The sequence below is a fragment of the Desulfobulbus rhabdoformis genome, assembly GCF_016919065.1.
Classification (GTDB): Bacteria; Desulfobacterota; Desulfobulbia; order Desulfobulbales; family Desulfobulbaceae; genus Desulfobulbus; species Desulfobulbus rhabdoformis.
In genome coordinates, this window is record NZ_JAFFQA010000013.1 from 1 (window position 1) to 57671 (window position 57671).

Sequence of the window (57671 nt, forward strand, 5' to 3'; positions counted from 1 at the left end):
TATGGTAATCTTTTCCATCCGTGCGATATCTCTCTTGCGTGTTTTTACGATGGTTGTAATTTGATTCGCCATGACGCCTCCTTGTAAGTTACTGTTTTTCTTACAAAAAGGCGAAAATCGCTAACTCATTAATATGTCAAGATAAATTTAGATTTACCCGATAATTTTTATAAAAGTTTACGAAAGCTGAATACATTTTGTCCGCTATTACTGGGTTTGCGGCTGCACCGGGAATTGCTGCGTTTTGTAAAGATGTCGTATAGTATCTCTATGAGAATTCTTACTCAGTATACTGCTCATGCTTCTATCGTCAACCAGCCTTAACAGTTCGCAAACCGCACTCTATACCCGTAGCGGGGGAATGTCACAACTCCGCTCCGAACCTGTGCAGCGTGTCGTTTCCACATCTAAGCCCACTACCTCTGACGAACAATCCTCAGAAGATCCCGTCACCCTGTCTCAGGAAGGTATCGAAAAGTCAAAGCAACAGCAGCAGGGAAGCATGCCCTCCAGCGCCCAGGAGTCTGAGACAGAAGAGACTGAGGGAACAGCGCCAACAGAACAGTCTGCAGATGCTATTCAGGAACTGACCGCTGAAGAAGAACAGATGGTTCAAGAGCTCAAGCAGCGTGATCAGGAAGTCAAAACCCATGAAATGGCACATCTTGCTGCTGCGGGGCAGTATGCCGCCGGCGGAGCTTCCTACACGTATCAGCAAGGTCCGGATGGCCGCCGGTATGCAGTGGGTGGAGAGGTTCCCATCGATGTGAGTGAAGAAAAAACTCCAGAAGAAACTATTCAAAAAATGCAGGCAGTGAAACGGGCGGCCATGGCACCGGCAGAGCCCTCATCAGCCGATAGAAGCATAGCTGCCAACGCAACGGCCACGGAAAGCCGGGCACGGACAGAAATGCAGAGTGAGGAGGCCGAGTCCGGCACGGATGAACCGGAAACGGTCGCTGAACAATCAGAGGAGAGTCAGTCCCTGGCATCTCCCACCGCATCTGAAGAAGTCGAGCCTTCCGAGCCCTTCGAGGCTGTTGCCTGAGCCTGGTACCACCCTGTAACTCTTTAGCACTTCCCCCATTCACAGATTCGACTCGAATTTTCATGAGAAATCTGTGTGTATCTTGTAGTATTCCTTTTAGAAACCTGAATGCGTAAGGCTCAGTATCTTGGGTGAGGCGCAACAACCTGCATGTGTTCGACCGCCCGCTGTCAAGAATTCAGGTGAAAGCTTTTTTCTCATTCTCAGAGCAAACATGAAATCATGATGGACCACTCCAAGTACCTCGAAAGCCTTTTTTCTTTTGTCGATCAGTCGCCTACCTCCTTTCATGTAGCTTCCAATGCTGCAACCAGGCTCGAGGCCGCCGGTTTTACACGGCTGTATGAGGCCGATTCATGGCGGCATTTGAATTCAGGTAAATTTTTTGTCATACGCCATGATGGCGGCCTGATAGCCTTTACCCTGGAAGGTGACCGGGAGACCCCAAGGCCGTTTCGTATGGCGGGTTCACATACCGATAGCCCCAGCCTACGGGTTAGGCCCCAGCCCATGCAACTGCATCAGGGCTGCCTGCAACTCGGTGTTGAAGTGTATGGTGGCGCCTTGCTTGCACCCTGGTTTGATCGTAACCTTTCTCTTGCTGGCCGGGTTGGTTGGCTTGATGAGCAAGGAGAATTGCATTCTACGCTTCTTGATTGTAAACGCGCTCTTGCGACTCTACCCAGCCTGGCTATCCATCTTGATCGCGAAGCCAATAACGGCCGGGCGCTCAACAAACAAACGGACTTGGTTCCCTTGCTTGGATTATCTGCCGAATCCAGCCCTCCAGATTTTACTCAGTGGCTTAAAGAGGAACTCAAAAAGCAAAAGACTGAGATCTCCGTTGCTGAGGTGTTGGATTTTGATCTTTTCCTCTATGAGCCCCAGCCCCTGACACAGATAGGATTGGAGGGCGAGTTGATAACCGGTTCACGGCTTGATAACCAACTCTCCTGCCATGCCCTCTTACAGGGATTGATTAATGCCGAGGTGCCTGGCAATGCGATGATTGTGCTCAATGATCATGAGGAGGTCGGCAGTGCGACACCTTCAGGAGCCCAGGGACCATTTTTGAGCACCGTGCTTGAACGGCTGTATCCGGACCCTGATGTGCGCCAACAGGTCATTGCTCGCTCCTTTTTTATTTCAGCTGATAATGCCCATGCCGTGCACCCCAACTTTGCGGGCAAGCATGAGCCCGACCATATGCCCAAGCTGAATCAGGGGCCGGTACTGAAAACCAATGCCAACCAGCGCTATGCCACAACCGGTGTAACTGCTTCGCTCTTTCGCTCGCTTTGTAAAAAAGCCGAGGTGCCTTGCCAGCAATTTGTGATGCGTAATGATATGGCCTGTGGCTCGACCATCGGTCCTTTGACCGCTAGCCAGATTGGTGTGGCAACTGTTGATGTAGGTGTTCCCCAGCTTGCCATGCATTCCATCCGGGAAACCGTTGGTCACCTTGATGGGTGGTATCTGATGCGGGTGATGCAGACCTTTTTTGAGGCGGAGGATGCGGCCGTTTGTCTTCCTGAACTCTAAAGGGACAGTTACGAACCTTTGCAGCTTGATACAATACCGCACCCCATTCATTTTTGTATGGCGTAAAGAGGGAGATATGTCGCAGCAGCAGGAACCCGAAAAAATACAGTCGGTGTCGGAAATCCCTGGATCGCCCGGCGATTCAACCACGGCCACAACATCCAAACACCGCTTTTCCTTTAACCGTATGGAACTGGCCGGAGCCTTTGGGGATCTGGGCACCATGCTCCCCATTGTGATCGGTATGATCCTCTTAAACGGCCTCAGTCCGACAACGGTGTTTTTTACTTTTGGTGCTTTTTACCTTATATCAGGTTTTTATTACGGACTGCCCATTCCTGTGCAACCCCTCAAAGCTGTGGGAGCCATTGCTATTGCCTATCCGGCAGTGGTGACAGAATCGGTGATCGGGGCTACAGGGATCCTCTTTGGTGGCCTTTTGCTTGGGCTTTCACTCACAGGTATGGTCGACCGGGTGGCACAGCTCTTTTCACAGGCAGTGGTTCGGGGGATTCAGCTTACCCTTGGCTTGATCTTTCTGCGAAAGGGATTTGAGCTGATTATTCATAAAGATGTTTTTGTTTCAGGTGGTGGGGGAGCACTTACAGGGCCGGTCATTAACCTGATTATCGGAGTGATCGTCTTTGCCATCGTGTTACGATTACTCAACAACAAACGTTACCCCGCCGCCTTAGCCGCGCTGGCATTAGGCGTAGGTCTTGGTTTTGTCCTCGGTGGTTTTTCCGCCCAAGGGTTGTCGCTGGGGCCAACCGCAGTGCATATCATTACACCTTCTCTCGGTGATTTCTGGACAGCACTGGTCATGCTCGTTCTACCACAAATTCCTCTCACCATCGGCAATGCCTGTGTGGGCACGTCCAACACCTGCTCCACTCTGTTTTCCGGCAACCCCATGCTCATGAAAACTAAAGCCGGTAAGTTTGCTTTTACCATGGGCATGATTAACTTCCCTGCCGGATTTTTTGGAGCGGTGCCCATGTGTCACGGCACCGGTGGCCTAGCAGCCCATTACCGTTTTGGCGCGCGCACTGGTGGCGCCCCGATCATGCTGGGGCTTTTTTTTATTGTAATGGCACTGGTACTGGGAGAGTTCGGCTTTGCTCTGCTTGCAGCTATCCCCCAGTCCGTGCTTGGCGTGCTGCTGGTTTTTGCCGGACTGGAATTATGCCCTCTGATGCGGAGCCTGGAGACCAATGAGGAATATTTCGTTGCCCTCCTGATTGCAGGTATTGCCTTGGTGGTACCTAACATGGCCTGGGCCTTTGTTACAGGGATTATTGTTGATTGGGCAATTCGAAAATTTGATATCAAAATTTAAGAGGGGCTTGAATAAATATATCCTGAATCCGTGACGGCGGGCGGTCACCGACAAGGTATCCTGTGAATGAGACGGAGATTTTTAAGCTCATTCATTTGTTGTTCAGTCTTACCCGCCGCCCCTTGTGGCATCCATCAGCATGCCACCTTCATTGTTTGTAACACGCCGATGAATGCTCGCAAATTCAGGTTAAAGATCGTTGCCCTTCACCAAGGGAGAGGAGGCGCAATGGCCCCCTTTGTCGTTCGTGTCGCACTGGTGCAACACCCCTTCAAAATAATCAGCTTGCTTCCTCTTGTCGCTTTATTTGACAAGCTTGGGGAGGATCGGGCCCTTCTCGCAATTAGCATTCGCGGATTGTAATACAGCTCTAAAGCCTCAGGTGGTGCGCGGATAGGAAGGGGCATCCTGTATCGTGCCTGATGCTCAATTGCGACACCTCTCAAAACAACCAGGGCACTTTTGCCTTTCGTCTTTCCTCGTACGCTCGTATCGCATTCGCCTGTAACAAAGTCATGTCTATGTCATCCAGCCCTTCCAGTAAGCGTTTACGTCGATAGGCTTCAATTTCAAAAGGTATCACCTCTCCTTTTGGTGTCGTGATAGTTTTTGCCTCTAAGTCCACCGTCAAGGTGTACCCCTCATTGGATGCAACTTCGGCAAACAACTGTTCAATGATTGTTGTATCAAGGGTTATGGCTAATAGGCCATTGTTCAATGTATTATTAAAAAAGATGTCTGCAAAGCTCGGGGCGATCACCACTCGAATGCCATAATCTACCATGGCCCAGACGGCATGTTCCCGGGAAGAGCCGCAGCCATAGTTGTCTCGAGTGAGTAGAATACCGGCCCCAAGGTAGCGTTCATCATTGAGGATACAATCAGGGTTGATTTGTCGTCGGCTGTGGTCCATGTATGGCTCACCTGGCTCCAGGTAGCGCCAGTCATCAAAGAGATTCGGGCCAAAGCCGGTCTTGCCGATAGCTTTCAGGTATTGTTTAGGGATGATCGCATCGGTGTCGATGTTTGCCCTATCTATGGGGAGAACGATGCTGGTTTGTCTTGTAAACGGCTGCATATTTTATCACCAGTATATAGAAAAATTTATTTCATCTCTGTGCAATGGGGGAGCATTGGGGATTAGGCTATCTCCCGCACATCTACAAAATGACCGTAAACAGCAGCAGCGGCAGCCATTGCCGGGCTGACCAGATGGGTACGGCCCCCCTGTCCCTGGCGGCCTTCAAAATTTCTATTCGAGGTTGAGGCGCAACGTTCGCCAGAGGCCAGTCGGTCGGCATTCATTGCCAGACACATGGAACATCCAGGCTGCCGCCATTCAAATCCTGCCTCTTTAAAGATTGTATCCAGACCCTCAAGTTCAGCCTGCTGCTTCACCAGACCAGATCCGGGCACGACCAATGCCTGGGTAACGCTTTTTGCCACTTTCTTATCACGAATAAGAGCTGCCGCAGCACGTAGATCCTCAATGCGTCCGTTGGTACAGGATCCAATAAAGACCTTGTCAACTGCGATTTCATTTATCGATGTTCCCGGTGTTAAATCCATGTAAACAAGAGCTTTTCGAATGCTTTCCGCTTTAACCGAATCCTGTTCCTGGGCAGGATCGGGCACAACCCCTCGTACGCCGACAACCATCTCTGGGGAGGTGCCCCAGCTTACCTGCGGTTCTATGGCGGCAGCATTAATTCGAATAATCCGGTCAAATTTAGCCTTCGGATCACTGTGTAACTCGCGCCAGGCTATCTCGGCTTTGGTGAGCATCTCTCCCCGAGGTGCGAAAGGTCGACCTTTTACATAGTCTATGGTGGTTTGATCAACTCCTATCATGCCAGCGCGAGCGCCAGCCTCAATTGCCATATTGCATACGGTCATTCGGCCTTCCATGGTCAATTCTGTTACCGCGTCTCCGGCAAACTCAATGACACAACCCGTTCCTCCGGCAGTGCCGATTTGGCCAATGATATGCAGGATCAGGTCTTTAGCCGTGACGCCAGCTCCCAATTTACCCTCGACGCTAATGAGCATTGAGCGAGATTTTTTCATGACCAGACATTGGGTGGCCATCACATGCTCAACTTCTGATGTGCCAATGCCAAAGGCCAGGGCACCAAAGGCTCCATGTGTAGCGGTGTGTGAATCACCACAGACTACGGTCATTCCCGGGAGAGTGGCGCCCTGTTCAGGGCCAATAACATGCACTACACCTTGACGTACATCATGAATGGGAAATTCAGTAATACTAAATTCTGTACAGTTGCTATCCAAGGTCTGTAACTGCAGACGTGCGGCAGGGTCTGTCGGTGAAACGCGTCGGTCTGTGGTGGGAACGTTATGGTCCGGCACCGCTAAAATTGTTTCCTTGCGCCAAGGCTGTCGCCCCGTGAGCCGCATTCCTTCAAAGGCCTGAGGCGATGTGACCTCATGTACAAGATGACGATCTATATAAATCAGATTTGTTCCATCTTCGTTTTTACGCACTACATGTGCATCCCATAACTTATCGTACAACGTTTTATTCATAGTATTTCCTCCTTGGTTTCAATAGGGATAGTGCTATAAGGTGAATAACTCAAATTCATTATTTTTATATTGTTGATTCCCAAAAGGAATAATCTATGGATACCAATACATTACAAGCATTTTTGGCGGTTGCGGAAACAGGATCGTTTTCATTGGCAGCAGAACGGTTGTTCGTGACCCAGCCCGCTGTAAGTAAGCGTATTGCCGCATTGGAAGACGAATTGGCTGTCAAACTCTTTGAGAGGCTCAGTAAACGCGTGATTTTAACCGAGGCCGGAAGGGTGCTTTTGCCCAAGGCACGGCACATTGCGCAAGAGATGGCGGGCTGTAAACAAATGATTGCTGAGCTTTCTGGAGAAATAAGCGGGGTGCTGCAGCTGGCAACGAGTCACCACATAGGCTTACACAGGCTGCCACCGTATTTACGGCGTTTCAATCTGTTGTACCCAAAGGTCGAATTTGCGCTGAAATTCATGGACTCAGAAAGTGGCTGCGCTGCCGTTGCTGAAGGAATGCTCGAAATGGGGGTGGTCACTCTGCCTGAAGCCAGAACAGATAAGTTAAAGCTTCATAAGGTATGGGATGATCCTCTTCAGATAATGGTCGGGCGTGATCATCCCTTAGCTCATTGTAAAGATAGTAAAAAACTTGAATATTTTCCAGCTATTGTTCCGGAGAAGGGAAGTGAAACCCGCCGATTGATTGAATCGTCTCTAAGGAAAGTTGGAGTCAACCTGAGAGCCCGGATTGAAACCAATTATTTAGAAACTATTCGTACGCTGGTCGCATCGGGACTTGGCTGGAGTGTGCTGCCTATGATTATGCAGAATGATGATTTGACCTGCATCCTCTTACCTGGAATATCTTTTGAAAGAAGCTTGGGAATTGTGCGACGTGAGGGAGGACAACTTTCACAAGCTGCTCAAAAATTATTCGACTTGCTAATCGAGTAACTTGTGGCTAAATAGTTAAAAGTAAATAGAGGTACCATTGTATTGAGAGGTGGGAGAAAAGACTCCATGTATCCTGCCAAATTCCACTAAAGAAGAGGGGGAAGATAAAGGCAAGTTTTTTAGCAGAAAACAGAAAAATCATAGCCCCTTCAATGAAAGTGATTCCAGTGAAAAAAGAGTGTTACCCAATGCTCATCCCCCTCAGGCGCAAGCGCAAAAGACTCACCCAGCCAAAGGCAGAGATTATCGGTACAGAGGAGGCGCAGAAGCTAGTCTTTTCTTCACCTGCAAAAATCATTGCAGGCTTGGCGCTGTAAAAAATTTTTGGAATCCTTGCCTTCATTGTTCGCAACACGCCGATAAAGTTTACCTGTTTCGGCATGCCACAAACAACGAAACTGCAGTCCGGATGAATGTTAGCGGATTAGGGTACAACTCAGCCCCGGTGTCGATCGTGGGCATTGCACCGGCGATGGTACTGCCTGAGGGTGTTTTGCACATGACCCAAGAGGCTGGTTTTGGGATACTGGCCTCGGGCATTGAGTTGTCCAGGCTGAATGCCGGTGAGCAGTTCAATGCCGTCGGTGACCAGTGCTATTGAGTAGACCGCAAAACTACCGTTTGCAACTGCCTCGCAAACCTCATGGTCAAGCATGAGGTTTCGCCTGTTTCGCTCGGGGATGATTACTCCCTGTTGTCCCCTGAGTCCGTATTGTTTACAGATTCGGTAATAGCCCTCTATTTTTTCATTGATGCCACCTACAGGCAATACTTCTCCGTGCTGATTCAGTGCACCGGTGACTGCAATTCCTTGATGAATGGGCACCCCTGCCAGAGCAGAGAGCAGGGCAAAGAGCTCCGCGCAGGAGGCGGAGTCACCCTCGATACCATGATACTCCTGTTCAAAGACGATGGAGCCGGTGAAGCTGAGCGGTGCGTTGCGCTCAAAAAGGGCGGCAAGATAATTCTGAAGAATAAAGACGCCCTTATCGTGAATAGGGCCGGACATCTCGACCTCGCGCTCAATGTTGGTCAGGCCGTCTTCCCCCGCATGGGTTCGTGCACTCACCCTGACTGGAAAACCGAAACGGTGATCACCCAGATCAATCACGCTGAGACCATTCACCTGACCTACCCGACTTCCTTCAAGTTCGATCAGGACATCCCCATCGCCAATTGATTCACGCATGCGCTGCTCGGGATAGTCGTGACGCATCCGCCGGGCACGCTGAGCCTGTTCGACATCTTCAACGCGCACCAGGACGTCGCTTCTTTCAAGAGATAAGGGAGCACTTTCAACAATTTTGGCATCTAAGTGGCCAAAGACTGCGCTTTGTCGGCTCTGATCATCGGTTTCGCGGTGGCTTTCTTCAAGCAGACGGGCTACGGCCTCGGCTGTAAAATGAGGCAGGTTACGCTTGAGGCAGGTCTGGGCCACGAAAACAGAGGTTGCCTGGCGGAGTTCTTGGCTATCAACGAACTCTTCAACAAAATCGACTTTAACCCGAAAGCGGCGGGCAAATTCCGGGTCGCCTTCCTGGAGTTCATAATAATGTTCAGGGGAGGCAATGAGAATAATTTTAACCGAGAGAGTGACAGGTTTTGGGGTTAACGAGAGGGTTGCGATCGGCGCAAAAGCAGTGCCTGGTTCTTCGATTTGCAGAATCCCGCTACGGAGAAAACGACGCAGTTTTTCCCAGACCAGCGGATCGGCAAGCAGATCTCGCAGGTGCAGGAGAAGAAAGCCACCATGGGCCTTGAGCAGGCTACCCGCACGGATTTGGGAGAAATCGGTGACCAGTGCTTCATTTTCTGTGTGGTACTCGATGGAGCCAAAGAGGGAGCGGTAAAGCGGATTGTTTTCAACGATGACAGGGGCTCCATCCAGGTCGCTGTTGTCGACCACCATGTTCACCCGGTACCGTGCCAAAGTTCGCTGCAGGGCTTCGATCCGGTGAACTTCCGCCTCACCTTCGGCGGTTACAAAGAGGTCGAGGTTTTCCAGGATATCGTTGCTTACCTGGGTAAGATACTCTTGAAGAAGAGGTGGACACTCTGTGTCTACACAGACTGAGGAGGTCGTGCTCTTGCTCTCTGCCTGTAACAGGGGGCGAATGGTTTTTTGTTGCAGCTCTGCCAGGTCTTCGTCCATTGTTCGTTCAAGTGGACGAGTCGTGGCAAAATAGGTGTTGATTTCTGCCAGCAATTCTTCTTCTGCCTGGTTGATCGCGGCCCTCTCTTCCTTGGAAAGTGCCAGCAACTCATCCTCGCTCATGGCCTTGCCGCCTGGGCTGCGCAGGGTGAACATCATTTGCCCTGCTTCCTGGCGCATACTGAAATTGCGGGCTTCAGCAAATGTTTCCAGGGTGTTGAACGCGTCGGTTTCCTGTTGTTTAAATGCTTTTTCGATCCGCTCCCGTTCCAGTTTGTAATCTGAGCTTTCCAAACGCTGTGGAATTTCGGCTGCCAGGGTTTTGAGCATCTTGCCCATTGCCTTGCGCAATGCTTTGCCGCAGCCTGCTGGCAGGTGGAGTGCGTTGGGTTGCTCCGGGGAATCAAAATTATGCAGGTAGCACAGATCCGGAGGTGTTGGGCGCTCTTGAGCCGCATTCAGCATGGCCTGTTTGAGCAGGGAGGAACGGCCACTGCCGACCTCACCAAGAACAATGAGGTTATAGTCGGCCTGCTGCATGTTCAATCCGAACAGCGTAGCCTGTTGGGCACGCTGTTGGCCTATCCAGGGGAGGGGGGCGTTGATCAGTTCGCTTGTGTCGGCAAAGCCGAGGCTCTCCGGGGCGATGGAGAGTCGGAGTTCGTTGGGAGTGAGTTCGGTAATGGGCATGGAATGCGTTTTTTGTGTTGGCTCAAGGAAAGAGAGAAAGAAGGATTGCAGATGTTGCCAATGCCTAGGTACTTGAGCAGAGGAGGGAAGTCAACCGTATTTGCTTGCAGGGGAGCGAACTTAATGTGTGATTGTTGGAGATAGTGCCTCACCGCCAACCAAACTCCTGGGAAGACTCATGATGGGGTCAGGAGTAAAAAATTTGATTGATCTCCAGGACAGAGAGAACCTTGTTGGTGGAAACAAGAAGATTCAAACAACAATAGTTTTGGGGGATGGTGAGGAGTTGATCGAGCGGAGTGTGCTGCACAGAGGCAAGCACGGCACGGTTGACCCCGGCATGGGCCACGATGAGAATGTGGCCTGTGTTGTTGCAAACGATTTCTTGCAGGGCAGGCAGGGCGCGGGCGGCCACATCGGCAAAGCTCTCCCCATCCTGGGGCCGAAAGGTCCCCATGTTGTCTCCCCGTGCTTCATAACTGCCTGGGAATTTCTTCTGGATCTCTGTGGCGGTTAATCCTTCCCATGCTCCAAGATTGATCTCTTGGAAGGCGGCGATTGGCTGGATTTCGCTCTGTGGGCGGCCACTGACCAGTTCTGCGGTCAGCATTGCCCGGTTCAGTGGTGAAGAGAAGACCTGATTGAAGGAAATGTCGGTTAGTGCAAGGCCAACCTGTTTGGCCTGGTTGATGCCGCTTTTGTTGAGGGGTATATTTGCCTGTCCCAGGAAACGGCGAGGTCGTGATGAATCAACCTCGCCGTGGCGGAGCAGGTAAATCAATGACTGCATGAAGCCGAGGCCATCTCCATAATCAGCTCCAGGGGCTGGCCTACCTCGGCCTCAACCGCCGCTGCCAGGTTCTGGGCCAGGCGGTAACGGCCAAGGATCGCCTCGACCGCTTCCGGATCATGTTTGTACAGGGCGAGCTTTTCTTCAAAGCGTTCATTGACCCGAACCATGCGACTGCCACGGACGACCTTGTCTGCCAGGTGGACCAGTTCCCGTTCTCCCACACCCATTTCTGGGGACCAATCCATATCTTTATGCGCACCCACTATTTCTGCTGCTTCTTCAAAACCAAGTTCGCGCAGCCAGGTGGCACCTGTCTGTTCGTGATGGGGATGTCCCTTGGCAATATCATGGAGCAGCCCACAAACCCGGCAGGTCTGAGGATTGAGTTCTCGTCCGCTGTGGCGGATCACTGTCTGGCAGAGTATGCCCGCCACATCGCCTACCATCCTTCCGTGGGCCAACCCTTTTTCAGGCATGCAATAAATATGATCGATAATGGCCTTGGCCTCTGCCATGGTAGGGACGCCCTTTCGGGCAAAACGGATACAGCCCTCAAAATAATCATCAGGTGTATCCATATCAAAATGGATATTGGCATCAGCCACCTGAACTTCACGAATCTGTTCCGGGTGGTCAGCTTCAAGTGCCGCCAGGATAGTACGTAAACCTCCTTCAGGTTCATCACTCTCACCAATGAGATCCCTCAATCTTGAGGAAAGCAGGGGAGGGTGCCCTCGGCGTTCTTCAAAAACCGGATAATAGATATCTGCCGGAGCTTGGGCCTGGGCTTGTAGCAGCAGGTTAACCGTCCCCCGCCGGACCAGGGCAATGTCGACCGGGAGCAGAAAAAAACCACTGCTGTTTTCACAAAGCTCATGCACGCCAGCACGAATGGAGCTGTACATCCCCTGAGCAAAGTCGGGATTATAGACGGTTCGGACTCCTGCCTTGTCCGCGGCTGCACGCACTTTCTCTGCACGATGACCGGTAACGACAACGATATCGTTGACTCCGCAGGAACGAAAGAGGTTGATCGACTGGTCAAGCACGGTGCTTCCGCCCATGGGGAGCAGGGCCTTGAGTTCGCCCATACGTGAGGAATAGCCCCCTGCGATGATGATGGCGCTTGGTTTTGGTGACATGGCAAATACTTGTTTGGTTACCATCGACGTTCAGCTGAACAACAAAACCCTCTTTTAGAGAGTTGCCATTTGTTCCGAGCAAAAGGCGAAAGACCCGCAAAAATGTGCGCCTTTTCGTGGGCATGACTCGCTCCTACAGTATCCGAATACGCTGGATGCTTGTAGGGAACAGGTAATGCCCGGGACAAAGATTCAAGCTAAGTTTAGATGGTTATCGTGTTGAATTATAGTGATAAGGAGTGTCTGGCATCAGATGAGCTAAATGTTGCATGCAACTAAATTTAATCCCAAATCAAATCAGATGCCAGGGCTTTCTTCCGGTAGCTCGCTGGTAAATAAGTTCTCCTACGATGGAAACAGCGATCTCTTCCGGTGTATCCGCTTCAATACCAAGGCCTATGGGGCAGTGCACCTGATCCAGATGTGCCTCTTTAAAACCTTTGTCCATAAGTTTTTTATAGATGGCATTGCGTTTTTTTCGTGAGCCGATCATGCCAATATACCCGGCATCGGTCTGCAGGGCCTGGTCGAGCACATCCATATCGTGCATGTGACCACGGGTGACAATAACAAGGTAGGAATCCTGGTCGATCTCAAATCCTTGAAAACAATTGTCAAAGGAGTCCAGAACCTTGATCGTATCAGCTGATGGGAACCGATCTTTGTTGGCAAACTCAACCCGATCGTCCATGACCACAGTACGAAAGCCAACCCGCATGGCGGCCTCAGAGGTGCAGGCGGAAACATGCCCCGCTCCCAGCAGGTAAACGGTACCGGCTACAGCAAAGTAGGAGAGCAGATATTCTTTGCCCTCAAATTCGATCAGGCTTGCAGCGGAGGTTGAAGGACGCACCTGTTTAATAGCTGCAAGCAGCCCGTCGGAGATATCCAAGCGGCTGGGGATACCACGGTGGTTGACCACAAAGCGCTGCTCGGCCTCCGTGGTGTCGGACAGGGGGCAGACCAGGGTGATCCGGTGGCCGGATTGTATAGAATCGAGCAACAGGCGAAAAACTTCACGGTTTACATCGCTTGCAGCGATATATTCCAAGAAAATCTCCATGCGACCACCGCAGATCATATCGGTGTTGGCCGCCATACTGTTGGTCAAATCAAATATTTGTCGTTTCGACTGTTTGGTCTGAAAACACTGCACCGCAGATTCAATGGCCATGGCTTCCACCTGACCGCCTCCAATGGTCCCCCCGATGGAACCGTCACGTAGGATGATCATTTTGGCGCCAGCAAGTCGTGGGGTGGAGCCGGATTGGCTGGAGATGGTGACCAGGATCAGGTCCTGGGAGTCATCCAGGGTGGTGCAGATTTGTTGAATGAGTTTTTTCATGGTTGAATGTCCTTGCGATGGTCTTCAAGCGTTCGTTTTGCCGGGTGAATGTTGGTCTCAGGTGGTGCGTTCAGGACGATATCAACACCCTGTAGGGCTGGAACGGTAGATAAAAGCTCCCTGGCCGATTGTTGCCAACGTTCGCTGCGGCTGGGAAGAAGTTTCAGGTCAATACAAAGTTGTTCTTGGTTGTCTTTCGTTGAAAGCTGGGCGTTGAAATCAAGCAGGTCCGGAAGGGGAAAGAGCGCTTCGTCGAGAATATCCAAACCCAGCCGGTGTCCATTGTTGAGCAGGCAGGCCTGGTTGATTCGGCCCCTGACCTGATCAAGACGGCGAATCGTACTGCCGCAAGGACAGGTCCCCGGAAGAAGACGGCCCAGATCCCCGGTTCGGTAGCGAATCAGCGGCATGCCCTTCCTGGTTAACGTGGTAAAGACGATTTCTCCCCACTGGCCATCAGCAACCGGTTGTGTGCTTTGCGGCTCAATAATTTCAAAAAAAAGATCCGCCTCGCGCAGATGTGTACCGCAGTGGTGCCAGCAATCAACTCCGCCACCGAGTCCGGTTTCTGTGGTCCCATAATGGGTGAATATTTCGCAACCAAGGAGTTGCGTAAGCTCGGTGCTCAGGCTGTCAGGGATATAATCCGAGCAGAGCAGTACCGAGCGGATATCTCCGATATAAAGTTGCAGGTGAGCAGCCATGCGAGCAATGGCCAGAATTTGTACTGGAAAACCTACCAACACATTGGGTTGGAGTTTTGAGAGTGCACGTACGGCCTCGTCGGGATGGGTGACAAGGCCCACAATATGGCTTTGGACATCAAAGCGCTCCAGGGCGCGTGCAAGGAGATGACCGGTGGAATCCGGTGTCGAGCCAGGAAGTAAAATAGCCACACTCTGGCCGGGATCGACCATGTGCTGCATACCCATATGAAAAAAATCCAGGGTCTGTTCAAGATCCTCTTGGGTAAAAAAGAGTCGCTTGGGCGCACCGGTGGTGCCGGAGCTGTGCATGGTAATGATACGGGCGATATCGTCCTGGCTTACACAGAGCATCGTCGGTCCATGAGCGCGCAGATGCTCCTCTGTGATAAAAGGCAACCGGTGGACATGGGCAAGAGATTGTATCCCCCCCGGTTCAACAGAACGTAGATGTTCGCGATAAAAGGATGAATGCTTCTGGCAGTAATTCAGCTGGTTCTTAAGCCGGTGAAGTTGCCACTCATCAATGTCTGCTCGGGAGAGGGGAATTGCGTGATGGCCTAGTATCCCGGCGATGAGCGGCTCCAGGGTGGTCGGAATCATGCGCGCTCTACCCCCCGATAAAGAGGTTCTCCCTGGTTGGAGGTCAGGTTGTAGGCACAGAAAGGAATCAGCTTGCCCGCTGGCGATACAATATGAATGCAGCAGCCACGCAGTCGCTCCAGGTCCAGGTTCCACACATCCTGAAAAGCCATGGCAGAAAGCGAAAAGGTATGGGTGCGGGCCCGGGCAAGAAATCTATCGAGGTCATCCTGTGGCTTATCTGTGCCGTTACAACCGCACCCCTGGGCGTTGGCCATGGGAAGAGCTGGTAAGGACCATTGACGGGCGGTGAAGTTGACGCTTTTTTGCCTGCCTTCAAGGGCTGGAATTGCCTGGGGCTCACCTGTGGAACAGCAGGTGGGGCCACTGCCAAGGGGCATGAGTTGGCCATCTTCCTGAACGATGAAGTTGCCATGAAAGGAACAGAGCGCATGCTCACAGGCTGGTGGAGCAAAGTTGTCTCGACTGATTCGGCCCTCGCTTTGCAACTCAATGAGTTCAATCACCTCGGGAAGTGTTAAACGGTCACGATCAGCCGGTGGCTCGGGAAAGCGGCCAAAGTAGGAGATCGGCTGAAAATGAACGCCTCGAACCGTGGGGGCAAAGCGGGCACCGTATTCGATAATGGCCCCAATCTCCTGTGGATTCACCCCGGGAACCAGGGTAGGGACCAGGACCACACCCAGGCCTGCTTTGCCGCAGTTGATGATGGCCTGTTCCTTGATGCGGTGGAGGTCACGTCCGCGCAGAGCGATGTGGGTGGCCGCCTTCAGGCCATCAAACTGAAGGAAAACCGAGGCCAGACCCGCATCTTTGAGTTTTTGTGCATAACAGGGATCGGCAGCGAGCTTCAGTCCATTGGAGTTGAGTTGAATGAAGTGAAAGCCTTTGTCTCGTCCCAGGCGAATAATTTCGGCAAGGTCTTCGCGCATGGTGGGTTCACCACCGGAGAGCTGGATATTGCTGGGACCGGAGCCTGCCATGACCTGATCGTAGAGAAAACCAATATGCGAAAGTGATGGCTCATTGGAGGGCTGCTCGGCACCGGCATCGGCAAAACAGACGGGGCAGCGCAGATTACATCGGTTGGTGATCTCAATGAGGGCGGTGCAGGTATGCTGGCCATGATCAGGGCAAAGGCCGCAGTCATAGGGACAGCCTTGATGCACTTCTGTGAAGGCCTGCAAAGGAGCTGACGGCTTTTTGGGGCGAAGCCAGGAGGAAAAGGGTATGGATCCCCGCCAGATAACAGTACGAAAGGTGCCGTGCTCTGGGCAACGCTTGACCTGATACACGGTGTTGCCCTGTTGTTCACGTATGGCAGCAACGCGCTGCATACAGACGGGGCAGACGCTGGATGTTGACGAGAGCAACTCGATTGCGCGATTAAAAACCGTTTGCTTGGTCTCGAGGCAGACTGGGGTCAATGTCGTTCTCCATTAAGATGGCGAGTATGGTTTCACGAGCCCGCAGCATGATGTCACCGCAGACCTCGGGCTTGCGACCACCCTGATAGGCAACAATATCCTCACAGCGTATACCGCCCCATTCATGTGCACTGGCTTTAAACCAGTCCATAAATTGGGAGAGCATGATGGGATAGTTGTCCAACTGCAGCTCATCGTCACTGCCTTTAGCCGCATACAGCGAAAGCACACAGGCTCCACCAGTGGCTACACCACAGGTATCTCCACAGCCGGACCCCTCGCAGAGGCCAGCCATGGCACGAATGAGAGCCCGGTTTTCTTCGCCCATGTCATCCAGGGCCAGTTGCATCATAATTTGGCTGCAGCAGTACCCTTGGGCGTTGAGCTGCATCACCCGTAATGCTGTATCGTCCATGCTGCCTCTTCTTCGGTGTGTTTTTTTATTTTGATCACCACGTTGGCTCAGCCGAGTATCATTGGAGAGCCTCTTTACGTTGGGGTTCCTTCGTCACCACCAACCTACTTGCCTCTGGGGAGTGTGGTAGGTTGGCGGTGACGAAGGAACTCCAATATTGCATCAACCAGATAACGGGTGAACACCCCTTGATACCTGCTCACCCAACAACAAATTTCAGTTGAGTATTATTCACTTCGTCGCAACCACCACGTAATATCCCAGTGGTGCTGTGGCCAAAGCACAGGTGGTGCGCTGCGCAGACTCTGCATCCATAAACAGGGCCCAGAATTTTTCCAGACTGCCGTACGAGAAGATGATCTGACCGGCGAGTTGTTTGAGCAGCTCGGATCGGTCTTGGATAAGTGTCAGGCTAAAACCGGCTTGAATGAGGCCTTCGCTGATCTGCTCCAGCGGAAGTGCTCTGGTAATACAACTCTTGATTTCGGGCAACTGTGCCTGGAATGAGAGCCGTTTGCAGTAAATATCGCTGAGCAGTAGTCGCCCCCCTGGTTTCAATACCCGGTGCATTTCGGAGAGGCTTTGCTCCATGCTCGTCGTTAAAGACAAGACACATTCGCAGAGCACTCCATCAAAGGATGCATCCTCGCAGGGCAGATTGGTGGCAACTCCTTCGAAAAGGGTTGCCATCGGGGCCAGCTTATTTGCCTTGGCCAGCATCGCAAACGATGGGTCAATACCTGTGGGACGAAGATCAAATTCACAGGCCAGCATGTTGAGGCTATGGCCAGGGCCACAGCCGATATCAAGTACCGGAGCACCTGGCTCAAACTGGCAAAAATGCAACAACTCACGTGTGAGTGCAATCCCACCGGGCCTGAGCGTGCCACCTGTGAGGGCGTGCAGTTCTTCCTGCTCATAGAGCGGCAGTGGGGTGCTGGTACGGAAAAGACAGGATGAATTCATCGTGCGTTAATGCCCTATTTATCTTCCAGTAACTGTTCCACTTCCAGCATCTTACCGACTGCAAGGTCTTCGGGGATAAGCGTAAAGCCACACTTGGGGCAGGTCATCAGCTCGACATGAAAGGCGGATTTCAGGTAGGTGACCTGTACTTTGGTCGCCTCGAGCGGTTGATTGCAGGCAGCACATTGCCAGTCGGTGGCTTCGACAAAGGAAAACTGACTCATTTTTGATCCTCCGGCAGTATCATGCGGTGGCTGTACCCGTTGTGTACAAGGAATCCCTCCTCAATCGGCTCATACTTGACCCAATAGGTGACTCGAATCGGACGGTATTTAGCCAGCCGGTGTCCATTGTTGGGATTGAGCAGATAGCTTCCACTGTTTTCAGCGTGATGAATGACTTTCTGCAGATCCTCCAGCAGGATGAGCCTATTATTCAGGAGCTGCTCTACCTCGGCGTTGAGTTGAATCTTGATTGCTGTGTGCGCTGGGCGCTCTATGGTTTCTTCCTGCCAGAGATTGGCTAGCAGATCGCTTTTAAGTCGAGCCCGATTTTCATGGCGCCGAGAGTATCCAGGGTTGGTGCGACTGAGCGGATCGTCTTCGGTCGTGGCAAAAAGGTAATCTAGCAGGTGGGCAACGGGGCGTCCATGGGCGGCCAGATTATCCCGACACATGGCACAGTAGGCCAGGCCATCGAGTTCACTGCGTTCTGCTTTGCGGGCGACCGCTTTCTCTCCAAGTTTTCTATTGGCATACTGCATCAGGCCGCCATAGCCACAGCAGTCGGTGGTTTCTCCAGTAAAGTCGTGTTCAACCACCTCAATTTTAAGCTTTTCGCAAAGGCTACGTACACTGGCTCGAAGTTCCGATTGTTCGCGAGTAGTACATGGATCATGCAAGGTAAGGGCGCGTGCAGGCTTTGTCGTCTGCGTGGGTAAATCAACCTTGTCCAAAATATTCCAAAGTGAGACAGTGTTCATGTTTGGAACAAATTCTTTGAAGACCGAAAGGCAGGAGGTGCAGGCGGTGATAACCGTGGGATTGCCCAGTCGCTCTACATCCTTTGTAAAGGCCTCCATGGTTTCGGCAAAAAGTTGATCGCGTCCTGCCCAATGAGCAGGTATGCCACAGCAGCCTAACAGCAGGCCAACGCCACCTCCCAAAGTATCTCTAAGAAATGCATAAGTCTGTTTCACCGCCTCGGGATTGGAACCGGAAAGCTGACAGCCAGGGTAAAAGACGTAACTACTGCGGGTTGTTCCTGGCTGGTGGCGAACCAGCGCACAGTAGTCACTGAGACTAAATTCCATATCCTCCAGGGCAAACTCATGGGGCGAGGGCGGCATATGGCCGGTTTCAACCAGGTCAACACGTGAAGAGCGACAGACCTCGGCCACAGGAAAATCATTGGGACAGATAACCGAGCACTGGCCGCAGAGGCTGCAGGCATTGATCATTTTATTTGCAGCTCGGGTTCCTTGAACAATGGTCTGGCTGTTGAAAATTTTGCGGATCCAGGGTTTGGGGTATTCTTTGTATTCCTGAAGATAGACGCACTGTTTAACACATTCCAGGCACTCACATTGGATGCAACGGCCAGCTTCGTTCTTGGCCTCTTCTGCCGTATATCCAGCAGGTTCATCGCCAGGAGTTATTTCAGCAGTCGGCGCGATACCCTCTATGGAGGTGTACATACGGGTGGCACAGGCACCTTCCTTTTCGCGCTGGGCGGTCATGGACACGTTTTGAATAAAGCGTTCAATGGAAAGGGCCGCTCGTCGCCCCTGTTCCGCCTGGTAGACTGGTGAAAAAGAGCCTTCGGCAGTTTTACCTCCGCCTGCAAAGCATCCCGCCTGGTCAGTGGCCAGGGTGATGGCATCTACTGTGTTAGGAGCAAAGGGCAGCAGGCTTTGATCGAGATCATCCAAATCACAGTACACGGCATCGTATTCATGAACGAGCGCTGTGATATTCTCCTGGTTCATGTTGATGGAGGTTTGTATCTCGACGCCGTAATGGGCAAGCATCTCCTGAGCATGGGCGAAAACTTTTCCAGGGAGAATGGATTCTTCCAACTGCTGCAAAGAGCCCCCAGGGGAAGCGGAGCTGGTAAAAATGGTTGCCGGGCGCCCTTTGCGGCTTAAGTCCAGTGCTGCGGTCATTCCTGAGAGGCCTGCGCCGAGAATGGCAAATTTACCTCCTTTAGAAGGCAGTTTAGGCAATTTTATGACGGTGTTGGTTGCCCCAACGCAGAACTGTTCCAGCCTTCCAATGGCCAGTGGGGCATCGATTTCCACCCGTTTGCATTGGCTGCGGCAGGGCTGGTCGCAGATTCTTCCCAGAATTTCTGGAAAGGGCATGGTCCGATCAAGAACACGCCGTGCACCTCGAGTATCGCCCTTGGCAAGAGATGCCATAAAGGCACGAACATCGACGTGAATCGGGCAAGCCGCACTACAAAAAGGGTATTCTTCTTGGATACACTTGGATTCAAGTTCTCTGAGCTGGATTTGGTTCATGATACGCTGGCGTAAAAAGAGGGGTTAAGCAAAAAGAGGGAGGCGAAGATGTCTCTATCTTGCCTCCCTCTCTTTACATCAACTACAAATGCTACCTAATGAGTAATAGTACTCAGAAAAGACCTTTTCTGAGTGTCTATTATTACTTGGGCATAGCAGCCAATACCTTCTCCGGATATGCGGGAAGGTGACGACACCATGCGCCACAGGCATTGTGGATGGCGTTGATAACTGCGCAGTGCGGAGCGGTCAACGGCATCTCACCAACACCGGAGGCACCGAAGGGGCCGTCAGGACGCGGGGATTCGACGTACATAATCTCCATGTCGTCCGGAATATCTTTGATGTAAGGAATACCAGCACCAGCCATGGTGGAGTGTTTCTTAATGTCCTCGAAATCCTCGGTCAGAGCTAGACCAATACCCTGGGCCATACCACCATAGATCTGACCATCAACAACCAGCTTGTTTACTACGGTTCCGATATCGGCAACACAGGAGATGGACTCAACTTTGGTCTTACCGGTGGCAACCTCTACGGCAACAGTAGACAGAAATACGCCGTACATGTAGCAGCAGAAGGGGTTACCCTGGCCGTTCTCATCGCAATCGCTGGCTGGTGCAGTCCATTTACCAAAGATCTTAGTGGGGATGTTCTCGGCAACCATCTCGTCATAGGTGCGGAACGAGCCATCGTCCTTGGTCATGGTTTTAACCAACTCTTCACAACCAACCTTGATGGCCTGACCGGTCATGACCTGGCTACGGCTACCACCTGCAGGTCCGGAATTCGGACACATGGAGGTATCGTTCATCACCAGTTTGATCTGATCAGGGGTGAGGCCAAGCGGACGCAACGCTTCGTGAGCGATGGCGAGGCTACCCATGTCAGCGCCCTGCCCATGGTCTTCCCAGCAGTTATAGATGGTGACTGTGCCATCAGCATTGAGCTCGACATCAGACTCAGAGGTATCAGGGCCGTCAAGACCAGCACCGTAGACACCGATAGCAACACCAACACCTTTCTTGATGGCATCGGTGGACTCTGCTTCTACGCGTTTTTTGGCTTCTTCGTACTTGGGACGAATCTTGTCCATCATCTCAGGCAGGGAGTATACCTCAGGATCCTGACCTGTGGGGGTGGTGGAACCTTTGCGATACACGTTTTTGTAGCGCAGCTCAAAGGGATCCATGCCCAGTTTCTCAGCCAGTTCGTCCATGAGAATTTCAGACGGGAACTCGGACTCAGGTGCGCCGTATCCACGGAAAGCAGCACCCCATGCATGGTTGGTAGCAACGGTACGGCCTTCACCACGGATGTTCTTGATGTCGTAGCCGGCACCGATGTACTGAGCACCGCGCAGAGTCAGGAGATCGCCGAACTCAGAGTAAGGACCATGGTCAACAGACCAGTCGGTCTCCATACCAAGGAGCTCGCCATCTTTGGTGGAGGCAAGACGGACAGTGGACCAGAACGGAGAACGTTTACCGGTGTAGACCTGCTGTTGAGCGTAATCGTAGCAGAGGTAGACCGGACGTTTGGTTGCCATGGCTGCGGCACCAACCAGAGCTTCCATGGTGGGGCTGAACTTGTAACCGAATGTTCCACCTGTGTTGTTCTGCACCAGGGCGATGTTCTCAGGCTCAACGCCAAGACCAGGAGCGATCATGTAGAGATGGAGGTGCAGACCGATGGATTTGGAGTGAATCATCAGTTTGCCATCTTCTGCATAGTAAGCAAAGCCGACATCAGGCTCGATGGGGAGATGCGGCTGACGGCTGGTGTAGTAATCACCCTCAATGGTTACATCCGCTTTCTCAAAGATCGGCGCGGTCTCCTCACCTTTGGCCACTTTCTGAATATAGTAAATATTCGGGGTGCCGGGATGGATCTCGATTGCATCCGGCTCCATGGCAGCAGGTGCGCTCATGTACGCGGGCAGCTCTTCCAACTCAACTTTAACTTTTGCAGCAGCTGCCTTGGCGTTCTTCTCGGTATCGGCACAAACAATGGCGATAGCGTCACCAGTCTGGAATACTTTGGTGTCACAGAGGATCGGACGCTCCCAACCGTCACCCTTGTTGGTGGGGAAGGTGATCAGGCCGGTGATGCGGTTTTTACCCTGAACGTCTTTGTGGGTAACAACCTTGAATACACCAGGCATTTTCTCTGCTTCGGAGGTGTCGATGGAGAGAATGTTTGCATGCGGAACTTCTGCCTGAACCAGAGCGCACTGGAGAGTGTCTTCCGGAAGGCCGAGGGCCAGGTCGGCTCCAAAGTCCCAGGTTCCTGTAACTTTAGCGGTTGCGCTCGGACGCGGCATGGAGGTGCCGAGAACTTTGCCGTCTTCAGGCAGCTGATAGGCCAGGTCCTTCATGGTCATCTTGCCGTTGAGCACTTTAACCGCATCCATGACTGCATCAACAAGCGGCTTGTAACCGGTACAACGGCAGGCATTTTTGTGTTTCTGGAACCAGTCGCGGACTTCATCACGTGAAGGATCAGCATTTTCGTCCAGCATTGCTTTGGCGGAAACAATGAAACCAGGTGTACAGAAACCACACTGTGCAGCGCCATGGAGCATCCAGGCTGCCTGGAGGGCGTGGAGAGCAGTGGGGGTACCGATTCCCTCGATGGTGGTGATGGAAGCACCATCGGGTACGCGGTTCATTTTAGTAATACAGGAACGGATCAACTTGCCGTTCATAATTACGTTACAAGCACCACACTGTCCTTTGCCGCAACCAACCTTGGTTCCGGTCAGGTGCAGGTTTTTACGAATGACATCGGACAGCAGGTCAGAGCTATCGGCCATAACCGTGCGCTCTATACCGTTCACCAGCAACTTCTTTTTCTGCATGAGTGACTCCCATGAAATTTGTGAGTGAACCAAATACGGGATTTCCGTATTGAATGAAGAAACAGAAAATGCCAGACAACAGAGAGTCGTTTTCCTGCCGGTGAAAACGAGTCGGTGCTGTCTGGCTTGTGCGGACATGCAAAATAATCATTTTGCTCAAATACCGCGCACTTCAGACTCTGGTGGCGTTACGTTTGCATTGTTTGAGCACCTCTTGGCCAATAAGGAATCGAGGCACAGGGACACAAGGAGTAAAGCCCCTGCGCCTCTCTTCCAAATCAAAGTTTACAAGGTGTAGAAACGCGGGACGCGATAAGCGTCCCGCAACGCCAACCACAGCGTAACTCGTAAAGGGGCCGGTGAAGCCCACGCAGGCCAAGTTCAGGGATAACAGGGGCAGGCTCCACCGGCATTCATTGGGGTGGTGGGTGCAGCATATGGTCAATTCGGAGAGGGGAGGAAAAGACCAGTCAGTGCAATCACCACCCATAAAATTCATAACCTGATGAAATAATGAGGGTTTCAAGAGGATGGGGAAGGCGATTCACCATCCCCTTGAGAATCCCTATGACGCAGGTTGTACGTCAAGCTACTGCATATTTTTGATTACAGTGCTGCGGTGTAGATAGCTGCAACATCAGCGTCTTTCGGGCGACGCGGATTGGTCAGACCACAAGCGTCAACCTGGGCGTTGGCAACCATGGTGTCGATATCGGAAGCCTTAACCTCTTTACCGTAGCGTTTACCAAGCTCGACCAGACCGGCAGGAATACCGATGTCTGAGGAAAGCTTTTTAATGGCTTCCAGAGCCAGCTCAGCAGCATCACGCGGAGCCAGACCTTCGGTGTTCTCGCCCATGAGCTGAGCGATTTTAACGAAACGGTCTACTTTAGCGATCAGGTTGAACTTCTCAACGTGAGGCAGCAGAATTGCGTTACACTCACCATGGGGCAGATCATAGAAACCACCCAACTGATGAGCCATGGCATGTACGTGCCCAAGGCTGGCGTTGTTGAATGCCATACCAGCGAGGTACTGAGCAAAACACATACCTTCACGAGCTTCGATGTCAGCACCGTTTGCAACTGCCGGGCGCAGATATTGAGCGATGAGCTCAATGGCTTTCTCTGCAGCAGAGTCGGTCATCGGGGTAGCGATGGTGGAAACGTATGCCTCAACAGCGTGGGTGAGGGCGTCCATGCCGGTAGCAGCAGTCAGTGCAGGCGGCATGCCAACCATCAACTCAGGATCATCAACAGCGATACCCGGGGTTACGCGCCAGTCAACGATGGCCATTTTCACGTGGCGGGCCAGATCGGTGATGATGCAGAAGCGGGTCATCTCAGAAGCGGTACCAGCGGTGGTGTTAACTGCCAGGTACGGAGGCATGGGTTTGGTAGATTTGTCCACACCCTCGAAGTCCTGAATTTTGCCGCCGTTGGCAACAACCAGACCTACACCCTTACCACAGTCATGGGAAGAACCGCCGCCCAGGGTGATCAGGGAGTCACAGCCCTCTTTTTGGTAAATATCAACGCCGTCGTGAACGTTTTTATCGGTGGGGTTCGGGATTGTTTCGTCATAGACAACATAACCCATGCCGGCTGCATCCAGCAGATCGGTGATAACTTTGGTGATGCCTGCGCCGGTGATACCTTTATCAGTAACGATCAACGGTTTGGAACCGCCAAGCGCTTTGATTTTAGCAGGGATCTCTTTGGAAGCACCAATACCGATCAGGGTTACTGAAGGAATAAAATAACCGTATACTTCTTCACGAACTGCCATAATGAAACCATCCTTTTTTAAAATTGAGTTTCTTCTACGTTCTGCAAAAAGTTTTCATCCTTTTGGATCCAATGATTACGCGCAGTTTTCAATAGGCAAAGCCTGTGCCAGGATGGCGATTCAGGTGATTATTGCTCCTTGCAGGGGAAATATTGGTAAAATACTTCCTTGATGTGACCAAAAATGACAACGATGGATTTTGGTGTGTCAAGTTGACACTGAAGAGTGGAGGGGAGCGGCTAAAATGTCCCAAAGGGGGAGGGGCGAAGAAAATAGTCCTTGGGAAGAGCAGGCGGGGCATATTGAGTCTTGCGTAAGCCGATGGCCAAGGGGCTTGAGGGAACTGAAGGAAGAGGATGCTTTTTTATGGTTTTAATTCAGAGGGTTACGATAATATGGGTCATAATGCTACGTCACGTGAAGAGTGTGGGGCAAAATGTCCAAGTGCTTAATTTTTCGGTATTGAGCTGATGGATTTTTACATTTTTATATTAACATATCAATAGGTTGTGTTTTGTATCCCCTCCTGGTGGCGGCGTTGTTGTGGTTGGGAGATACCTCTGGTCCGGGCGAGACGGTGTGCAAGCAAGAGAGAAGAAATATCTGTTTAATGTAATAAAATTGATTGAAACCGGTGAGGTATGGTATATTTTTTATGTAATCGTTGTATGCGGCTCTTAGGTAGTGTCCCTCTAGAAATGAGGATTTTTGTTCAAGTTCAAGGCATGTGAAAAATTTTACCGCAGGCATATAGACGATATTCCGAGGATAAAAATTTGAGCATAACGCCGAAATTGGGCAAAAAGACCGTTTCTGGATGGGCACTAGTTACGCTCAACTCTAAGCTGACTTCGTTGTCGACACACTCTTGAGAAAGAATGTCGAAGCAACACCTCAACCCAACCACGGAGAAACTTCATGCCTATTGTTTCCATCTCTCGGGGGTCTTATAGCCGGGGTAAATGCGTTGCTGAAAAGCTTGCGCAAAAATTGAATTACAGCTGCGTGTCACGAGAAATTTTACTGGAAGCCTCTGAGGAATTTAACATTCCAGAGATTAACCTGATTCGTGCCATTCATGACTCGCCCTCCATTTTGGAGCGGTTCCGTCATGGCAAAGAGAGATACATTAGTTATTATCAGTATGCTCTGCTTAAACACGTTCAGGAAGATAATATTGTCTATCATGGTTTGGCGGGGCAGTATTTTTTGCGTCATATCCCCCATGTCCTCAAGGTGCGTGTCCTGGCCAGCATGGAAGACCGGGTTGCCGAGGTCATGCGGCGGGATAATGTCTCTCAGAAAGATGCGGTAAATATCCTTCATAAAGATGATGAAGAGCGTCGCCGTTGGGGCGTAAAACTTTATGGTATCGATACCTGGGATAGCCGTCTCTATGATATGGTTATCCTCATCGATAAACTGACCGTTGATGACGCGGTTGATCTTATCTATCAGACCTTGCAGAAACCTGTGTTTCAGACAACACCTGAAGCAACCAAAATTTTGGAGAATCAGGTGCTCTGTGCCAAGGTTAACTCACTGTTGATCAATTACTCGCTCCTGCTTGAGTGCTGTGTTGATGATGGCGTGGTTACCCTCGATAATATCGGCGAGGTGCTACGAGCTGATCCAGATCTCTTGAAGCGGGTTGAAGCGATGATTCGTAATGTCGATGGTGTGAAAAACGTCATCATTACCGATAAAAAACGAAGCCACGGTCAACATGTGAATCCTTTTCACAATATTGATTAGGCATATATTGACCTATCGGTTAAAGCCTTGAAAACTGTGAATCCGTAACGGCTCGTGGTCGTTGAGCAACGTGTCGATGAGACTAGCGGATTCAGGTGCAATATAGGGTGAGAACAAAAGGGTTTCTCTCTGGTGATTCACGATTAATCCATCCCGGAGACGAAACCCTTTGCTTTTACAGCTCATTTTACTTTAAACTTCCCAAAATTAATCGTAAATCCGTACGGATTTATCGGCGCGCCAGTTTCGTTGCCTATATATCATCTTAATCAAAAACGGAGCACCCCTGTGGAGCAAAAAAAGAAATATGAAGTGACGGTGCTCCTGCCCGCCTATAATGAAGAGGGCAGTATCGGTCGCACCATCGAAAAAATAAGAGCACTGCATCCTGATTTTGAAGTTCTGGTTGTGGATGACGGCTCAACAGACAATACCATGCAGGTGGCTATGATCGCCGGTGCCAATGTCTGGCCACACCCCTATAATATAGGCAATGGTGCCGCCATTAAAACCGGCCTTCGTTGCGCCCAGGGAGAATGGGTGTTGATGATGGATGCCGATGGTCAGCATCAGCCCGAAGATATTGCTAGGCTCCTTGAACATAAAGACAAATTCGATATGATAGTTGGGGCAAGAACCTCGCAGTCGGAAACAAGTGTTCACAGAGACCTAGCGAACTGGTTGTACAACAAATTTGCCTCGTACGTTACCCGTTTTAAAGTACAGGACTTAACTTCAGGTTTTCGCGTGGTGCGCCTATCGGTAGCTAAGCAGTTTATCTATCTCCTTCCTAATACTTTTTCCTACCCTTCAACGTTAACCCTGGGCTACCTTCGTAGTGGTCGCAGTGTCAAGTATGTTCCTATTCAGGCAAAAGCTAGAAAAGGAAAAAGTAAAATTAAACTGCTCCGTGATGGAACACGATTTTTTTTGATTATCACGAAGATCGCGACACTCTTTTCTCCGTTTCGGGTGTTTCTGCCAATCAGCTTCTTCTTTTTTTTGACGGGCATACTGTATTACGCGTACACCTTCATAAACTTTGGGCGTTTTACGAACATGTCTGCACTGTTATTTAACAGTGCTATTATCGTTTTTATGATCGGACTGGTTGCGGAGCAAATCAGTCAGATGCGTTATGATAGGGTTGAGTAGTGTGGACAGGCATAAACCAAAATTACTTGTTTTAACAACAACATTTCCGCGTTGGAAAAATGATACCGATCCACCTTTTGTTTATGAGCTTTCAAAGCGCTTGACTTCTTCTTTTGATGTCACTGTTCATGCGCCGCATTATCCAGGGGCGTCTGTGAAAGAACAGATGGATGGTATACATGTTCACCGATTTCGATATTTCTTTGCCCCTTTTGAGCGGTTAGCAGGTGGGCGAGGGATTGTTCCTAAACTACGGAAAAATAAAATTTACATCTTCCTTCTTCCGCTATTTCTTGCATCACAGCTGTGCTCACTTATTTGGCTAGTCTATAATAAACATCCTGACATAATACATGCTCACTGGTTAATCCCTCAAGGGCTTTGGGCTATCGTATTAAAAAAGCTGTTCAATATTCCGGTGATCATAACTGCGCATGGGGCTGATGTGTTTGCTCTACGCTCGCCTCTTGTCATTGCCTTAAAAAAACAGGTCGTCAAAGAGGCTGATACGGTTTTAACTGTCAGCGAAGCTCTTGCTGAGGTACTCAGCAGCGATACAAGAAGTTATGAGCAGCCTTCCATCATCCCTATGGGGGTCGATTCTTCACTTTTCACGCCAGAAATGCGCAATGAAGTGATTAGAAAACGTTATGGGATTTATGGACCGTTCCTACTTTTTGTTGGTCGTTTGACTGAAAAAAAAGGGGTTTCGAACCTTGTTGACGCCATGACCACTGTGACTAAAAACGTCCCTGAAGCAAAACTGCTTATTGTGGGGAGTGGAGAATTGGAGCATCATTTGCGTCTTAGAGTGTGCCAACGTGGTCTTGAAAATGCCATTATTTTTGCCGGTGGAGTTCCAAACAAAGAATTACCTTCCTATTATGCAACAGCCGATATATTTATTGGGCCTTCTGTTAAGGCTGAAGGTGGAGATTCCGAAGGGTTTGGACTGACTTTTGTCGAGGCTGTTATGAGTGGTTGTCTGGTAATAGGAACGAACGTCGGGGGGATTGAGGACATCATTACAGATGAAAAAACAGGATTTCTCGTGCCAGCAGGTGATGTGAAATTTTTGGCTGAAAAAATTATTCATACCACTAAAAGCATCGAAAGCTACACAGGCTTGAGAATCCGAGCAAGGGAGCTGGTTATAAGAAAATATGATTGGAGGAGGATCGCTGATCAATACAAAAAAGCTTTAAATATGGCGTTGTTGAAATGAGTCCCTGATTTAAGAGTTTTTAGTAAAATGTTTAGAGTTTTCCAATGTCTTCTCAAAAAGTTCAGTATATTGCCTTACCATCCGATCAACCGTAAACCTCTCTTCAATTTTAGACCGATTGTATTCACCCATTTCATAACGTTGAGCAGGATTATCCGCCAATAGCTGAATCTTCTCGGCAAATTCGCTAACATTTCCCATGCGGCACAAAAAACCACCCTGTCCTTCATCGATCAATTCCGGCAATGAGGAACAGTCGGTAGCAACCACAGGCAATCCGCAGGCCATTGCCTCGGCTGCTGCCAGCCCGTAGCCCTCTCTGACTGTAGGAAACAACAAAATGTCAACAGATTGGTAGATGGCGGGCATTGCCTGGTGTGGGATGGCGCCCAGGCAATCAAGCTGCGGATGACTGGGAAGCGAATTGCGGGTGCGCAGCCCCGCCGTATATATAATTTTTATGTTAGGTTTGAGGCTATTAGCTATCGGAATAAGCCACTGTGCTCCTTTTCTTTGGGTTAGGTTGCCACAAAACAAAACTTTTATGATTTTTTTGGGGTAGTTTTTTTTAGGTGTTGTCGGTCTAAAAAAATTATGATCAACACCGTTGTATATCACTTTGATTGGTATATTTGTGGGTAAATCTTTTCTGGCCAGTTCGGCAGTAAATCGGCTGACCGCTGTAATAACATTAGCCTTGGTAACCGCCAGTTTAGTGAAGAGCCGCAGGTCGGTTTTGTAATGGATGTTTTGTAGCAGGCTGCTGTACGGAGTCATCCAAGGGTCAAGGATATAATTGTGAAATGTAATGATTGAAGGAGTGGTGCGATGTTGAAAAAAACAGGCGTAATCAGGCGTTGTATGGATTAAGTTTGCGTTTTTGGTGTTGACGGCTTTTTTTAAGAAGAACGGCACATAGGTCAGCTTTGGAGGATAGCTCTTGACTTGATAACCGACGATTTTATCTTCCAATGCTTTATGAATAATATAGGCCCCATTCCCGGTTGCCATGGGACTTACAATCTTCATGTTGCTCTGATAAAATCATAAATCCTCTGGCTGGCCTGATCATCGCAATGTTCAAAAACTTTTTCCCGAACTACTTTTCTTTGTAAAGCCCAATCCTTTGTATCAGGTTCAACTAAACTTGCCTGCAATGCAGCCTGATTCATGACGATGGGTCCTGGGGTCATTTCCTCATAGGCAAAAAGCAGTTTTCTCTCATCTGCGATATAATGGTCCATGTCATAAGGAAAAAAATAGACAGGCCTGTCCAGAAGGAGATAATCAAAATAGATTGATGAAAAATCCGTGATCAAACCATCGAAAAGAGAGAGTGCCGGATAGATATCACAATCTGGTGCATAATGAATAATATTGGTTGTGTTTTTATCTTTAAACTGCTGAACCATGAGCGGGTGGAGCTTCATGACAAACAACATGTTATTCTTGCTTGCAAAATCGTTTAGAGACTGCAAACTTAATATATTTTCTGAAAAAGGAGAACTGAGGTCGGAACGGAATGTGGGTGCGTAAAGAAAAATTTTATTCCCATCAGAACGAGCAGTCTCGATGATTCCTATGGTTTCAAGGTCACAGTTAATCCAGATTGGTGAGCTTTTGCGCATGTTCTTTTGTCCCTGAAAAAGAACATCGTTCCTGGGGTAACCAAGTTCAGCAAAATATTTAGCACGAAAGGCGGACGAGAATGCTGTTTGAGTAATATATTTCGATGTGGATAACAGCAGATGGTATTTTGGATAGCGTCCAATGATTCTTTTTTGGATGCGCAAAATCCAGCGGGGAAAAAATCCAAGCTGTTTGAGTCTGCGCCGATGTAGGGGGAGCTCAATCTCTTTAAGGGGGATGCCATGCCATAATTGGATGAGTTTACTGTGGCTGGAAAGTTGAAATTTCCCTCCACTTATCCATTCTGCGCTGTCCATCACGACATATTCCGCTGTAAGCAGTTGGTAAAGAGCGCGAAGACCTGGGTAAAAGAGACAGGGTAAGGAGTACCCCCGCATCTGCTGAATGGTGTTTCTGTATGAGGAGAGGAATGTTGCTGAAAAAACGGGATCCTTTTTTTCTTGAAGAAAGAGAAAAAAATGTTTGGCATTGTCACTGAATAACCCGTTTCCCCGCCCAATAATAACAAGACGGTTTTTCTTCTTTGGAGTAAGGAACGCAAGAGGAAGAAAAATCATATTTGCCAATAATGCCGAAAAGATAAGAGCAAAAAAACGATATGTTTCCCGCCAGAGAACTTTATTCATTGACATGGTTTTTGGATTTTTTCAATGATCTGCGTTGTTGAAATGGATGGTGTGCGTGGTAGATAAATAACCTGGCACAAGCTTGAGTATACGTCGAATTTTCCCTTCCAATCATCTCCCATTACCAGTATATCCGCTCGATATTTTTTCAGGTACTCCCCTTTACGTTCAAGCGATTCTTCATAAAAGACTTCATCCACATAGCGGATACTTTTGATTATCTCCATTCGTTCCTCTTCACTGTACACAGGATATTTTCCTTTTTTGGAAAAATTCAAATGATCGGTTGACATACCGACAATGAGGTAATCACCCATCTCCTTTGCGCGTTGCAGTATCCGGAGGTGTCCAAGATGAAAAACATCGAAGGTGCCAAAAGTGATAACTCGTTTCATATTAGTTCCCTGAAATCGTATCAAGTTATCGCTGCTTTGTTTGATGTCGCAAACGCTGGATTTGGTATGGGACGCTTGTGTAAAGCCGTACCAGGAATTCCGTAAAAAGAGAAGGTTGTTTGATGAGCAGTTTGATCGCTAGCCCCCACTGCTTCATTTTCAGAGTTTTTAAGAACGGAAAATACTGCAATTCTCGCTTGATCATATGAATTTTTTTTTCAAGTGCGGCTCTGTTGTGTGCTGTCAGTTGCATGCGCGTATTTGCCTGCATGAAGACTTCAAGTTTGCATTCGGGATAGGCATGTTCTGCTGACAGGGAGCCAGGAGTCAATCGGTAATAGTACATTGCCTTGGGAATATAGATTAATTTTATACCACGTTCGATTAATTGGAGGTAAAATTCGGTATCTTCAAAAAAAATTCGAGTAGAGTGGCAAAGCTGGAATTTTCGTATGAAACTAAGTGGCAGTAGAGGATGTATCAATGAACGAGGTTGCAGGATGAAATTTGCAAAAGAAACGGAAACCGGATCCTTGCCGTTTGCGCCAAAAGCATGGGGGCCATAGATTCTTCTCCAGGGAACCAGGCCTGCGGGCGCATCATGGCACTCCAAGGTATCATCAAAAACGAGCACATCATCACGGGAATTGGCTGCATTAATCATGTTCTCCAATCGATCAGGTGCCCAGATGTCATCTGCATCAGTTAAAGCCACCCATTGTCCACGTGCAAGACTGATTGCCTGATCACGCGCTTGACCGGGGCCCATGTTCATCTGATTGTTGATAATGAATATGCGGGGATCGTTGACTTCCTGAACCAATTTTTCCGTTGTATCGGTGGAGGCATCGTTGCAGACAATTAACTCAAGATCAAAAACACTTTGTTGGAGTACGGAGTTAATTGCCGCTTGAATTGTACGGGAGGCATTCCAAGCCGGAAGGATAACCGATACTAGAGGGGCTATATTCATCATTGTCAGAAAATGTTATAATTTGTCATTACATTTCAAGTTATTGCGGATGCGAGCATATTAGAATCATATTCATATTAGCGTAGTCATGATATTGAGGTCAGGAGGTATGGAATTGCATCTACCTGGTTGGCAGTTCGTGGTTAATGAATTTTTGCCACCACTTTAATATTCGTCCAATGACGATATGTTCTTTTAGTCTTTGCCAAGCGATGGCTCGTCGTTGCATTTCCATTAGAGCTTCAACAGTCTCGGTGCGACGGGAACCATGAGATTCTTGATTTAAGACATCCAAAAGCCAAGAGGAAGATTCCGTTAATAATTTTTGATAATGATGGCTGTAGGAGGTGGTCTTTGCGTTTTCATGGCGGCGATAACGTGAGAGATAACAACCTGCGAACGTTGGGGGGACAACACGAAAGAATCGCAGCCACAAATCTTGATCCATACAATAGTGAAGGTCTTCATGAAGGCTACCCGTAACATCCAGCAAATGACGAGTCCAAAAAACCGAAGGCTGCGCTATGGACATCGATTGCCAAAGCAGAAAATTGATCATGCCGAATGACTGGGGAATGGGCCGGCAAAAAGTCACTCCGCTTCGTTCATCATAGCCTTTAACCCCGCCAATCATCCAGCAGGAAGAATCAAGTTTCATGTTGTTTGCAACGAACTCGAGTGAGCCATTAAGCAGGATATCATCTGAGCACAACCATCCTAATATATCGCCAGAACACCGAGCAAAGCCTTTATTGATCGCATGACTCTGGCCTCTATCCGGCTCGCTGCCCCAATACGTCAACCAAGGCTCGTATTTTTTAATGATTTCGACTGATTCATCTGTGCTTCCACCATCGATGATTATGTACTCAAGGTTTGGATAATTTTGCAACAAGACCGAGCGAATTGTTTCCTCGATATAACATCCTTGGTTATAAGAAGGGGTGACGATGCTGATACGTGGCCAGTTCCCACCATCAATTTTTTTAGGAGCATGTTGATTTGATTCTCTAGTCCAAGGCCAATTTATTTTTTTTGATGGAGGTGGAGGAAGTATATTCAATAATCCCATGGATAACTCGCAATGTTGCTGCTAACTGCGCAACGTTTTTTTAGCGATATGTTGGTGCCGTTAATAAATAGCATGCCCAACGTCTATGCTTACCGATTTTGCTAGTATCGTTAAGTTTGACATTCTTTCCGTTCGTCTGCAGCGAGAACTTGCTCGTAGAGCTTACGATAACACTCGGCGACTACCGGGTAAGCGAATCGTTGCACCGCATCTAAACGCGCCTGTTCGCACAGTCGGGCATACCGCTTGGGAGCGGCTAACACCCAACGAATTCCTTGGGCCAAGTTCTCCGTGTCGAAGGGGGCTGCTAGCCAGCCGGTCTGCTCATGGGTGATAATGTCCGGTAGCCCACCGATGTTAAAGGCGACCACCGGCGTTCCGCAGGCGAGTGACTCAATGGCTGTGTTCGGTAAATTATCTTGGCGGGAGGGGACGACAAATACATCCGCCGCGCTGTAGGCCAGTATCAAGCTCAGGTCGTCTTGTAATCGTCCCAGAAAGTGGGTAGGCAAGGGCAACGCGGCATGTTTTGCAGCTTCAGACTGGCCAAAAATCACTAGGCCATCTGGAGCAGAAGGGCCAGATGCAATACGGGTGAGGGCATCGAGTGCCAGATCTCCACCTTTACGGGGATCCGTGAGTCCGCCTGGTGCGCCGAGAAGAACCAACCGTGCAGTTGGATCAAGGCCGAGTGCCGCCCGTGCCACAGCTTTTGGTACAGGGTGCCATTGATCGGAATCGATCGGATTCGGGATAACCTCGATAGGCCAATCACCAAACAGAACACTCTCCCGCGCGCAGTCGATAAGCCAACGGCTCGGGCAGACGATGTGCATCGGTTTGCGCCAGTGTCGACGTTTGCGCGACCAAACAGACCGATTGAGGTCTTTTCTGCGCTCTTCGGGGGGACAGTTGTCCTGCCTGTAGCCAACACGAAAACGAGCATTCTGACCGTCGCCACCGTAATGCTCGGCACCACAGAAGGCCCACATATCATGCAGAGTCCAGACAACGGGCTTCGTGAGGTGGCCAACCTCCGCCACTGATAAGGTGTTTGGCCCAAGCCAGTGTAAGTTTAAAATATCTGCATCACTGGCATTTAATTCCCGACCCAAGCGGGAATCGGGCCAAGCTGCAGAATGGATGATCGGGTTGGTCGTGTGAAATCCGTGCATGAGTAACCGGGCCATAAGCTTCCGGAAACGTTGGCTGATCGGACCACTTCCGCTTGCCGCCCCCCCCTGAACCAGACTGTCATCGCCAATCCGTTGAATAACGCGCATGCGTGAAGCGATCCCTGCCGCTACCTGGCTGCGATGAATACGGAAAGCCGCTCGAGCGGCCCCCCCGATCATATCAGAGTGATTGACGTGTAGAATGCGCATTTGAGAAACAGGGCGTAACAGCGAATCCATATCTAAGAGCTCCAGATTGCACGCGCTAGACGATGCCGTAGTCGTTTGGGCAAACGCTCTAACCAGAGAAAGATGAGCTGCGAGCGCCTCTCTGTAACTCGCGCTGATTCGACGACCAAGTCACCCTGCCGATTGAAGGCGCGTCCATAGGCGACCCGTTCTTGCGGTGACAATCCCATCGCGGCCAGTGTACTATCCCAGGAATATCGAAAATGAAAGGTTTGCGGCAGGTGACATTTGATAACGGGCCAAAAACAGTTGGCAATTAGGTAGCGCCCATTCAATCGCAGATGGTGAGCGGTAGCCTCAACCAGGCTCAGTGGATCAAGGACGTGCTCGAAGACATCGGTAGCGATCAGAACATCATATTCACCAGTTAATTCAGTCTGATAACGAACATTTTCTGTCGCTGCCGCACACTTGATCGCTGCCGGATGCGGATGCGGTTCAATAACTTCTACTTCGGCACCGGGGCAAGTTACACCAATCATCCGCGCTAAAGTGCCGTACCCCCCACCATAATCTGCGACACGTTTCGGGTTTTGAGCGGCAACCCAGCTGACAAAATTACGGCGATTCTCCAAGCTGAGATCGTGCTGCTCAATAAATAACCCATTTAGCAGCCAGACGGGATGCTGATAAAAAGCTGTGACACGCTCATCCATAACTTGTGAATCACAGCCTAGGTCGTCCCAAACTTCGTCCATCAACTGCCAGATTTCTTCCAATGTTGGATAATGATTGTTGTAGCGATTCGAAATTGCTTCAAGCCAAGGGCCATCTTTGTCGATAAGTGGCAGGTTAGCTACTAATTCAACGATCTTCGGTTGTGGATTAGTCATATATATGCTTAAAGTTCCAATCAATAATTTCCTATACAGATATTTCTTTTATTTTTTCAGGATGTTTGGGGAATCTATTTCAGAATAGGGCGTTCGTTTCAGATTAAGGGCTTTTCAGATCTCCGTCGTATTATTCTCAAAGCGAAGCGGATAATACGCTTCGGAAGGTCGATCATCCGCCGATGCAACCGTTGATGAATCCCTCCAAAGTGATGGTCAAAGACATACTGATCCGCGTGCCGATCCTGCTCTATAAGGCTTGGATGGGTGAGTGGGCCTAATGGCTGCGTTGGCACACCATCTTGCTCGGTGGCGGTTAAGGTATGGGTTGCATCGGGCCCAAAACCAATATTTGTTACTAAATTCGCATTTGGTGTTGCGGTTAACCCACCACCATGCCAAACATTCGCTGTCCAGAGATAGGCCCATGAGTCAATTGCCCCAGCCATCACCTGATCGAAGATAGTGTTCCAGTAGCGTCTTTCCAACTGATCTGGCGTCTTTTTGAGCCAGTCGTTCGAATCCTGCCACTGCGGCCAGAAGGGCAAGTCTCCTTGATAATGCTGCCAGGCACGTCGCCAAGTTGCCCAACCCCAGCAGTGGTTATATTTAGAGAAATAGTAGGAAGAATCGCCGTGCTTGCGGCCATCCTGGAAATTGTTGCCAGTCACTACCCATACCCGCTCATCTTCCGCATAGCGTTCAAGCAGGCCGTCGCAGAATGTGAAAAAGTCCGGATGCGCGACGCAATCGTCTTCAATAATAATTCCCTGCTCTTCATGCTCAAAAAACCAGGTGATTGCACTGCTAACAGCATTTTTGCAGCCTAAATTATCTTTCCGAAACAGCTTCTTTACCTCGCACGGCCAATCCACTGCGGTCGCAATCTCCCTCGTTTTTGCCACACGCTCTGGTTCCCCCTCACGTTCCTTGCGTGGACCATCGGCTGCAACGTACAAACGGAGCGGCTTGGCTTTCCGAATCGCCTTTAAAGCACGCACGGTAGTTTCTGGTCGATTGAATACCAGAAACAAAACCGCAGTATTCAGTGGATCGAGAGGAGGGGAAGTCTTTGTCATGAACTTTCACCTTCTGATTAAATAATAAATACTACCTCGGGAATCATCCAGCGGGTAACTTATCATCCATTTTGAGACTCTCGAATTTTATCCAGAAAACGATACTCATCGTGAACCATCTCCCTGAGAGCAGCCAGACTGTCGTCAGACACTTGCACTTGATATCTAGCTTTACGAATGTGCATCGCCCCAAGACTTAACCCTGTTTTATTATTCAGTTCATCAACGCCTTTATTGAAATTATCACTAAAAAAGAAGTGGGACAGTTTTCTTACATTAGATACAGCTTCGTTAATATCGAAATTAGAGGAAAACATATAAAGTTGATTAAGTAATTGTTCCCTGGGGATTTTCGACAGAAACGCATCGAAATCACTTCCAAGCCATTTCCCCTCAGTTGCCATACATGGATGAGCAATCTTGTTTACAGAAAAATCCATGAGCATGTTGTAGTGTGATATCAAACGTTTTACAGGATCTCTAAAACAAGAGACCGTAAATGTTTTATCGGGAAGGGAAAGCTTGTGATAAGGCGTATGAGAAAACGCGTAGAAGTATGTTCCCTTGTCGATGTATTTTACATTCCAGCCTACATAAATCAATCCGTTGGCAAGAAGGCGATGGTCAAATGATTGAGCCAGTTTGGCATACAGGTGATTCGGGTCCTCTCCCGACAAAGACAAAAACATTTTGTTTAATGAGGTTCCTCCAGTTTTGCGTATGTGAACCAAGTAGACTCGCTTGTATCCTTGGATATCATAATTTTGGGTGAGTCTACGATATTTGGATTCTTCCACAATTGCTTTGCCGCAAGCAAAGGCATTTTTGATGATTTTCTTAGCAAATTGTTTAGGTTTCATGCGTTACTTTTTTGATGAATAAGGATTTTTGTGGAAAAAGCCTTTTCTGAAAAGCAAGTTCTTAAATCTACGCGAACGGGCTGTGTTCACCTTCTTTGCATGTATGACTTACCCACACTCATTAACTGATCCTTGGTTTCCTTCCCTGGGGGGGGGGCTTTCTCAAAACGGCCTGTTCCCATAAATAAGGGCTGAATTTTGTCCAGGCCTTTTCCCCATCCGTGAATAGCGCCTTTGGGTCGTAGATGACCTTCTTTATTAATGTTGCTACTTCATCTGATTCTACAAGGTTGGATGTTTTAAAAGTTTGGGAATTGATCGTATCAAGCAGGAATTGTTTAAGCGGTCCTTGCATCCATTGGACGATCGGTGAGTTGAAACCGATCTTTGATTTCCGGTATGCAACTTTTTTCGGCATCAGGCCGGAAGCCGCATCCCTAATGATCACCTTTGAGTAGCCGTTTCGGATCTTCGAAGTCCAGGGCAGTGAGAAGGCCAGGGAAACTATCCGGTGGTCCATGAAGGGCATGCGAATTTCTACACCATTGGCCATTGAATAGCGGTCATAGTTCCGGAGAAGCGTCGGCAGGATGGTTTCATGAGTCCGCTGATGCAACAGTGTGGTCAGATTGTCCAGCCTGCCATATTCGGGGTGGTGGATATACAACGATGATTGGCCTTTTCTTTTCAACAGGAGCGAAAGGAACCTTTTGGCCTGATATCTCAGCCAGAAGCGGGGCTTTGCCGGAAGTTCGGCATTGTGCCGCAATGCATCGGCAGAAAAGGAGTCATAATAGGTGTCGAGGACCATCTTCGCCTTGTGAAAATTGCAGCCCGCATCAGCCAGTGCTTCGATAAAGTCAAACCGGTAACCTCCAAAGCATTCATCGGCGCCGTGACCATCCAGCGTGACCTTGACCCCATGCTCCCGCATGGCGCCATAGGTGAGCATGAAGGGAATCGGCGAGGTTATATAGAGGTCCTCGAATAGGTAGAAATACTCACTAAGGCGGTCCAGCGCCTTGAGCGGGTCAATATCCAGGAAGGTCGCCTCGATCCCAAGATGATCAGTAACCATTTTGGCGTATTCGGTCTCGTCCAGCGGGGTTCCGGGAAAGGAAGCAACAAAGGCGTGCTGCCAGTCGGAACTGAGCCGGGTGCCGGGCTGATGCTGGGATATGTCAGCAACCGCCGAGATCGTCGCACTCGAGTCCAAGCCGCCGCTCAGAGCAGTGCCGATCGGCACGTCGCTGCGCATGCGGATCCGGCAGGCGTCCATGAAAAGTTCCCGGAACATTTCGACCTGTTCTTCATATCGGGACGGGGCTTTAATTAAGTGGTCGAGGGTACACCAGTAACGCTCAAGGGAGAACCGATCGTCTCGTACCCGTCCGTAGTAGCCCGCTGGGAACCTTTTTATCCCTTTGATAACGCATTCGTCGGTGGCCTCGTAACGGAATATTCGGGAGTGGTCCTTGACCAGGGCGATATTCGGCCGGACTGCATTGAGCAGGGGAAAGAGCGCCTTCATCTCCGAGGCGAAAGCGAAACCATTCGGCAGTGCAGTGTAGAATAAGGGCTTTTTGCCGAAGCGGTCACGGCTCAGGAACAGTTCCTTCTCCTGTCGGTCCCAGATGGCGAGGGCCCACATGCCGTTGAATTTTTCCAGGCAGCTTTCGCCCCACCGGATATAGGCGGCCAGGATCACTTCGGTATCTGAATCGCTCCGGAAGGAATAGCCATCCTTTTTCAGTATCCCCCGGAGTTCAATGAAATTATAGATTTCGCCGTTGAAAGTGATCCAATAACGGTCCTCACCGTAGGACATCGGCTGTTTACCTTGCTCGGACAGGTCGAGGATGGCCAGGCGGCGATGGCCCAGGGTAATCCCTACATCCTGCCAGAGGCCGGAATCGTCCGGCCCGCGGTGGGCCATCCTATCGGTACAGGTTCTGGCCAGTTCGTCCGTAATGTTTCCAAGATATCCGAAAATACCACACATGGTCAGTCTGACAGTTTGAAGAAAAGAGTGTTGATAGTTTTGGCAAAAAGGGAATAACCTTTGTCGACAAGGAATACATACAGATCTGTTTTTTGGGGATCGTTCAGATCGAAGTCGAGACTCTCAATCAGGATTATGGTCGGTCTGTATTTCTCCCAGTTATTCGCCTTAAGAACCTGTAGATCATATCCTTCGACGTCAACCGACATGAAATCGATCTTTTGGTTACTTTTTAAATTTTCGTCGAGCAGGTTGCCCAAGGTCTGAAGCTCCAGGTCTTGTCGAGTCAGTAGTGGCTGGCCTCTATTGATGTACTTTTCTGCCAGCTCACTAGAAAATGTATTTAAGGCAGGCTCCTTGAACATATAGTATGGAAGCTTACCTCTGGAATCAGATATGGCACATTCGAGATTTATATCTTCAGGTCTTAATCTTTTAAAAATATTCATGCTGCCAGGGGTGGCATCCACGTTGATTCCCCTCCATCCGTTTCGGTAAAACAAGTATGTGTTTGAGAAGCGGATGGGGTGATGAGCTCCGATGTCGATATAGAAACCGTTTTTTTCACCCTTCCCCTCGAAGAATCTGTTCAAAACCAGATCCTCTCCTTCCTGAGAAAAGCTCTTTCTGGACCACTTTGTTTCAGGCAAGAAAGGTTCTCTGATCTTGATCGCAAGTTTTTTGATGCGGAATGCGATATTCATGATAGTGACCAACATCCCCTTATCAAAACAGGACCGACGCCTGCATCGCCATATTTTCCAGATTTGTAATAATCACCAGCCTCTACGTCAATTCTACCAATAAAACCTTTGGGCCAGTCTGCTTCAGCTCCATCTGCAAGTACTCTCGCAGCAATATGATACTGGCCGGGAGAGAATGGAAAATCATCTATCTTGCATTTGATAACCCCATCTGAATCAAAGTCAAAAAGAACATTTGCATAATGACTGTAAAATACAGATAGAGTATCGCCGAGGCTATTGTGGATCGAAAAACCAATACTTACATTTTTTATAGATAACTGTATTGTGGATAAGCAAGTGAATACCAATAATAAGGAATCTCCACTGCATATAGACTTAATATATACACCTTTTTCGTTCTCCATGTGAAAAGATGCCAGTCTAACCAATCCGTTTCCACTTCTTTTCATATATTCTAAGTTGTTGTCGGTGTCTTCAACGGACATGGTGGATAAATATGAATTTATTGCAACTTTTGTTTCGGCGATTAATTGTATTTTTCCAGAATTTAAAACCAGAACACGATCGCAAAGATTCTGTATTGCTGCCATTTGATGGCTAACGAATAATACTGTCCTGCCTCCTTGTGCTACCTCTCCCATCTTTCCCAAGCATTTCTTTTGAAATTGCGCATCCCCCACTGCAAGCACTTCATCGACGATTAGGATCTCCGGTTCTAGATGTGCAGCCACTGCAAAAGCGAGACGCACATACATGCCACTGGAATAGCGTTTTACTGGTGTATCGAGAAATTTTTCAATCTCGGCAAAGTCAACAATCTCATCAAATTTTTTTTTGATTTCGGACCGACTCATTCCCAAAATTGCGCCATTGAGGAAAATGTTTTCCCGACCGGTAAGTTCTGGATGAAAGCCAGTGCCTACCTCCAGGAGACTGGCTACACGACCTTTAATTTTGACCCGTCCACTGGTTGGCTCGGTAATGCGACTAAGAATTTTCAGAAGGGTCGATTTCCCTGCGCCGTTACGCCCGATGATTCCGATTCGGTCGCCCTCCTTAACTTCAAATGAGATATCCTTGAGTGCCCAAAATTGTTCCTTAATTTGCCGGTCTGGCAAAGATTTTTGAAAAGGATGAAGAAGACTCTGGCCGATAGAGGAAATCCCACTGGCCAGCACATCTCGCAGGGCAGTATAGGATTCACGCTGCTGGTGGTGCAGGGTGTATTTTTTTCCTAAGTTTTCGACACGAATTACTGTTGTCATATAGCAGCCTCACTACACTACATCGGCAAAGGTGCGTTCCATGCGGCGGAACCACCAGAAGCCGCTAGTCAGAATCATCCCAATCAAAACCAGTGAAAGCAAAAATCCCGGCCAGTAAATCATCGCTTCTTTTCCGGTGATTGCCCAGCGGAAGCCTTCTATTACTCCTACCATCGGATTGAACGCATAGAACATTCGCCATTGTTCCGGTACGATACTGCTGCTGAAGCCGACCGGTGAAATGTAGAGTCCAAATTGGATAAGAAAAGGGACGACATAACGAAAATCACGGTATTGCACATTGAGGGCTGAAATCCACAGTCCGCAGCCAAAGGCAAACAGGAGGGCTTGGAAGAGAAATAACGGCAAGAGGATAACGTGCCAGTCGGGAAGAAAGCCGTACCACAACATTAACCCGGCTAATATGACCAGTGATATGAAAAAGTCAATCAGCGAGACGATAACCGAACTGGCTGGCATGACCAGGCGCGGAAAGTATACCTTTGTCAGGAGATTCTGGTTGTCGATAAGGGAATTGGAACTTTCTGCAAGCGTATTGGCGAAAAACTGCCAAGGCAGCATAGCAGCATACACCATCACTGGATAGGGAATCCCATCTGATGGTAATTTTGCCAGTTTGTTGAACACAATGGTGAATACTACCATGGTCAGGAAAGGGCGAAGTACGCTCCAGGCAATACCGATGGCCGTCTGTTTATAGCGGACTAGGATATCGCGCCATGCCAGGAAGAAGAAGAGTTCACGATATTTCCATATATCGCGCCAATAATGGCGGATACCGCCGCCAGGCTCCAGGATCAGGTCAAATTTTTCGTTCATGACTTTTCGGATTATTCCATACTCATGTTCGATTGGTACCCATTTCGCAACAATAATGCTTCACGTTGAGCTTGCTGGAGATCGTGTGCTACCATTTCTCTGCACATATCCCGGGTGCTGATTTTAGGTGTCCAGCCGAGTTTTTCCCTGGCCTTGCTGTGATCTCCCAGCAGTGTCTCCACCTCAGTCGGTCTGAAATATTTTGGGTCGACCCGGATAACGGTTTGGCCAGCTTGTAAATTGGGGGTATTTTCACCTGTGATGGATGCGACCACCGCATATTCATCAGCTCCTTGTCCCTTGAATTGCAGGGTGACCCCCAGTTCCTCAGCGGCCCAGAGGATGAACTGACGCACGCTGTATTGGCGGCCCGTGGCAATCACGAAATCCTCCGGCTGGTCCTGTTGCAGCATTAGCCACTGCATTTCTATGTAATCCTGTGCATGTCCCCAGTCGCGAAGGGCATCAAGGTTGCCTAGGTAGAGGCAGTCTTCCAAGCCTTGCGCAATATTGGCCAGTCCACGGGTAATCTTGCGGGTGACAAAGGTTTCACCGCGCCGGGAACTTTCATGGTTGAACAGGATGCCGTTGCAGGCGTACAGGCCATAGGCTTCCCGGTAGTTGACCGTGATCCAGTAGGCGTAGAGTTTTGCCACCGCATAGGGGCTGCGGGGGTAAAATGGGGTAGTCTCATTTTGGGGAGCTTCCTGTACCTGGCCGAATAACTCGCTGGTGCTGGCCTGGTAGAAACGGGTTTTCCTTTCCAGGCCGAGGATGCGGATTGCCTCCAGGAGTCGCAGGGTACCTAGGGCGTCGACATTTGCGGTGTACTCGGGGCTGTCAAAGCTGACCTTGACATGGCTTTGCGCTGCCAGGTTGTAGATCTCGTTGGGCTGGACTTCCTGGATAATGCGGATCAGGTTTCCCGTATCGGTGAGATCGCCGTAGTGGAGATGAAAGCGAAGGTTTTCCTGATGAGGATCCTGATAGAGGTGATCGATACGTTGGGTGTTAAAGGAACTGGCCCGGCGTTTAATGCCATGTACATGGTATCCTTTTTTAAGGAGAAATTCTGCCAGATAGGAACCGTCCTGTCCGGTAATGCCGGTGATGAGGGCGACCTTGGGGGAATCCTGCATGGGGTTCACATCCTTTCTTGTTGATACCATTCGTAGGTCTGCCTGAGCCCTTGTTCCAGGTTGATTGTTGCCTGCCAACCAAGGGCTTGCAGGAGGCGGGTGTTGAGCAGTTTTTGTGGGGTACCATCAGGTTTTGTCGTATCGTAGGTGATATTGCCGCAATAACCGACGATCCCTGCGATAGTCGTAGCTAGCTCAGCTATACTGATGTCGCTGCCGTAGCCGACATTGATATGGCTCTGCATCGGGGTAGTATGGCGGGATATCACTTCCTGCGGCAGGTTCATTACGTGGATGCAGGCGGCAGCCAGGTCGTCGACATGGAGAAATTCGCGCCTAGGTGTACCGGTGCCCCATATGGCGACTGAGGGAGAGTTGTTCAGCTTGGCTTCATGGAACCGGCGAATAAGGGCAGGTATCACATGACTGTGTTCTGGATGGTAGTTGTCACCGGGACCGTAGAGATTGGTGGGCATGACGCTACGGTAATCTGTCCCGTGGCTGCTGCTATACTGTCGGTTGTAACTTTCGCAGAGCTTGATGCCAGCAATTTTGGCGATGGCATAGGGTTCATTGGTCGGTTCCAGAGAACCGGTCAGTAGTGCGTCTTCCGCTATTGGTTGATCTGCAAGTCTTGGATAGATGCAGCTTGAGCCGAGAAAGAGAAGTTTTTTTACACCCGACCGCCATGCCTCATGGATGACGTTCGCCTCCATCATCAGGTTTTGATAGATGAACTCTGCCGGAAATAAGGAGTTGGCCTGAATACCGCCCACCCGAGCTGCTGCAAGATAGACCTGATCTGGCCTGGTGGCTCCGAAAAAGTCGCGTACCGCCCTTTGATTGGTCAGATCCAGTTCATCGTGGGTGCGGACGACGATATTTGCGTTTTCCGTGGCATGAAGTGCTTTGATTATGGCTGATCCTACCATGCCGCGGTGTCCGGCGACGTATATCATTGGTGTATGGCACATAGTTGGCTTGTGAAGGCGTTAGATCGGATGTGATATTCAGGTTAGAAACTTGAAAATAACCAAAACACCATTAATCAGTAATTGAAATTTCAATTGCTCGGAGAAGAATATATCTGAACCCCATATTCCACTATATGTTTGATTAAGTCCGTGTTCGAAAGTGATTCAAAATGCAGTATATCAAAAAAATGAGGTATGGTGGTCTCCTCTTCAAGTGCCATTTGAAATGATGCCACTGTATGTTTATTTATATTCTTCCCAAAGAGAGCAATGTCGATATCTGAACCTGGTTTTGCATTGCCCATTGCCCATGATCCGAAGAGAACCACTTTTTTTATAGCCTTGTCTCGTTTGGCGATAGAGATGATAGAGGCAATGTATTTTGGGTTCAGGTGAATGATGTTACCTCTCGTGAGATTGTGCATCGAACCAGGCAACGAGCTGTTGAATATAGGGGAAAAAATCATTTTTTATCAATGAGTAGGCATCCTTTGCCATTGCCTCATCGTAGGTATGTGCCAAAAAATTCCGCTTTGTGAGCATTTGCAGCCAAATATCACCGTTTTCGAGTATTTCATAGTGGAAGGCCTGTTTGATAACTTCTCTGGGAAATGATGAATCCACACCCTGGCTTTCCAGGTAGTCTTTCAGTGTTTTCCAGCACAGCTCAAAGGTAAATTCAAAACTTTGGATGATTCCCTGGATCTCTATATCACTCGGTGTAGTGATGGAAAGACCTTTATTGAGTTGTTTAAAGGCCTTTTGTAGATTTTGATTTCTTTGTTGCCAGCGTATTTCTTTGAATTTCATCAGTTAGTTAACTTGTTTTTCCACAGTATAAATTGGGGCCGGTTGTTGAAAATGGCCGCGTTTTTTTTATATTCGTCCGTTGTCATGATGAGCGTTCTGATTTTTCGTTCGATATACCGCTCGGTTTTGGTGGTGAGATCCACAAGGTTTGTTTTGTCTATGTCGCCAATAAGAACGAGGTCAATAATGCCGGTATCCTTGCCAACAGCGTAGTCGTCAATCAAGAAGGCCTGTTGCAGATTCCCCAGGCGAGAGATCATGGAATTTAGGATCTGGTCCATGCCCAAGGCTTTTTTGACCATGGACTGCAGCTCGTTGAACAACGGATGTTCCTGGTTGGCCGAGAAAAAAACCTGCCTCCCTTCCTTGTTGCTCACCAAAAGTTTAGCCTCGCGTAACTGATCAAGTTCTTCTTTGATATGGCTTGGGGAGACCTGAAAGTCGTTGGCGAGTTCGCGCAGGTAAGCCGACCCGTTCGGGTTGAAAAAAAGGCGCATCAGTATTTTGATGCGCGTTTTAGAGGTGATCAGGCCAGAGAAAAGTGAAATCATATGGATAGTTTTGTTCTGTTATTTAGAACAGTATCCATTTTGGCGGAGAGAATGTCAAGTGGAGTATGCTAAATTCTTTTATTGCGATCTTTTTGAAGTTAATTGACTGAAATTAAATATTTTTGTGAAAATTTTTAATAATTCTTTTGTCTAAACAATTACGCAGAAAAGAGTTCATTGCTTGCATATCGTTTGACGAAAAGAAGTTCAGCATAAGCGTGTTGAATTCGAGCTGCTTTTTTACTGGGACATTGATGGCGGGATACCCCGCATCGAGCAGTATGCCGTTCATCATGAAACGCCCCATGCGTTTATTGACATCCCAAAAAAATTGGGTTCTGGCCATTTGTAAGAATGCTGTGATTGCTCGGTCGTAGATATCTCCTATTTGTTTGATTTTAGATTCGATTTCTAGCCAAATTGTATCGAGTAGTTCGGGAGATGGCGGAGCATAATCGGTGCCACTGATGGTCACATTTCCAGAACGAAATACGCCCCACTCAAATGCTTCCTCTTTTCCGGCAATACTATGCAACTCTAGAGCTATTGATTTTGAGAATTCAAATTTATTGTCACTGATCATCGTGAAAAGGTGTCTCCAGGTGTTTGCCTGGTTAATGACCATATTTTGGTCACTTATTTTGTGGCCACCAACGGTTATCCCGTCAAGAATGGTTTGTACTTCAGGGAGGGTGATGGCGACACCTTCTAGGTTGACTGCCTCGTAAACCAGCGCTGGTATCTCTCGAATGGCGAGGTGTATGGCTAGTTTTTTATTGGGGATCATGTTCCAGTGATTATCTGATAAATCCATTTTTCTAGTAGGTGTTAGCTTTTTCCTAGAATCCGCAAGCATATTAGTCGGTGGCCACCCGCCGTCACGGATTCATGGTTTCGGCAATGACAGGACAAGGTACCCATTACCACTCCAAAGTGGTTGATCGGATTGGGCAAAGAGTGGGGTTACTCGTTGGCGCTTGGTTTCATTTAACTGGTGCAGCCATCGAAGTGTCAAATCGGTTCTGAGTAGAATGTACTGGATGTTGTGTTGCCGCATTTCATCAAGAACGGTCTGTGTTGAATCAGTCCCGGAAAGAAAATTAGCCAGGATGCTCCCCGAAGTATAAGGCTGTTCAAACACCGGTTGAAATTTCATGTAATATCCCCGATTACCGAGAAAGAGACAGAGCACTTTTGCATCCATTTTCACAGTGTTGTTGGCGAATTGGATCGCAGGATATTCAGGGCGAAAGGTGGTTATATATTGTTCGCGGTTTGTTTTGCCAAGCACGTAGGAAAGAGGTTGGACTGTAGAAAATTGGGTGTATAGATACTGTACATTATACCCCAGCATGAGGATGCCCAAGCAGGCCATGCTTAAGGAAGCAGGGGGGGAGTTAATGGTCTCAGGTAGACGTATTCGTTGCACCAGTCCACGAAGTCCATACATCGATAGAATAGTGAGGGGCGGGACAATGGGCACGATATATCGTATCCGCATTGCCTCCTGGAAAAAGGTAAAGAAGAAGTAGAGCAGAGAAAACCAGAGTAAAATGTTCTGTTCTTGTCGCTGTCGTCTGTCTTGAGGGCGGAAAGCAAAAGCTAGGATCGGCAGGATAAACAAAAACGGGGTGAGCTTGCCGTCAAAATACCGTGGGTTGTCGTCTTGTCCTTCAAAAAAGAATCGTATGGGCAGTAGGCTCGCCTGCCACCAGGTCTCTTGGTAGAGAATTTTTCGTGCGATGAAAGGACCGCCTGCTTTGCTAGAGAGTTTTTTGAGCTGGCTGGCAATGTTTTTTTCGCCCTGCTTTTGAGCGTTTATTTTAGTCGTATTTTTTTGCTGAAAAAGCGAATTGTGGAGAGGGTATATCGGATTGCCCGTCCAGACATAGTTGCGAACAAACCAGGGGGATAAAGCGGTGAGTGAGGCAAGTAAAAATAGAGAAGTGTACAACAATGCTCGCAGATTACTTTGGTTTTCTTTTCTGCAATTTCGTTGAAAGATAACAGGAACAAGGAGGGTGAGAACAACTATGGACACCAGGCCATTGTATTTAGTCCCAGCCGCTAGGCCGCAACAGAGGCCTGCTGTTATGAGCGTTTTTAAGGGAAAGTGCTGTCTTGCCCAGGAAAGGAGCAACAGTAAAGAGGTTGTGGTGAAAAAAACGAGCCCAAGGTCTACATAGACCGTAATCGAAAGTTTAACGATGATGGGCACGGAGAGAAAGAATATGGCACCGAATATTCCGTATAAGCGACCAAGACGTTTGTTGAGGTGATGATAGAGCAGCAGGGCGGTGAACAGGGCAAAGAGGTAATGGATATATTTGGGTATAATGTCGTTGCCTAAAGCAAGCGAAAGCGTATAGAGCAGGTCGAGATTCATGGGGTAGTAGGAGAACGGGATCTCTGGAATCTCGTATATGCCACCGTTCTTCAGCCATAGATTGGGGACAAAGAGGTGGTGGGTGAGAGCGTCTCGATCTACAGGAGGAACTGAACCAAGGAGGAAAGTGCTGAAGACAAGCGCAAGGAGAAGGAGAATAAGCCCCCAGGTGACTATTTTTTCAGGATGTTTCATTGTTGAGCGGGGCTTTGAGAAAATCGACTATAAATTGGTACTGCCCCTGTTTAATCAAGGAGAGAATTCTATCCATATCCATGTTCATGTAGTCATGAACAATACGGTTGCGCAGCCCGATTATGGCATGCCATTGATCTAGTTGCGTTCTATTGATTCCATTAATTCTCGCTAAGGCTTCAAAGGCATCATAAGCCGAGATCGGGACTTCTTTCCCATGTGCTTTTAGTTGCTGCTTGGCTTTGCCAATGGAATTTTCAATAAGTACTTGCAGACTATGTAAAACTCCATTCTGCTCCAAGGGAGAGAGATGTTGGGAGGTGAGTAAACGTGCTCGGGCCTCGTCTAACAATGCCCCTTGTTGCGCCGCAATGCGCTTGGTTTCAGCATGATAGAGGTCAGTGCGCATAGATATCTTCCCAGTAGTATTCTTCAAGCTCTCGCCAAGTTCTTTGGAGAAATCGTTGCCATGGCAGGCCATCTTCACCAAGGATGACGATTCCGTTATTGGCAATTTCGGCCCGCATTGCAAGGTTTGCTCGAGGGGTATCGACAAGATCAATAGCTGTTTCTGGAAGGTTTAGTCTGTTGGCCAAGTTGTGACGCAGAGTTTCGGTGAGACGTAACTGTTCCAGCCAGTCTATGTGCCTTTGCCATTGAAAGGCGAAGTCCCAATCACTCGTTAGTGAAGATGTACCATTGGCTCGGCTACCGATCAATACGGCGAACTCCAGGTGGGGTTCTGTTGCAAGTAACCGGCAGATGTCAGAAAGTTGCTTTTCAGGCATCTCTATTCAGTATTGTTAGTGAAGATAGGGGTGCAGTATTTCAGCGGGTATCGCACCTGGGTACACTTTTCCGTTGATAACAAAAGTAGGGGTTCCGATAATCTCAAGCTTCATTCCTTCACGAATATCATAAAGAAGTATGTTACGAATAAACTCGCTGCGGGTTGCTGCGGCAAGTTCTCCTGCATGCATACCAGTCATCTCTGCCAGTGTTCGCGTGTTAAACGCTTCTTTCTTTCTCCCCATAGTATACAGTGCATCATTCATCTTCCAGAATTTATCTCTACTTGCTGCAAAGATACCTATCATGGCCATTTTACCTGAACCCACATGAAAAGGCTCTGGTACGATGACATTATTGAAAGCATGGTCCATTGGGTAATGGTGGTGAACCAGGCGAATTGTTTTTGGGTGTTCCATGATCAGTTGGCGGAGAAAAAGATGAACTTTACTACATTGGAAACACTGATAATCTGTGTATTCATGGATGGTTAGCTGTGGGTGCTCGGCACCAATCCACGGGTGGCCTTGTTCGGTGACCCCATGTGTGAGCTGGCTGGTTGTAGTGGGAGGCGTGTACAACCAGTAGGGAGGGATAATCAATCGGGCAAGGATAAAGGCACCGCAGATGCACAGGAGGCCACCTCTACGGGCTGGGCTTTGACTGATTGATCGTATGGCGGAGACAATACCTTGGGGGGAGGCTGGTTCGCAGAATCGCCGAATAATCAGCCAGCTGTAAAGGAGCAGGGAAAAGTTCAAGGCATAGCTAACCATGCAGAGAATACAGTGTGCTCTTATAAGTGTAGCGGAAATGTAACCCAAATACAGGGATATGCCTGAAAAAAATAATGCGAGCAAAAAAAACAGATACCAGACAGTCTTTTTTTGGGCTGCATCATCTCTAAAGATGGCTGAAAAGAGAATCAGAAAGAGCGTGTACCCCCCTAGGCCCCATAAGGCCAGAGGTAGCCCCCAAAATATTGACCAAGGGCTTTGTGCGACAGTATCGCAGTTAATGGATTTTGATAGGGCGCAGAAGCTGGAAAAAGAGAGGTTTGTGTAATTTTGGTAATGAAGCCAGGCGAGGTAGCCTGTATCAATTACACCAAGAAGTATAAGGATCAATACTGGAATGGTGTAAAAGCGATACGGCAAATGATCCGATGTATGTGTCAGTAAACGTGCCATTATGGTAATGAAATCGAATTTATCAGTGAGCGGTGAGCGCTTCTCTGGTTGCTTCGTCGATAAATGGGGTGATGATTGGTACATTGACGGGCACAGAAGAATACTCTTTCGGTAATGTTTCGAGATCTGCCTTGATCGCTGGAAGGCTATGCAAACTAACCAATTGGGATGCATAGTTTTTTGCGATTGTAAAATCGTTTGCTAAGGTTCGGTTTTCAATCAAGCTGTACAATACTCTTCTGTCACCAGGAAAGAGCTTTAAGGCCTGTCTGAGAAACCAGTGACCTTGGCTGAGAGAACCCGCCCTGGTGAGGCTTACCCCGCAGTTGTAGAAATATCTTTCTTTGTTCACCATGGTGCGGCGTATGGTCTGGCTGCTTGCGATGGCTGCCTCTTTGGGGCGGTCAAGCCATAAGAGAAGGAGGGTCTTTAGATTAAAAAATCGGCTTTGTAAATCGTTTTTTGCTATTATTTTATTCACTTGATCGAGCGCTTCGGTAAACCTGCCCTGTAGAGCAAGGGCATTTGCTAGATCAAAACGGGAGGTAATGAAATTTGGGTTGATATCCAGAGATCGTTGATAGTTGAGTATGGCTAAATCAAGCAGCCCATAATTTGCATAAATTTTTCCGATATTGCCGACAATGGCTGCTTTGAAGGATTTTCTTGGACTTTCAAGCAGGATCGCTTTTTCCAAGAGTGTAACAGCTGTTCGTAGGTTTTTAGGATTTTTTTCTTTTTGCCAACCGTAAATCTCCCCAAGTTTGGCATAAGGCCTGGCATTTGTCGAAGCCTTGTGGAGTGCGTCAATCCAAAGTGATTCTTCGCTCGCCCAGGCTTTGTTGCGACTGTAGGTGCCGAGTCCGAGAGTCATGAGAATAACGGGTATGGAAAAAAGAAGGGCGGTATGAATTAGTCTTTTTGATTGCCTGGTCTTTTCAATTGCTGAGCAGAGCCCTGTGGCAACTGGAAGAAAGAGGAACATCGATGGTAGATAGTTTCGATGTTCAAATATCATCTCCAGTGGAATGAACGATGATTCTACTATATGATTGACTAAAAAAAACAGAATCGCAAAACAGAGGAAAGGTTTTTTCCTCCCTTGTAGAAGGGCAAAAATAATCAGGCTAAAAAGTATAATGATCGCTGGTAGTGTCGTCCATGGGTGCCAGAGAGATGTTGACAGGGGAAAGCTATGATCGATGGTAAGACGTTCAGGAGAAGGAAAAAAAAGGAGTGAAAGGTAAAAAAGGAGAATTGATGGTTGTGTTAAAAGTCGTTCCCCAATTGAGAAAGGGCGGCTGCCAATAGGTTGATTGAGATAATAAAGAAGATTGTGGCTGATAATGTAATAGATACCGGCAATAAAAAAACAAATCGTCAGGAAAAGCCATATTTTTAATGCGGTTTTTGAATACTTACCATTTGATTTATATAGAAAAAAATATTCAACTATGAGAATTGTTGGGATCAAGGTTATTCCGTTTTCCTTGCAGCCACATGCAAGGAGAAATGTAACTAATGATAAAAGGAAAAAAAGTATTCTTTCGCTTTTTCTGTGTGCATGTCGAGCTTTAATGTAACTATACAAGGAAAGGATGAAAAACATGGCGGCCATTGAGGCCATTCGCTGAACAATATAGGTGACGGCTTGTGTTTGTATCGGATTGATTGCCCAGAAAATGCTGGCAAGTAAGGCTATTTCACGGGCATTTTTTTGGATAGTTGGTTCTACTCTTGCAGTTTGAAGAAGAAGCGTGCTGCTGGAAAAAAGGATGATGGTTGTGCAAATATGTATAAATATATTAACAATGTGGAATCCTATAGGATTATTCCCGCAAAAATACCAATTGAGAGCAAAAGAAAAATTTGAGACAGGACGATATAAATTCCCCTCTGTAAAGGGTTTTGCAAAAAAGGAACCTTTGAGCGCTTCTGGAAGAAAGCTGTTTATGTGAATTGGGAAGTTGTTGAGAATGTTAGGAAAGTCATCAAGTGCCCAAGTTGTGTCGAAAGAATTTGAATAGGCTATAAGCACTAGTAGAGTTAAATATAATTTCATAGGGGATATGAATCTCATATATTACCCTTGAAGTTTTTTTTGTTGCACTAAGTAGTTTTTTGTATGTTGTAAAAAATAAAAAAGCCTACAGGTGAAGCTTGTAGGCTTTTTTGAGAGAGAAATGTTTGAATTGATATCTTAAATATTATTCTAATTAAAATTGAAAATGATTACATGCTCAGGACCTTTCTATATACAGAAGATCCATCCCAACCGTCACCTGCTGTTCCAGCTGAATTAGCGCTTTGATAATCACTTGGGCATCTGCCGGTGGCATCGGTAACTGTTATGGTAATTGCGGTGTTTGGATCACCAGCGCCTATGGTAAATGAGTTTCCATTCGAACCTTTGTAGGTAATGTCTGCAGTGGCTATATCAGTATGTGTTGGAATTGCAAAATAATCAGAAATTGCAGCTGCAACCGCGTTGGCATCGCTTTCTGCTGCTGAGCAGAATGATTTATTTCTATAAGCAACAAAATTCGGAATAGCAATAGCAGCCAAAATACCGATAATCGCGATAACGATCATTAACTCGATCAGGGTGAAGCCTTCTTCCTTTGTCCGCAGTCTCAGTCTGTTAAGTGTCATAGGTTGAACCCTCCAAATGTGTGTTGGTCGTGCCGAACGGTGATTCGTCGGCAATATGTATGATGTCAAATCTAATGCAATAGCTGCGCCTGTCAGATTTTTTTCTGTGAATTTATTGTTTTTCGGTCGGTTAGAAGTATTCGGTTGTTTTTCCTCCTTCGTTCTATACAATCACAGCATGGTGTTGCTGACTTTTAGTGACAACTGAGTGTCACAGGTGACAAAAAATGTCATATTTGAGGTCCCAAGTTTTGCCTAGAAACTGATGCAGAAAAGGCTGTGGCATGCGTCTTGGCTTAAAATCACATATAATCACACTGTTATTTACTCTTTTGTCGATGGCCAGTGGCCTGACTCTCTTTGTCACCCTGACCTTTTGGTCTCGTGAGGCAGCCTTTTCCTTTTCACGCGAGAAGGAGCTTGCCCTTCATTTGCTCGCTGAACATCAATTTTACCGTTACCTCTCTGTTGGCTATGAAAGTGAATATGCCCGTGCCTTGCTTCAGGAGGCTTTGAATCAGCACGGGGCGCTGGCAGGATGCGTTCGTAAACAAGGGGTGACGCCTTTCTGTTTGGGGGGGATTGAAGAACACAGCCTTGATTCGCTGAAAAAATTACTTGATACAACTTCTCAACACACTGTGGTTCGTCGGTTTATCGGAAAGCGATGGGGGGGGGCCGTTTTCGGAAAACAGTATCTTGATTTAGGCTTACGTGTTACCGGGCCTGATCTGTCCAATTATCCTGTTGCGTTACGCTTCCCTCTTGACGAACTGTATCGTAATATTTGGTCATTGCAGCGATATATCGCACTGTATCTACTCTTTAATGTGATTATTCTCACTGTTATAGGATTTTTCAGGATTCGTCAGTTTCTTTTAAAGCCTGTTGAACGTCTTCTCCAACTCACGCAATCATATAAAGATGAACAGGGAGTCCCTTTTCTCGCGCTCCAGGAGTCGAGTGAACTTGGCCAGCTTCAGGTTTCTCTTCAGCAGATGCTTGGACGTATTCGTACTGACAGGGAAAAACTTGAACAACACCTCACCTCCCTGAAACAAGCCAATACCCAGCTGCAAAATACTCAGCAAGAGATGATTCGTGCAGAAAAGCTGTCCTCTGTTGGACGATTGGCTGCAGGAATGGCCCATGAAATTGGCAATCCTGTAGGTATCGTTCAGGGGTATCTGGGCATGCTTGGTCAGGGGGAGGTTTCTTCTGAAGAACGTAAAGAATTTTGCCAACGGGCTGAGCATGAGTTGCAACGTATAAGTACCCTGATTCGCCAACTTCTCGATTTTGCCAGGCCTGCAATCGGCAAGGAGGTGCTGGTTGAACCTCATCAAGTCATTACGGATGCGCTTGCCCTTCTGCGGCCGCAGCCACTCTTTGATTCAATTGATATCCAGAACGAGTTCTCCGCTGGCAGCCTACAGATCTACTGCGATCCCGATCAACTCCTCCAGGTCTTATTAAATTGTTTGATAAATGGTGCCGATGCTATTTCCGCTGCTGGAAGACCGAAGGGGCAAATTGCTGTGAAAAGTTCCCGGCAACAGATCGAAGGTGCCCCCTTTTTTATACTCACCATAGCTGATAACGGTTGTGGGCTTTCTGATGAGAAACTTGCTGCCTTGTTTGACCCCTTTTATACAACCAAGGCCCCTGGTGATGGCACTGGCCTGGGGCTTTCTGTTTCCTATGCTTTGCTGCAGCAGATGAAAGGCACCATCACTTTGTCGAATCGGAAAGGAAATGGGGCAAAGGCGATTATAAAAATACCCATAGTTGCCCCGTCACCTGCTGAGGTATCACATGGCTCAGATTAGTTCAAAACGGCTGCTTGTCATCGATGACGAAGAAAACATGCGTCATATGCTTTTTTCTATGCTCACGCGCCTGGGGTATGAGGTCGATGTTGCTGCCAATGGTGAGTCAGGCTTGCGGGCTCTGGCGCATTCAGGCTACGAGGTCATTCTCTGTGACATCCGTATGCCACAAATGGATGGTATGGAATTTTTGAGCCATGTCTGCAAGCAGAATATTGAGACGACCATCATTATGATGTCGGCCTTTGGTACCGTCGAGACGGCCCTCGAAGCAATGCGGCAAGGTGCATACGACTATATCTCTAAACCTTTTAAGGCTGATGAAATCGAGCTAACGCTTCGTAAGGCGGAAGAGCGTGAAAAGCTCAAAAAGGACAATCAACTCCTTCGGGAGAAGGTAGCAGCCTTTGAAGGAGAATGCTCCTTTGGCAGAATGGTTGCCCGCAGTAAGTTGATGCTGGATATATTTGCTTTGGCAAGAAAGGTTGCACCACACCCGACAACGTTGCTGATCACAGGGGAAAGTGGCACGGGTAAGGAGCTGGTGGCCCAGGGAATTCATGAGCTGAGTGGAAGAGAAGCTGATCGTTTCGTTGCTATCAACTGCGGCAGCTTGCCAGAGAGCCTGATTGAAAGTGAGCTGTTTGGCTATGTCAAAGGCTCTTTCACAGGGGCTGAACGCGACAAAAGTGGGCTTTTGGTCAAGGCCAGTGGAGGCACGCTTCTTCTTGATGAAATTGGAGAGCTGCCCCTTGCCTTGCAAGTCAAGTTGCTTCGTGTATTGCAGGAGGGGGAAGTGCATCCTGTGGGTGCGAGCAGCCCAACCAAGATTGATGTTCGTGTGATCGCTGCCACTGCTCGAGATCTTGAGCAGGAGATTAAGCTTGGCCATTTTCGGCAAGATCTCTACTACAGGCTCAATGTTGTGCATATAAAGCTGCCTTCGCTTCGAGAGCGAGCGAGCGATATTCCTCTTCTGAGTGAACATTTCCTGAAAAGATATGCGAAGCGACTTGGTGCCAGGGTAACCTCAATCGCCCCTGCTGCTATGATGCTCTTGATGCAACAAGAATGGCCGGGAAATGTACGTGAGCTGGAAAATGTTATAGAGCGGGCTGTGGTGCTTGCTGAGAAAAAAGTAATTTTGCCGGAAAATCTACCTGATGGATTTGGGGCTAAGTCAGGAGGGCGACGGCTTGATGATTACTTTGGCGGGTTCAGCATCAAGCAGGCACAAAAAATTATGGAGAACTCTCTTATTCGTCGAGCACTGGAAGCCACGGGGGGGAATAAGTCCAAAGCTTCGGAATTGCTCGAGATAAGCTATCCTTCCCTGCTGAGCAAAATCAAAGAGTACGGCATCGGTTTGTAAAAGAAAGGGAGATGGAGGGGTAGTAAAAAAATTAATAAAGCTGGAGTTGGTGTTAATTTTTTTTATAATTTGAATTGTTTTACAGAGCCGTTGTTGGATGATTCAAGTTTGTATTTCCTGAATTTATATTAAAAGAACAGGTTGTTATTCAATTTTTCGTCGATTTCGCTCCAACCTGGTTTGCATTTTGTATTGAAATGGGCGGAGGGCCTTAATGAAAACAATGCACAAACACTCTTACGCATCGGAAAAAGGTTTTACACTCATGGAGGTCATGGTGGTGGTCGCCATAATCGGCATCATGAGCATGATTGCTATCCCAAGCTATTTAAGCTGGAAACCTGGATATGAATTCCGCGGTGCCGTTTCCAGAATTGCCTCGGATTTGAATAAGGCCAAGATGCGGGCACTTGAAATTCGCAGAGAATGTAGGGTGCTTTTCTGTGGCAACGCATATCAGATTATAGATAGCGGACAGACAATGTACACCGCATGGGAGTCCAATGGCGCAAATTGTCTTTCCACTGCACAGCAGGCAACCATTGAAGGGAGTGGTCGCCGCGTGAAAAATGTTTCGCTGGCAGACTATAATAACGTCACCGTTGCTTCCAATCCGACTCCAACCTTTAACCCTCGTGGATATGCGACAACTCTTGAAACCATTACGGTTAACCATAGGAAAAATGATGGTACTGTTGACCTCTCTGTCGATATCACTGTCAATCAAACCGGCCGAGTACATGTGGGGTGGTAAGGATGAGTGTGGTGAATAATTCTCGAGGTTTTACCCTGGTCGAATTGCTGATTGCGATGGTCATTCTCGGTGTTGTCTTGACTGGTGTTGTCCGTATGTTCAGTGCCACGGGGCATCATCATGCAGCACAGGAGATGATGGTTGATCTTGCCCAAGACCTCCGGGCAGTCAAGCAGCTCATGGTGTATGAACTCCGCACTGCTGGCTGTGACCCTCTTTTGAAAAGAACATTTGGTTTTCAAGTTGATGCGAACGATCGATACGATACAGATGATAATTCCTTTCATTTTACCGCTGACACGGACAATGGAGATGGTGATGGCCTTTTGGAGCCTGA

At 48.4% G+C, this 57671-nt stretch carries 51 protein-coding genes (1 of these 51 running past the window's edge); 12 read left to right on the forward strand and 39 right to left on the reverse strand.

Annotated elements, in window-relative coordinates:
• The first annotated feature begins 298 nt into the window (after nt 1-298).
• The 3 genes from JWJ90_RS08745 to JWJ90_RS08755 all read left to right on the forward strand — a co-directional run bounded on the left by JWJ90_RS08745 (nt 299) and on the right by JWJ90_RS08755 (nt 3929).
• A complete protein-coding gene (locus tag JWJ90_RS08745; RefSeq protein WP_205226835.1) occupies nt 299-1048 on the forward strand; it encodes a putative metalloprotease CJM1_0395 family protein in 750 nt (249 codons plus the stop codon).
• 222 nt (nt 1049-1270) lie between these two features.
• Nucleotides 1271-2590, forward strand: coding sequence for a M18 family aminopeptidase (locus JWJ90_RS08750; RefSeq protein ID WP_205226836.1), 1320 nt, complete (start codon nt 1271-1273; stop codon nt 2588-2590).
• 76 nt (nt 2591-2666) lie between these two features.
• A complete protein-coding gene (locus tag JWJ90_RS08755) occupies nt 2667-3929 on the forward strand; it encodes a putative sulfate/molybdate transporter (protein ID WP_205226837.1) in 1263 nt (420 codons plus the stop codon).
• A gap of 442 nt (nt 3930-4371) precedes the next feature.
• Here the strand turns inward: JWJ90_RS08755 and leuD are convergent, their stop codons facing one another.
• Together leuD and leuC are read right to left on the reverse strand one after the other, a co-directional pair.
• Nucleotides 4372-5007: a 3-isopropylmalate dehydratase small subunit gene (leuD, locus tag JWJ90_RS08760; RefSeq protein WP_205226838.1), complete on the reverse strand. Its 636-nt coding sequence runs from the start codon at nt 5005-5007 to the stop codon at nt 4372-4374.
• Nucleotides 5008-5069: 62 nt separating this feature from the next.
• Nucleotides 5070-6473, reverse strand: coding sequence for a 3-isopropylmalate dehydratase large subunit (gene leuC, locus JWJ90_RS08765; protein ID WP_205226839.1), 1404 nt, complete (start codon nt 6471-6473; stop codon nt 5070-5072).
• Nucleotides 6474-6568: 95 nt separating this feature from the next.
• Here leuC and JWJ90_RS08770 point away from each other — a divergent pair, with 95 nt between their 5' ends.
• A complete protein-coding gene (locus JWJ90_RS08770; RefSeq protein WP_205226840.1) occupies nt 6569-7426 on the forward strand; it encodes a LysR family transcriptional regulator in 858 nt (285 codons plus the stop codon).
• Nucleotides 7427-7614: 188 nt separating this feature from the next.
• Nucleotides 7615-7743, forward strand: a complete 129-nt coding sequence (locus tag JWJ90_RS23520; protein ID WP_275889084.1) for a hypothetical protein — start codon at nt 7615-7617, stop codon at nt 7741-7743.
• A 119-nt stretch (nt 7744-7862) separates the two neighbouring features.
• Here the strand turns inward: JWJ90_RS23520 and JWJ90_RS08775 are convergent, their stop codons facing one another.
• From JWJ90_RS08775 to JWJ90_RS08830, 12 genes are all read right to left on the reverse strand, one after another.
• Nucleotides 7863-10268, reverse strand: a complete 2406-nt coding sequence (locus tag JWJ90_RS08775; protein ID WP_205226841.1) for a Lon protease family protein — start codon at nt 10266-10268, stop codon at nt 7863-7865.
• Between the two features lie 187 nt (nt 10269-10455).
• Complete coding sequence (locus JWJ90_RS08780) at nt 10456-11058, reverse strand: histidine phosphatase family protein (RefSeq protein ID WP_205226842.1); 603 nt, start codon at nt 11056-11058, stop codon at nt 10456-10458.
• Entirely contained in the window at nt 11046-12227 is a 1182-nt protein-coding gene (locus JWJ90_RS08785; protein ID WP_205226843.1) for a DVU_1551 family NTP transferase, read from the reverse strand. The genes JWJ90_RS08780 and JWJ90_RS08785 overlap by 13 nt, the downstream gene beginning before the upstream one ends.
• A 268-nt stretch (nt 12228-12495) precedes the next feature.
• A complete protein-coding gene (locus JWJ90_RS08790) occupies nt 12496-13548 on the reverse strand; it encodes an XdhC family aldehyde oxidoreductase maturation factor (RefSeq protein WP_205226844.1) in 1053 nt (350 codons plus the stop codon).
• Nucleotides 13545-14855 (reverse strand): DVU_1553 family AMP-dependent CoA ligase, encoded by a 1311-nt coding sequence (locus JWJ90_RS08795; RefSeq protein ID WP_205226845.1) that lies wholly within the window; start codon nt 14853-14855, stop codon nt 13545-13547. Before JWJ90_RS08795 ends, JWJ90_RS08790 begins: the two co-directional genes overlap by 4 nt.
• Entirely contained in the window at nt 14852-16228 is a 1377-nt protein-coding gene (gene trsS, locus JWJ90_RS08800; RefSeq protein ID WP_420828901.1) for a radical SAM (seleno)protein TrsS, read from the reverse strand. Before trsS ends, JWJ90_RS08795 begins: the two co-directional genes overlap by 4 nt.
• A gap of 13 nt (nt 16229-16241) precedes the next feature.
• Entirely contained in the window at nt 16242-16697 is a 456-nt protein-coding gene (locus JWJ90_RS08805) for a DVU_1555 family C-GCAxxG-C-C protein (protein ID WP_205226846.1), read from the reverse strand.
• Nucleotides 16698-16928: 231 nt separating this feature from the next.
• A complete protein-coding gene (gene trsM, locus JWJ90_RS08810; RefSeq protein WP_205226847.1) occupies nt 16929-17663 on the reverse strand; it encodes a DVU_1556 family methyltransferase in 735 nt (244 codons plus the stop codon).
• 14 nt (nt 17664-17677) lie between these two features.
• The gene (locus JWJ90_RS08815) at nt 17678-17887 is read right to left on the reverse strand and encodes a DVU_1557 family redox protein (protein ID WP_205226849.1); all 210 of its coding nucleotides are present in this window, start codon (nt 17885-17887) and stop codon (nt 17678-17680) included.
• Complete coding sequence (locus JWJ90_RS08820; protein ID WP_205226850.1) at nt 17884-20184, reverse strand: pyridine nucleotide-disulfide oxidoreductase/dicluster-binding protein; 2301 nt, start codon at nt 20182-20184, stop codon at nt 17884-17886. Before JWJ90_RS08820 ends, JWJ90_RS08815 begins: the two co-directional genes overlap by 4 nt.
• A 142-nt stretch (nt 20185-20326) precedes the next feature.
• Nucleotides 20327-23044, reverse strand: coding sequence for a molybdopterin-dependent aldehyde oxidoreductase (locus tag JWJ90_RS08825; protein WP_205226851.1), 2718 nt, complete (start codon nt 23042-23044; stop codon nt 20327-20329).
• Nucleotides 23045-23650: 606 nt separating this feature from the next.
• Nucleotides 23651-24832 carry an iron-containing alcohol dehydrogenase gene (locus JWJ90_RS08830; protein WP_205226852.1) on the reverse strand — a complete coding sequence of 394 codons (1182 nt, stop codon included), beginning with the start codon at nt 24830-24832 and terminating at the stop codon, nt 23651-23653.
• 918 nt (nt 24833-25750) lie between these two features.
• Here JWJ90_RS08830 and JWJ90_RS08835 point away from each other — a divergent pair.
• The 3 genes from JWJ90_RS08835 (at nt 25751) to JWJ90_RS08845 (ending at nt 28967) form a co-directional block, all read left to right on the forward strand.
• On the forward strand, nt 25751-26587 hold the full coding sequence (locus JWJ90_RS08835; RefSeq protein WP_205226853.1) for a cytidylate kinase-like family protein: 837 nt from the start codon (nt 25751-25753) through the stop codon (nt 26585-26587).
• A 288-nt stretch (nt 26588-26875) separates the two neighbouring features.
• Nucleotides 26876-27742: a glycosyltransferase gene (locus JWJ90_RS08840; protein WP_205226854.1), complete on the forward strand. Its 867-nt coding sequence runs from the start codon at nt 26876-26878 to the stop codon at nt 27740-27742.
• A gap of 1 nt (nt 27743) precedes the next feature.
• A complete protein-coding gene (locus tag JWJ90_RS08845; RefSeq protein WP_205226856.1) occupies nt 27744-28967 on the forward strand; it encodes a glycosyltransferase in 1224 nt (407 codons plus the stop codon).
• Between the two features lie 9 nt (nt 28968-28976).
• Here the strand turns inward: JWJ90_RS08845 and JWJ90_RS08850 are convergent, their stop codons facing one another.
• The 25 genes from JWJ90_RS08850 to JWJ90_RS23525 form a co-directional block, all read right to left on the reverse strand.
• Entirely contained in the window at nt 28977-29996 is a 1020-nt protein-coding gene (locus JWJ90_RS08850) for a glycosyltransferase family 4 protein (RefSeq protein WP_205226857.1), read from the reverse strand.
• A complete protein-coding gene (locus tag JWJ90_RS08855; RefSeq protein ID WP_205226858.1) occupies nt 29993-31243 on the reverse strand; it encodes a CDP-glycerol glycerophosphotransferase family protein in 1251 nt (416 codons plus the stop codon). Before JWJ90_RS08855 ends, JWJ90_RS08850 begins: the two co-directional genes overlap by 4 nt.
• The gene (locus JWJ90_RS08860) at nt 31240-31638 is read right to left on the reverse strand and encodes an FAD synthase family protein (protein WP_205226938.1); all 399 of its coding nucleotides are present in this window, start codon (nt 31636-31638) and stop codon (nt 31240-31242) included. Before JWJ90_RS08860 ends, JWJ90_RS08855 begins: the two co-directional genes overlap by 4 nt.
• Before the next feature lie 25 nt (nt 31639-31663).
• Complete coding sequence (locus tag JWJ90_RS08865; RefSeq protein WP_205226860.1) at nt 31664-32614, reverse strand: glycosyltransferase; 951 nt, start codon at nt 32612-32614, stop codon at nt 31664-31666.
• A gap of 118 nt (nt 32615-32732) precedes the next feature.
• The gene (locus JWJ90_RS08870; protein ID WP_205226862.1) at nt 32733-33683 is read right to left on the reverse strand and encodes a glycosyltransferase family 2 protein; all 951 of its coding nucleotides are present in this window, start codon (nt 33681-33683) and stop codon (nt 32733-32735) included.
• Between the two features lie 110 nt (nt 33684-33793).
• Complete coding sequence (locus JWJ90_RS08875) at nt 33794-35098, reverse strand: glycosyltransferase family 4 protein (protein WP_205226864.1); 1305 nt, start codon at nt 35096-35098, stop codon at nt 33794-33796.
• 2 nt (nt 35099-35100) lie between these two features.
• Complete coding sequence (locus JWJ90_RS08880; protein ID WP_205226866.1) at nt 35101-35940, reverse strand: class I SAM-dependent methyltransferase; 840 nt, start codon at nt 35938-35940, stop codon at nt 35101-35103.
• 98 nt (nt 35941-36038) lie between these two features.
• Nucleotides 36039-37019, reverse strand: a complete 981-nt coding sequence (locus JWJ90_RS08885) for a glycosyltransferase family protein (protein WP_205226867.1) — start codon at nt 37017-37019, stop codon at nt 36039-36041.
• A gap of 62 nt (nt 37020-37081) precedes the next feature.
• Nucleotides 37082-37879: a sulfotransferase family protein gene (locus JWJ90_RS08890; RefSeq protein WP_205226868.1), complete on the reverse strand. Its 798-nt coding sequence runs from the start codon at nt 37877-37879 to the stop codon at nt 37082-37084.
• Between the two features lie 121 nt (nt 37880-38000).
• Nucleotides 38001-39881: an asparagine synthase (glutamine-hydrolyzing) gene (gene asnB, locus JWJ90_RS08895; RefSeq protein ID WP_205226869.1), complete on the reverse strand. Its 1881-nt coding sequence runs from the start codon at nt 39879-39881 to the stop codon at nt 38001-38003.
• A 2-nt stretch (nt 39882-39883) separates the two neighbouring features.
• A complete protein-coding gene (locus JWJ90_RS08900; RefSeq protein ID WP_205226870.1) occupies nt 39884-40585 on the reverse strand; it encodes an FkbM family methyltransferase in 702 nt (233 codons plus the stop codon).
• The gene (locus JWJ90_RS08905) at nt 40582-41853 is read right to left on the reverse strand and encodes an ABC transporter ATP-binding protein (RefSeq protein WP_205226871.1); all 1272 of its coding nucleotides are present in this window, start codon (nt 41851-41853) and stop codon (nt 40582-40584) included. The genes JWJ90_RS08900 and JWJ90_RS08905 overlap by 4 nt, the downstream gene beginning before the upstream one ends.
• 12 nt (nt 41854-41865) lie before the next feature.
• Entirely contained in the window at nt 41866-42693 is an 828-nt protein-coding gene (locus JWJ90_RS08910; protein ID WP_205226872.1) for an ABC transporter permease, read from the reverse strand.
• 11 nt (nt 42694-42704) lie between these two features.
• Nucleotides 42705-43862, reverse strand: coding sequence for a GDP-mannose 4,6-dehydratase (gmd, locus tag JWJ90_RS08915; protein ID WP_240194839.1), 1158 nt, complete (start codon nt 43860-43862; stop codon nt 42705-42707).
• Nucleotides 43838-44806 (reverse strand): GDP-L-fucose synthase, encoded by a 969-nt coding sequence (gene fcl / locus JWJ90_RS08920; RefSeq protein ID WP_338032307.1) that lies wholly within the window; start codon nt 44804-44806, stop codon nt 43838-43840. The genes gmd and fcl overlap by 25 nt, the downstream gene beginning before the upstream one ends.
• Before the next feature lie 89 nt (nt 44807-44895).
• Nucleotides 44896-45273 (reverse strand): nucleotidyltransferase domain-containing protein, encoded by a 378-nt coding sequence (locus JWJ90_RS23920; RefSeq protein ID WP_420828900.1) that lies wholly within the window; start codon nt 45271-45273, stop codon nt 44896-44898.
• The gene (locus JWJ90_RS08930; protein WP_240194840.1) at nt 45209-45616 is read right to left on the reverse strand and encodes a nucleotidyltransferase substrate binding protein; all 408 of its coding nucleotides are present in this window, start codon (nt 45614-45616) and stop codon (nt 45209-45211) included. Before JWJ90_RS08930 ends, JWJ90_RS23920 begins: the two co-directional genes overlap by 65 nt.
• The gene (locus tag JWJ90_RS08935) at nt 45616-46167 is read right to left on the reverse strand and encodes a winged helix-turn-helix domain-containing protein (RefSeq protein ID WP_205226875.1); all 552 of its coding nucleotides are present in this window, start codon (nt 46165-46167) and stop codon (nt 45616-45618) included. Before JWJ90_RS08935 ends, JWJ90_RS08930 begins: the two co-directional genes overlap by 1 nt.
• Before the next feature lie 112 nt (nt 46168-46279).
• Nucleotides 46280-47023, reverse strand: coding sequence for a Fic family protein (locus JWJ90_RS08940; protein ID WP_240194841.1), 744 nt, complete (start codon nt 47021-47023; stop codon nt 46280-46282).
• Between the two features lie 30 nt (nt 47024-47053).
• Nucleotides 47054-48748 carry an ArnT family glycosyltransferase gene (locus JWJ90_RS08945; protein ID WP_205226876.1) on the reverse strand — a complete coding sequence of 565 codons (1695 nt, stop codon included), beginning with the start codon at nt 48746-48748 and terminating at the stop codon, nt 47054-47056.
• Complete coding sequence (gene hepT / locus JWJ90_RS08950; protein WP_205226877.1) at nt 48735-49157, reverse strand: type VII toxin-antitoxin system HepT family RNase toxin; 423 nt, start codon at nt 49155-49157, stop codon at nt 48735-48737. Before hepT ends, JWJ90_RS08945 begins: the two co-directional genes overlap by 14 nt.
• Nucleotides 49147-49536 (reverse strand): type VII toxin-antitoxin system MntA family adenylyltransferase antitoxin, encoded by a 390-nt coding sequence (mntA, locus tag JWJ90_RS08955; protein WP_205226878.1) that lies wholly within the window; start codon nt 49534-49536, stop codon nt 49147-49149. The genes hepT and mntA overlap by 11 nt, the downstream gene beginning before the upstream one ends.
• A 15-nt stretch (nt 49537-49551) precedes the next feature.
• Nucleotides 49552-50727: a vitamin K epoxide reductase/DsbA family protein gene (locus JWJ90_RS08960; RefSeq protein WP_205226879.1), complete on the reverse strand. Its 1176-nt coding sequence runs from the start codon at nt 50725-50727 to the stop codon at nt 49552-49554.
• A gap of 22 nt (nt 50728-50749) precedes the next feature.
• Nucleotides 50750-52789 carry a tetratricopeptide repeat protein gene (locus JWJ90_RS08965; RefSeq protein WP_205226880.1) on the reverse strand — a complete coding sequence of 680 codons (2040 nt, stop codon included), beginning with the start codon at nt 52787-52789 and terminating at the stop codon, nt 50750-50752.
• Between the two features lie 170 nt (nt 52790-52959).
• Complete coding sequence (locus JWJ90_RS23525) at nt 52960-53379, reverse strand: prepilin-type N-terminal cleavage/methylation domain-containing protein (protein ID WP_205226881.1); 420 nt, start codon at nt 53377-53379, stop codon at nt 52960-52962.
• A 284-nt stretch (nt 53380-53663) separates the two neighbouring features.
• Here JWJ90_RS23525 and JWJ90_RS08975 point away from each other — a divergent pair, with 284 nt between their 5' ends.
• From JWJ90_RS08975 to JWJ90_RS08990, 4 genes are all read left to right on the forward strand, one after another.
• Complete coding sequence (locus JWJ90_RS08975; protein ID WP_205226882.1) at nt 53664-55208, forward strand: sensor histidine kinase; 1545 nt, start codon at nt 53664-53666, stop codon at nt 55206-55208.
• Complete coding sequence (locus JWJ90_RS08980; protein WP_205226883.1) at nt 55195-56580, forward strand: sigma-54-dependent transcriptional regulator; 1386 nt, start codon at nt 55195-55197, stop codon at nt 56578-56580. The genes JWJ90_RS08975 and JWJ90_RS08980 overlap by 14 nt, the downstream gene beginning before the upstream one ends.
• Nucleotides 56581-56794: 214 nt before the next feature.
• Nucleotides 56795-57334 carry a GspH/FimT family pseudopilin gene (locus tag JWJ90_RS08985; protein ID WP_205226884.1) on the forward strand — a complete coding sequence of 180 codons (540 nt, stop codon included), beginning with the start codon at nt 56795-56797 and terminating at the stop codon, nt 57332-57334.
• Between the two features lie 11 nt (nt 57335-57345).
• Nucleotides 57346-57671 carry the beginning of a prepilin-type N-terminal cleavage/methylation domain-containing protein gene (locus JWJ90_RS08990; RefSeq protein WP_205226885.1) on the forward strand. It continues 352 nt past the right edge of the window, so only the first 326 of its 678 coding nucleotides appear in the window; its start codon is at nt 57346-57348; its stop codon lies beyond the right edge, outside the window.

Bases quoted from the DNA above. Each gene is read 5' to 3' on its own strand.
- fcl (WP_338032307.1), bottom strand. From the start codon at position 44,806: ATGTGCCATACACCAATGATATACGTCGCCGGACACCGCGGCATGGTA.
- leuD (WP_205226838.1), bottom strand. From the start codon at position 5,007: ATGCAGCCGTTTACAAGACAAACCAGCATCGTTCTCCCCATAGATAGG.
- JWJ90_RS08980 (WP_205226883.1), top strand. From the start codon at position 55,195: ATGGCTCAGATTAGTTCAAAACGGCTGCTTGTCATCGATGACGAAGAA.
- JWJ90_RS08750 (WP_205226836.1), top strand. From the start codon at position 1,271: ATGATGGACCACTCCAAGTACCTCGAAAGCCTTTTTTCTTTTGTCGAT.
- JWJ90_RS08975 (WP_205226882.1), top strand. From the start codon at position 53,664: ATGCGTCTTGGCTTAAAATCACATATAATCACACTGTTATTTACTCTT.
- JWJ90_RS08815 (WP_205226849.1), bottom strand. From the start codon at position 17,887: ATGAGTCAGTTTTCCTTTGTCGAAGCCACCGACTGGCAATGTGCTGCC.
- JWJ90_RS08930 (WP_240194840.1), bottom strand. From the start codon at position 45,616: ATGAAATTCAAAGAAATACGCTGGCAACAAAGAAATCAAAATCTACAA.
- hepT (WP_205226877.1), bottom strand. From the start codon at position 49,157: ATGCGCACTGACCTCTATCATGCTGAAACCAAGCGCATTGCGGCGCAA.
- JWJ90_RS08870 (WP_205226862.1), bottom strand. From the start codon at position 33,683: ATGGGATTATTGAATATACTTCCTCCACCTCCATCAAAAAAAATAAAT.
- JWJ90_RS08960 (WP_205226879.1), bottom strand. From the start codon at position 50,727: ATGGCACGTTTACTGACACATACATCGGATCATTTGCCGTATCGCTTT.
- JWJ90_RS08890 (WP_205226868.1), bottom strand. From the start codon at position 37,879: ATGAAACCTAAACAATTTGCTAAGAAAATCATCAAAAATGCCTTTGCT.
- JWJ90_RS08795 (WP_205226845.1), bottom strand. From the start codon at position 14,855: ATGATTCCGACCACCCTGGAGCCGCTCATCGCCGGGATACTAGGCCAT.
- JWJ90_RS08865 (WP_205226860.1), bottom strand. From the start codon at position 32,614: ATGATGAATATAGCCCCTCTAGTATCGGTTATCCTTCCGGCTTGGAAT.
- JWJ90_RS08850 (WP_205226857.1), bottom strand. From the start codon at position 29,996: ATGAAGATTGTAAGTCCCATGGCAACCGGGAATGGGGCCTATATTATT.
- JWJ90_RS08910 (WP_205226872.1), bottom strand. From the start codon at position 42,693: ATGAACGAAAAATTTGACCTGATCCTGGAGCCTGGCGGCGGTATCCGC.
- JWJ90_RS08905 (WP_205226871.1), bottom strand. From the start codon at position 41,853: ATGACAACAGTAATTCGTGTCGAAAACTTAGGAAAAAAATACACCCTG.
- JWJ90_RS08880 (WP_205226866.1), bottom strand. From the start codon at position 35,940: ATGACTAATCCACAACCGAAGATCGTTGAATTAGTAGCTAACCTGCCA.
- JWJ90_RS08985 (WP_205226884.1), top strand. From the start codon at position 56,795: ATGAAAACAATGCACAAACACTCTTACGCATCGGAAAAAGGTTTTACA.
- JWJ90_RS08780 (WP_205226842.1), bottom strand. From the start codon at position 11,058: ATGCAGTCATTGATTTACCTGCTCCGCCACGGCGAGGTTGATTCATCA.
- JWJ90_RS08940 (WP_240194841.1), bottom strand. From the start codon at position 47,023: ATGCTTGCGGATTCTAGGAAAAAGCTAACACCTACTAGAAAAATGGAT.
- trsM (WP_205226847.1), bottom strand. From the start codon at position 17,663: ATGAATTCATCCTGTCTTTTCCGTACCAGCACCCCACTGCCGCTCTAT.
- JWJ90_RS08755 (WP_205226837.1), top strand. From the start codon at position 2,667: ATGTCGCAGCAGCAGGAACCCGAAAAAATACAGTCGGTGTCGGAAATC.
- JWJ90_RS08945 (WP_205226876.1), bottom strand. From the start codon at position 48,748: ATGAAACATCCTGAAAAAATAGTCACCTGGGGGCTTATTCTCCTTCTC.
- JWJ90_RS08790 (WP_205226844.1), bottom strand. From the start codon at position 13,548: ATGAAAAAACTCATTCAACAAATCTGCACCACCCTGGATGACTCCCAG.
- JWJ90_RS08900 (WP_205226870.1), bottom strand. From the start codon at position 40,585: ATGAATATCGCATTCCGCATCAAAAAACTTGCGATCAAGATCAGAGAA.
- JWJ90_RS08855 (WP_205226858.1), bottom strand. From the start codon at position 31,243: ATGAATAAAGTTCTCTGGCGGGAAACATATCGTTTTTTTGCTCTTATC.
- JWJ90_RS08835 (WP_205226853.1), top strand. From the start codon at position 25,751: ATGCCTATTGTTTCCATCTCTCGGGGGTCTTATAGCCGGGGTAAATGC.
- JWJ90_RS08785 (WP_205226843.1), bottom strand. From the start codon at position 12,227: ATGGTAACCAAACAAGTATTTGCCATGTCACCAAAACCAAGCGCCATC.
- JWJ90_RS08935 (WP_205226875.1), bottom strand. From the start codon at position 46,167: ATGATTTCACTTTTCTCTGGCCTGATCACCTCTAAAACGCGCATCAAA.
- JWJ90_RS08820 (WP_205226850.1), bottom strand. From the start codon at position 20,184: ATGAACCAAATCCAGCTCAGAGAACTTGAATCCAAGTGTATCCAAGAA.
- JWJ90_RS08965 (WP_205226880.1), bottom strand. From the start codon at position 52,789: ATGAAATTATATTTAACTCTACTAGTGCTTATAGCCTATTCAAATTCT.
- JWJ90_RS08775 (WP_205226841.1), bottom strand. From the start codon at position 10,268: ATGCCCATTACCGAACTCACTCCCAACGAACTCCGACTCTCCATCGCC.
- mntA (WP_205226878.1), bottom strand. From the start codon at position 49,536: ATGCCTGAAAAGCAACTTTCTGACATCTGCCGGTTACTTGCAACAGAA.
- JWJ90_RS08875 (WP_205226864.1), bottom strand. From the start codon at position 35,098: ATGGATTCGCTGTTACGCCCTGTTTCTCAAATGCGCATTCTACACGTC.
- JWJ90_RS08745 (WP_205226835.1), top strand. From the start codon at position 299: ATGCTTCTATCGTCAACCAGCCTTAACAGTTCGCAAACCGCACTCTAT.
- JWJ90_RS08830 (WP_205226852.1), bottom strand. From the start codon at position 24,832: ATGGCAGTTCGTGAAGAAGTATACGGTTATTTTATTCCTTCAGTAACC.
- leuC (WP_205226839.1), bottom strand. From the start codon at position 6,473: ATGAATAAAACGTTGTACGATAAGTTATGGGATGCACATGTAGTGCGT.
- JWJ90_RS23520 (WP_275889084.1), top strand. From the start codon at position 7,615: ATGCTCATCCCCCTCAGGCGCAAGCGCAAAAGACTCACCCAGCCAAAG.
- JWJ90_RS08805 (WP_205226846.1), bottom strand. From the start codon at position 16,697: ATGGACGATACAGCATTACGGGTGATGCAGCTCAACGCCCAAGGGTAC.
- asnB (WP_205226869.1), bottom strand. From the start codon at position 39,881: ATGTGTGGTATTTTCGGATATCTTGGAAACATTACGGACGAACTGGCC.
- gmd (WP_240194839.1), bottom strand. From the start codon at position 43,862: ATGGTATCAACAAGAAAGGATGTGAACCCCATGCAGGATTCCCCCAAG.
- JWJ90_RS23525 (WP_205226881.1), bottom strand. From the start codon at position 53,379: ATGACACTTAACAGACTGAGACTGCGGACAAAGGAAGAAGGCTTCACC.
- JWJ90_RS08770 (WP_205226840.1), top strand. From the start codon at position 6,569: ATGGATACCAATACATTACAAGCATTTTTGGCGGTTGCGGAAACAGGA.
- JWJ90_RS08860 (WP_205226938.1), bottom strand. From the start codon at position 31,638: ATGAAACGAGTTATCACTTTTGGCACCTTCGATGTTTTTCATCTTGGA.
- JWJ90_RS08825 (WP_205226851.1), bottom strand. From the start codon at position 23,044: ATGCAGAAAAAGAAGTTGCTGGTGAACGGTATAGAGCGCACGGTTATG.
- JWJ90_RS23920 (WP_420828900.1), bottom strand. From the start codon at position 45,273: ATGATTTTTTCCCCTATATTCAACAGCTCGTTGCCTGGTTCGATGCAC.
- JWJ90_RS08885 (WP_205226867.1), bottom strand. From the start codon at position 37,019: ATGACAAAGACTTCCCCTCCTCTCGATCCACTGAATACTGCGGTTTTG.